41 protein-coding genes (1 of these 41 cut by a window edge) are annotated in these 51,344 nt (G+C 63.5%); 12 read left to right on the top strand and 29 right to left on the bottom strand.

What is annotated here, in order from left to right; genetic code table 11:
- Positions 1-166: 166 nt before the first annotated feature.
- From N6L25_RS10575 to N6L25_RS10560, 4 genes are all read right to left on the bottom strand, one after another.
- On the bottom strand, positions 167-448 hold the full coding sequence (locus tag N6L25_RS10575) for a type II toxin-antitoxin system RelE/ParE family toxin (protein WP_271979998.1): 282 nt from the start codon (positions 446-448) through the stop codon (positions 167-169).
- Positions 445-717, bottom strand: coding sequence for a CopG family ribbon-helix-helix protein (locus N6L25_RS10570; RefSeq protein WP_271979996.1), 273 nt, complete (start codon positions 715-717; stop codon positions 445-447). Before N6L25_RS10570 ends, N6L25_RS10575 begins: the two co-directional genes overlap by 4 nt.
- A gap of 443 nt (positions 718-1,160) precedes the next feature.
- Positions 1,161-3,326, bottom strand: coding sequence for a DNA helicase II (gene uvrD / locus N6L25_RS10565; protein ID WP_271979994.1), 2,166 nt, complete (start codon positions 3,324-3,326; stop codon positions 1,161-1,163).
- A gap of 189 nt (positions 3,327-3,515) precedes the next feature.
- Complete coding sequence (locus tag N6L25_RS10560) at positions 3,516-4,967, bottom strand: aldehyde dehydrogenase family protein (protein WP_271979991.1); 1,452 nt, start codon at positions 4,965-4,967, stop codon at positions 3,516-3,518.
- A gap of 200 nt (positions 4,968-5,167) precedes the next feature.
- Here N6L25_RS10560 and N6L25_RS10555 point away from each other — a divergent pair, with 200 nt between their 5' ends.
- Positions 5,168-6,184, top strand: coding sequence for a histone deacetylase family protein (locus N6L25_RS10555; RefSeq protein ID WP_271979989.1), 1,017 nt, complete (start codon positions 5,168-5,170; stop codon positions 6,182-6,184).
- On the opposite strand, the gene thiI is transcribed toward N6L25_RS10555, so the two are convergent.
- A complete protein-coding gene (thiI, locus tag N6L25_RS10550; protein WP_271979986.1) occupies positions 6,185-7,633 on the bottom strand; it encodes a tRNA uracil 4-sulfurtransferase ThiI in 1,449 nt (482 codons plus the stop codon).
- A gap of 184 nt (positions 7,634-7,817) precedes the next feature.
- Between thiI and ppnN the strand changes: the two genes are divergently transcribed.
- Complete coding sequence (gene ppnN, locus N6L25_RS10545) at positions 7,818-9,203, top strand: nucleotide 5'-monophosphate nucleosidase PpnN (protein ID WP_271979985.1); 1,386 nt, start codon at positions 7,818-7,820, stop codon at positions 9,201-9,203.
- 32 nt (positions 9,204-9,235) lie between these two features.
- Here ppnN and N6L25_RS10540 read toward each other — a convergent pair whose 3' ends face one another.
- Positions 9,236-9,565: a c-type cytochrome gene (locus tag N6L25_RS10540; RefSeq protein WP_271979982.1), complete on the bottom strand. Its 330-nt coding sequence runs from the start codon at positions 9,563-9,565 to the stop codon at positions 9,236-9,238.
- 298 nt (positions 9,566-9,863) lie between these two features.
- Between N6L25_RS10540 and N6L25_RS10535 the strand changes: the two genes are divergently transcribed.
- Complete coding sequence (locus N6L25_RS10535) at positions 9,864-10,964, top strand: enoyl-CoA hydratase/isomerase family protein (RefSeq protein WP_271979980.1); 1,101 nt, start codon at positions 9,864-9,866, stop codon at positions 10,962-10,964.
- An 8-nt stretch (positions 10,965-10,972) separates the two neighbouring features.
- Here the strand turns inward: N6L25_RS10535 and N6L25_RS10530 are convergent, their stop codons facing one another.
- The 3 genes from N6L25_RS10530 to N6L25_RS10520 all read right to left on the bottom strand — a co-directional run bounded on the left by N6L25_RS10530 (position 10,973) and on the right by N6L25_RS10520 (position 14,296).
- Positions 10,973-11,671 (bottom strand): ankyrin repeat domain-containing protein, encoded by a 699-nt coding sequence (locus N6L25_RS10530; protein WP_271979978.1) that lies wholly within the window; start codon positions 11,669-11,671, stop codon positions 10,973-10,975.
- 100 nt (positions 11,672-11,771) lie between these two features.
- Positions 11,772-13,910, bottom strand: a complete 2,139-nt coding sequence (locus tag N6L25_RS10525) for a tRNA(Met) cytidine acetyltransferase TmcA (protein WP_271979976.1) — start codon at positions 13,908-13,910, stop codon at positions 11,772-11,774.
- Between the two features lie 2 nt (positions 13,911-13,912).
- A complete protein-coding gene (locus tag N6L25_RS10520) occupies positions 13,913-14,296 on the bottom strand; it encodes a DUF2237 family protein (RefSeq protein ID WP_271979974.1) in 384 nt (127 codons plus the stop codon).
- 143 nt (positions 14,297-14,439) lie between these two features.
- On the opposite strand from N6L25_RS10520, the gene N6L25_RS10515 reads away from it, so the two are divergent.
- Both N6L25_RS10515 and N6L25_RS10510 read left to right on the top strand, forming a co-directional pair.
- Positions 14,440-16,692, top strand: coding sequence for an ATP-dependent helicase (locus N6L25_RS10515; protein WP_271980011.1), 2,253 nt, complete (start codon positions 14,440-14,442; stop codon positions 16,690-16,692).
- Positions 16,693-16,906: 214 nt separating this feature from the next.
- Positions 16,907-18,100, top strand: coding sequence for an OmpA family protein (locus tag N6L25_RS10510; protein ID WP_271979972.1), 1,194 nt, complete (start codon positions 16,907-16,909; stop codon positions 18,098-18,100).
- Between the two features lie 71 nt (positions 18,101-18,171).
- On the opposite strand, the gene N6L25_RS10505 is transcribed toward N6L25_RS10510, so the two are convergent.
- Together N6L25_RS10505 and N6L25_RS10500 are read right to left on the bottom strand one after the other, a co-directional pair.
- Positions 18,172-19,608, bottom strand: coding sequence for a hypothetical protein (locus N6L25_RS10505; RefSeq protein ID WP_271979970.1), 1,437 nt, complete (start codon positions 19,606-19,608; stop codon positions 18,172-18,174).
- Positions 19,598-19,822 carry a hypothetical protein gene (locus N6L25_RS10500; RefSeq protein WP_271979968.1) on the bottom strand — a complete coding sequence of 75 codons (225 nt, stop codon included), beginning with the start codon at positions 19,820-19,822 and terminating at the stop codon, positions 19,598-19,600. The genes N6L25_RS10505 and N6L25_RS10500 overlap by 11 nt, the downstream gene beginning before the upstream one ends.
- Before the next feature lie 114 nt (positions 19,823-19,936).
- Between N6L25_RS10500 and N6L25_RS10495 the strand changes: the two genes are divergently transcribed.
- Both N6L25_RS10495 and N6L25_RS10490 read left to right on the top strand, forming a co-directional pair.
- Positions 19,937-20,680 carry an Abi-alpha family protein gene (locus N6L25_RS10495; RefSeq protein WP_271979966.1) on the top strand — a complete coding sequence of 248 codons (744 nt, stop codon included), beginning with the start codon at positions 19,937-19,939 and terminating at the stop codon, positions 20,678-20,680.
- Positions 20,681-20,721: 41 nt separating this feature from the next.
- Positions 20,722-21,948 carry a DUF445 family protein gene (locus N6L25_RS10490; protein ID WP_271979964.1) on the top strand — a complete coding sequence of 409 codons (1,227 nt, stop codon included), beginning with the start codon at positions 20,722-20,724 and terminating at the stop codon, positions 21,946-21,948.
- A 13-nt stretch (positions 21,949-21,961) separates the two neighbouring features.
- Here N6L25_RS10490 and N6L25_RS10485 read toward each other — a convergent pair whose 3' ends face one another.
- Entirely contained in the window at positions 21,962-23,176 is a 1,215-nt protein-coding gene (locus N6L25_RS10485) for a methyltransferase (RefSeq protein ID WP_271979962.1), read from the bottom strand.
- The gene (locus N6L25_RS10480; protein WP_334312395.1) at positions 23,177-24,475 is read right to left on the bottom strand and encodes a D-amino acid dehydrogenase; all 1,299 of its coding nucleotides are present in this window, start codon (positions 24,473-24,475) and stop codon (positions 23,177-23,179) included.
- A gap of 195 nt (positions 24,476-24,670) precedes the next feature.
- Between N6L25_RS10480 and N6L25_RS10475 the strand changes: the two genes are divergently transcribed.
- Together N6L25_RS10475 and N6L25_RS10470 are read left to right on the top strand one after the other, a co-directional pair.
- A complete protein-coding gene (locus tag N6L25_RS10475; RefSeq protein ID WP_271979957.1) occupies positions 24,671-25,480 on the top strand; it encodes a TatD family hydrolase in 810 nt (269 codons plus the stop codon).
- A gap of 123 nt (positions 25,481-25,603) precedes the next feature.
- Complete coding sequence (locus tag N6L25_RS10470; RefSeq protein WP_271979955.1) at positions 25,604-26,812, top strand: HD-GYP domain-containing protein; 1,209 nt, start codon at positions 25,604-25,606, stop codon at positions 26,810-26,812.
- A gap of 18 nt (positions 26,813-26,830) precedes the next feature.
- Here N6L25_RS10470 and N6L25_RS10465 read toward each other — a convergent pair whose 3' ends face one another.
- The 8 genes from N6L25_RS10465 to N6L25_RS10430 form a co-directional block, all read right to left on the bottom strand.
- Positions 26,831-27,739 carry a lysine exporter LysO family protein gene (locus N6L25_RS10465; RefSeq protein WP_271979953.1) on the bottom strand — a complete coding sequence of 303 codons (909 nt, stop codon included), beginning with the start codon at positions 27,737-27,739 and terminating at the stop codon, positions 26,831-26,833.
- A 93-nt stretch (positions 27,740-27,832) separates the two neighbouring features.
- Positions 27,833-28,153, bottom strand: coding sequence for a DUF2288 domain-containing protein (locus tag N6L25_RS10460; protein ID WP_271979951.1), 321 nt, complete (start codon positions 28,151-28,153; stop codon positions 27,833-27,835).
- A gap of 135 nt (positions 28,154-28,288) precedes the next feature.
- Entirely contained in the window at positions 28,289-28,678 is a 390-nt protein-coding gene (locus N6L25_RS10455) for a response regulator (protein WP_271979949.1), read from the bottom strand.
- Positions 28,679-28,686: 8 nt separating this feature from the next.
- Positions 28,687-31,680 (bottom strand): GAF domain-containing protein, encoded by a 2,994-nt coding sequence (locus N6L25_RS10450; RefSeq protein ID WP_271979947.1) that lies wholly within the window; start codon positions 31,678-31,680, stop codon positions 28,687-28,689.
- Positions 31,681-31,744: 64 nt separating this feature from the next.
- Complete coding sequence (locus tag N6L25_RS10445; protein ID WP_271979945.1) at positions 31,745-32,899, bottom strand: HDOD domain-containing protein; 1,155 nt, start codon at positions 32,897-32,899, stop codon at positions 31,745-31,747.
- Positions 32,896-34,569: a diguanylate cyclase gene (locus tag N6L25_RS10440; protein ID WP_271979943.1), complete on the bottom strand. Its 1,674-nt coding sequence runs from the start codon at positions 34,567-34,569 to the stop codon at positions 32,896-32,898. The genes N6L25_RS10445 and N6L25_RS10440 overlap by 4 nt, the downstream gene beginning before the upstream one ends.
- A gap of 122 nt (positions 34,570-34,691) precedes the next feature.
- Positions 34,692-37,469, bottom strand: coding sequence for an aconitate hydratase AcnA (acnA, locus tag N6L25_RS10435; protein WP_271979941.1), 2,778 nt, complete (start codon positions 37,467-37,469; stop codon positions 34,692-34,694).
- Between the two features lie 150 nt (positions 37,470-37,619).
- Positions 37,620-39,410, bottom strand: a complete 1,791-nt coding sequence (locus N6L25_RS10430) for an ABC transporter ATP-binding protein (protein WP_271980009.1) — start codon at positions 39,408-39,410, stop codon at positions 37,620-37,622.
- Between the two features lie 360 nt (positions 39,411-39,770).
- Here N6L25_RS10430 and N6L25_RS10425 point away from each other — a divergent pair, with 360 nt between their 5' ends.
- Together N6L25_RS10425 and N6L25_RS10420 are read left to right on the top strand one after the other, a co-directional pair.
- On the top strand, positions 39,771-40,460 hold the full coding sequence (locus tag N6L25_RS10425) for a nitroreductase (RefSeq protein WP_271979939.1): 690 nt from the start codon (positions 39,771-39,773) through the stop codon (positions 40,458-40,460).
- A 15-nt stretch (positions 40,461-40,475) separates the two neighbouring features.
- Positions 40,476-41,903 carry a hypothetical protein gene (locus N6L25_RS10420; protein ID WP_271979938.1) on the top strand — a complete coding sequence of 476 codons (1,428 nt, stop codon included), beginning with the start codon at positions 40,476-40,478 and terminating at the stop codon, positions 41,901-41,903.
- Between the two features lie 340 nt (positions 41,904-42,243).
- Here the strand turns inward: N6L25_RS10420 and N6L25_RS10415 are convergent, their stop codons facing one another.
- From N6L25_RS10415 to N6L25_RS10380, 8 genes are all read right to left on the bottom strand, one after another.
- Complete coding sequence (locus N6L25_RS10415) at positions 42,244-43,023, bottom strand: enoyl-CoA hydratase/isomerase family protein (RefSeq protein WP_271979936.1); 780 nt, start codon at positions 43,021-43,023, stop codon at positions 42,244-42,246.
- 58 nt (positions 43,024-43,081) lie between these two features.
- A complete protein-coding gene (locus N6L25_RS10410; protein WP_271979934.1) occupies positions 43,082-44,149 on the bottom strand; it encodes an acyl-CoA dehydrogenase in 1,068 nt (355 codons plus the stop codon).
- Between the two features lie 59 nt (positions 44,150-44,208).
- On the bottom strand, positions 44,209-45,372 hold the full coding sequence (locus N6L25_RS10405; protein WP_271979932.1) for an acyl-CoA dehydrogenase family protein: 1,164 nt from the start codon (positions 45,370-45,372) through the stop codon (positions 44,209-44,211).
- Positions 45,373-45,837: 465 nt separating this feature from the next.
- Positions 45,838-47,184: a TRAP transporter large permease gene (locus N6L25_RS10400; protein WP_271979930.1), complete on the bottom strand. Its 1,347-nt coding sequence runs from the start codon at positions 47,182-47,184 to the stop codon at positions 45,838-45,840.
- A 5-nt stretch (positions 47,185-47,189) separates the two neighbouring features.
- Positions 47,190-47,777: a TRAP transporter small permease gene (locus tag N6L25_RS10395; protein WP_271979928.1), complete on the bottom strand. Its 588-nt coding sequence runs from the start codon at positions 47,775-47,777 to the stop codon at positions 47,190-47,192.
- On the bottom strand, positions 47,765-48,838 hold the full coding sequence (locus N6L25_RS10390; RefSeq protein WP_271979926.1) for a C4-dicarboxylate TRAP transporter substrate-binding protein: 1,074 nt from the start codon (positions 48,836-48,838) through the stop codon (positions 47,765-47,767). The genes N6L25_RS10395 and N6L25_RS10390 overlap by 13 nt, the downstream gene beginning before the upstream one ends.
- Before the next feature lie 134 nt (positions 48,839-48,972).
- On the bottom strand, positions 48,973-50,040 hold the full coding sequence (locus N6L25_RS10385; RefSeq protein ID WP_271979924.1) for a C4-dicarboxylate TRAP transporter substrate-binding protein: 1,068 nt from the start codon (positions 50,038-50,040) through the stop codon (positions 48,973-48,975).
- A gap of 256 nt (positions 50,041-50,296) precedes the next feature.
- Positions 50,297-50,764 (bottom strand): PaaI family thioesterase, encoded by a 468-nt coding sequence (locus tag N6L25_RS10380; protein ID WP_271979922.1) that lies wholly within the window; start codon positions 50,762-50,764, stop codon positions 50,297-50,299.
- Between the two features lie 248 nt (positions 50,765-51,012).
- On the opposite strand from N6L25_RS10380, the gene N6L25_RS10375 reads away from it, so the two are divergent.
- A protein-coding gene (locus N6L25_RS10375; protein ID WP_271979920.1) for an enoyl-CoA hydratase-related protein crosses the window boundary here: on the top strand, positions 51,013-51,344 show its 5' end (the start). Its footprint extends 448 nt past the window's final position; the window shows 332 of its 780 coding nt (coding positions 1-332); its start codon is at positions 51,013-51,015; its stop codon lies off the right edge, out of view.

Below are 51,344 nucleotides of genomic sequence, written 5' to 3'. Positions count from 1 at the left end.
CACTCTTAATGCAAGCCGCACAGGGCGGTTTGATCCCGGTGTCTGGTCACCGAGACCGAGGGGCCTTCCCTCATCTTGAATACAGCAAGAAAGACCGGAGTCTTTCGTCATGACACACCCGCGCAGCGGTGAAAAATTTGTCCGGCAACAGCGGCTGGTTAAATTGCTACCGTTCACCTTCCAGCTCATGCCATACCCGTAAAATGATGATGGCACTCACATGTACTGAATAGCGGACAACATACTTGCCAAAAACCATGTCGCGGATGGAATCAGGTACCGGCGCCAATTCAACCGGTGTTCCCATTCTAGGGAAGTCTGGTAGTAATTCGATTTTGCTAACCAGTTCTGCAGCCACCCTGCCTGCCGCAGGGGGATTGTGAACTGCGATAAACTCCCTGAGGCGCTTCAAATCTTCAATGGCTTCGTCCGTGTAAACCAGTTTCACTTACCTGACCTCGGCGCATCCTGCTCGTTTTCGGTTCCCCAGCTATTGAGCCAACCATGGACCTCGCTAGCATCGACTACCTTTCCTTGGGCAGCCGACTCCATTGCCTCTAGCGTTTGCTGCCAACGCTCCTGCTCACGCTGCTGCTTTTCAATGTATTCTGATAGTGCCTGATTGATCACCCAACCTTTACTCCGATGGAGTCTGCCGGCGATTGCTTCCAGGTGCTGTTCAACTTCTGCCTGAAGACGAACGGTAGTGACGCTCATGACTGTACCTCCAATGCGGTTGACTACATTGTATTACAGAATAGTCGATGAGGGTCAGCAAAAAAATTTAACAGGAACTAGATAGACCCCTTCGATAACTCAATAATTCGACCGCATCATGATTACGCAGCCTCATAGCAACGCGCCCTGCCAAGATTTTTTAAAACAATAGGTTAGACAGACACTCTACGCTTCGCCATGGAATCATTTGACCGCCATCATTTGCTCTCACAATAACCGGTATCCATGGCTGTTCACTCCGCCTACGAGAGCCGGTGCGCAGCGTTGTTCCCGTAAATCGCTACAGCAGTCACGCTGGAAAAGCCTACCGGCGCTGGATTATCGAGACCTACCCCGCTACGCCCCTGACAACGGTCGAAGCGGGGTCGGAGACGGGCATTGCCAGCCGGCGACCGCGCCAGCCGGGCAGGCTTGGTCTTGGCTCAGCAAGGCTCCAACGGCGCATAGGCCAGCACCAGCCATTTGGCGCCGTCGTCGAAATTGACCTGCACCCGAGTGTGGTGGCCGCTGCCCTCGCAGTTCATCACGATGCCTTCGCCAAACTTGGGGTGGCGTACCCGCTGGCCCAGGGAGACTCCGGCCTGCTCGCTGGCTGCGGCGGCGAACAGGCCTTCGTTGGGGCGGGCCACCATGGCCGGGCGGCTGACGGTGTTGCGTAGCCGCACTTCCTGCAGGCAGTCGGCGGGTATTTCCCGGGCGAAGCGGGACAGGGCGTGGAACTTTTCCTGACCGTAGATGCGGCGGGATTCGGCGTAGGTGAGCACCAGCCGCTTCATGGCGCGGGTGATGCCGACATAGGCCAGCCGCCGCTCCTCTTCCATCCGTCCGGGTTCTTCCAGGGACATGCTGTGGGGAAACAAACCTTCCTCGACCCCGGCCAAAAACACCAGCGGGAATTCCAGCCCTTTGGCGGAATGCAGCGTCATCAGCTGTACGCTGTCCTCATGGGCCTCGGCCTGGGCTTCGCCGGCATCCAGCGCGGCCTGGGCGATGAACTCCGCCAGCGGATCAACCCCCTCCTCCACCTCAAACTCCGCCAGGGCGTTGACCAGCTCCTCCAGGTTCTCAATGCGGGCCTGGGCCTTCTCGCCTTTTTCATTGGCGTGATAGTCCTTGAGCCCACTGTCCTCGATGGTCTGCTTCATCAGGCCGTGCAGGCTGGCGTGTTCGGCCTGCTCCGCCAGCGAGGCGACGATGTCGAGGAAACGCTGCAGACCGGTGCGGGCACGACCCTTGACCTGCCCCGCCGCCAGCAGCCGTTCGCTGGCCTCCCACAGGGAGATGCCCTGCTCGCCGGCACACGCCCGCAGCTCCGCCAGACTCTTGGCGCCGATGCCCCGGGGCGGCACATTCACCACCCGCTCGAAGGCGGCGTCGTCACGGCGGTAATGAACCAGGCGCAGGTAGGCCAGGGCGTTGCGAATCTCCTGGCGGTCGTAGAAGCGCAGGCCGCCGTAGACCCGATAGGGGATGCCCTGGCGCATCAGGGCCTCTTCCAGTACCCGCGACTGGGCGTTGGATCGGTAGAGGATGGCGCTCTCGCTGCGCAGGTTGCCCTCCTGCACCCAACTGCCGATGGTATCGGCGATGTAGTTGGCCTCGTCCTGCTCGTTGAAGGCGGCGTACAGGCTGATGGCTTCGCCCTCCGGGCCGTCGGTCCACAGCTCTTTGCCGAGGCGGTCCTGGTTGTTGGCAATCACCGCGTTGGCGGCCTTGAGGATCAGCTGGGTGGAGCGGTAGTTCTGCTCCAGCCGTACCAGCCGGGCATTGGGGAAATCGCGCTGGAACTGCTGGATGTTCTCGATCTTGGCGCCACGCCAGCCGTAGATGGACTGATCGTCGTCACCGACGATGGTCAGCGGCACCCGGTGTCCGGCCAGCACCTGCAGCCAGGCGTACTGGATGGTGTTGGTGTCCTGGAACTCGTCCACCAGGATGTGCTGGAACCGGCGCTGGTAATGGCCCAACAGTTCGGGCCGATGCAGCCACAGCTCGTGGGAGCGCAGCAGCAGCTCGCCGAAGTCCACCAGACCGCTTTGCTGGCACAGTCCCTCGTATTGGCGGTACACCTTGACCATGGTGTCGGTGAAGTGGTCGCCGGGGTTGACCTGGAGGTGATCGGCCCGCAGGCCCTCGTCCTTCTGGCTGTTGATGAACCACTGCACCTGCTTCGGCGGCCAGCGGCTCTCGTCGATCTGCAGCTCCCGCATCACCCGCTTCACCAGCCGCAACTGGTCGTCGCTGTCCAGGACCTGGAAATTCTCCGGCAGGCCGGCGTCCTGCCAGTGGGATCGCAACAGGCGATGGGCGATGCCGTGGAAGGTGCCAAACCACAGGCCCCGGGCCGGGATGTTCATCATCTGCTCGATGCGGAAACGCATCTCCTTGGCGGCCTTGTTGGTGAAGGTCACCGCCAGGATGCCGGTCGGCGGCACGCCGTCCACCTGCATCAACCACGCGATCCGGTGCACCAGCACCCGGGTCTTGCCGCTGCCGGCCCCCGCCAGCACCAGCAGGTGATCGTTCTGGGCGGTCACCGCCTCGCGCTGGGCATCGTTGAGGGTATCGATAATGTGGGAGACATCCATAGAGAGCGTCCAAGACTGGCTATTTAAACAGGCCTGGGATTATAGCAGGACGACCCACCGGTTTGTGGACAGAGCGAAACGCTCTGGCACCCGGCCGGGCTCCAGAAACGGCAACGCCCGGCGGTGTAGCAAGGAGGGAGAGCAAGGAGGGGAAGAGCGCCGGGCGGCGCGGGTGTGGGCACAGGGCAATCAGCCGCCCCGGGGCACGGTCTGCGGCTCGACAAATTCGAACAGCCCCTCGACCCCGCCTTCGCGGCCGATGCCGGACGCCTTCATGCCACCGAACGGCGCCTCCGGCGTTGGCCCGGTGCCGGTGTTCCAGCCAACGTGACCGAACCGCAGGCCCGCCGCCACTCGTTGCGCGCGCTCGGCATCGGCGGTGAACACGTAGCAGGCCAGGCCAAACTCGGTGTCGTTGCCGGCGGCCACCACCTCCTCTTCGGTACGAAAACTGGCCATCGGCACCAGCGGCCCGAAGGTTTCTTCCCGGTAGCAGGCCATCTCCGGGGTGACCCCGGAGACCACCGTGGGTGGGTAGTACAGATCGCCGCCGAGGCTGCCGGGGTCCGGCCCGGCCACCAGCGTGCCGCCCTGGTCGAGCGCATCCTGCACGTGCCGGCGAACCTTGTCGAAACCGGCCCGGTTGATCAACGGGCCGATATCCACCCCCTCGGACAGGCCGTCGCCCACGGTCATCCGACCGACCCGCTCGGCCAGTTTTGCGCCGAAGCTGGCCAGCACGTCCTCATGCACAAAGATACGGTTGGCGCAGACACAGGTCTGGCCGCCGCCACGGAACTTGTTGGCGATCAGGTTATCGGCGGCGGCATCCAGATCGGCATCGGCAAACACGATGAACGGAGCGTTGCCGCCCAGTTCCAGGGCCAGTTTCTTGACCTGATCGGCGGTGTCATGAATCAGCTGGCGGCCCACTTCGGTGGAGCCGGTGAAGGACAGCATTGGCACCTCGGCGCTGTCGCACAACACCTGGCCGATGACGCTGGCCTTACCCATCACCAGGTTCACCATGCCGTCGGGAAGCGACGTCCGTTCCGCCATCAGGGTAAACAGCGCAATCATGGTCAGCGGGGTCTCGCTGGCCGGCTTGATCACCGACGGGCAGCCGGCCGCCAGCGCCGCTGACAGCTTCTTGGCGATCATGCCGATGGGAAAGTTCCAGGGGGTAATCAGACCGACCACGCCGACCGGGCGGTAGTGCACTGTCCAGCTGCAGTTGCGGGGCTTCTCCGCCAGGCTGTGGGGTTCCAGGGCCCCGATGTGCAGGCTGTAATAGTCGAAGAAACCAGCGGCGTAATCCACCTCGGCCTTGGCCTCGGCCAGAGGTTTGCCGTGCTCCAGACACAGAATCCGCCCCAGCTCATCGCGATCGGCCTGGAGCGCATCGCGGATTTCCTCCAGCCAGCGGCGACGGGTTTCCACCGGGTATGGCTGCATCAGCTTGAGGGCCCGACAGCCGGCGGCGACCGCCTGCTCGACCTCGGCGGCGGCCATCGACGCCACCGCGGCGATACGCTCACCAGTGGCCGGATTGTAGACGTCGAAGGTGGCGCCGTCGGCAGCGTCCAACCATTGGCCACCCACGTATCCGGACAACTGTTTCAGCAAGGGGGATTCAATCATGTCGGCTCCTTTTCATCTGTGTCGGCTGACTCATCTGTGTCGGCTGACTCATCTGTGTCGGCTGAGGCGTCGCAATAGGTCCATCCGAGAACCCCATAGTGGCCCCGGATATCAGCCCTGTAAAGCCGTAGCCAGTAACCAGCCGGGGCACCTTGACCGACAGCCTATACTCGACAATAGATGCATCAGGAGGCCACACCATGAACGCGTTCTTCCATCCGTCGCAGGATTTGCATACCCCCAGAAGCTACTTCACCCGCGGCCAGATGCGCCAGCCCCAGGAAGTGCCTGACCGGACCGTACAGCTGCTGGAGGGGCTCAAGGCCATGGAGGTACCGGTGCTGATCCCGGCGGACCAGGGCGCCGGCAGCATCGCCCGGGTCCACGACCTGGGTTACCTGCGTTTCCTGGAATCCGCCCACCGCCGCTGGACCACGATGGGCGAAGACTGGGGCGATGAGGTGATGTCCAACATCTTTGTGCGCTCGCCCAACCCCATGCGCGGCATACTGGCCGAGGCCGCCCACTACCTGGCCGATGGCAGCTGCCCGATTGGCGCCAGCACCTGGGAGGCGGCCTACTGGTCGGCCCAGAGTGCCCTCGGCGCCGCCGACGCGCTGATGGCCGGTGAGCGCACCAGCTACGCGGTCTGCCGGCCACCGGGCCACCATGCCCGCCGGGACGCCGCCGGCGGCTTCTGCTACCTGAACAACGCCGCCATCGCGGCCGAGCGACTCACCGCGCGCTTTCCCCGGGTGGCGATTCTGGACACCGACATGCATCACGGCCAGGGCATTCAGGAAATTTTCTACCAGCGCAGCGATGTGCTCTACGTCTCCATCCACGGCGACCCCACCAACTTTTATCCGGTGGTCAGCGGCTTCGAGGACGAGCGTGGCGAAGGCGCGGGCTACGGCTACAACATCAACCTGCCCATGCCCCACGGCTCAACGGAAGCGGATTTCTTTGCCCGGCTGGAGGAGGCGCTGACGGCCATCCGGCTGTACCAGCCCGACGCCCTGGTGCTCACCCTGGGCTTCGACATCTATCACAATGACCCTCAGGCCAAGGTGTCGGTCAGTTCGCAAGGCTTTGCGCGGCTGGGCAACCAGATCCGTCTGGCCGCCCTGCCTACTTTGGTGGTGCAGGAGGGCGGCTACGATCTGGAGGCGCTGAATGAGAACGTGCGACAGTTCTTCACCGGGCTGAATATCTGACTAGGGCGCATAGACCTTGATGTTGGCGTAGCCCTCGGCCTTGAGGTGGCCGGCATGCACTCGGCTCATGGAGCCGCGGTCGCAGAACAGCAGGTAATGGCGGTCCTTGGGCAGCTCGCCGATGCGCTGGTTGAGCTCATAGAACGGAATCTGCAGCACTTCGTTGTTGGTCAGCACCAGCGGCGCCCGCTCGCCCTCGGACGGATGACGGACATCGATGATGACATCGTCCACGCCTGGGGTCGGCACCAGCTCCACGTCTTCCGGGGTGGTCAGGGTCTCCATCAGGTCCGCCACCGACGTCTCGGTTCGCTGCTCGATGGCTTGCTGCAGCACCGCCGAGTCCATCTGGGCCTCGCAATGCTCCACCCGATCCAGCTTGGCGCGGGTGGCCGGTTTCTGGGAAATCACCCCGCAGTACTCCGGCATGGTGCGGGCAAACGGTTCGGTGCCGATGTCGTGGGCGATCCGGATGATCTGTTCCTTGTCCATGGCGATCAGCGGTCGCAGTACTACCTGTTCGCTGGCCCGGTCCACCACGTTGAGGTTGGTCAGGGTCTGGCTGGAGACCTGGGCCACCGCATCCCCCATCACCAGGCCTTCGGTGTTCTGGCCCGCGGCGATGGCCGACGCCGCCCGCAGCATCTCGCGCTTCAGCACCACCCCCCAGTGGCGGTGATTGACCGAGCGCATGATCTCCGCCACCACGCCATCGAACGGCACCGAGATGAACTTGGCGTGGTGGGAGGCACCATAGCGCTGCCACAGGTAGTGCACCACCTGGCGCACGCCCACCTCGTGGGCGGTACCGCCGAGGTTGAAGAACAGGAAGTGGGTGCGCAGGCCCCGGCGCATCATCAGGTAGGCCGCCACCGACGAGTCATAACCGCCGGAGATCAGCGTCATCACCGATTCCACGCTGCCCAGCGGGTAGCCACCCAGGCCCCGGTGACGCCGGCGGGCGATCAGAAATTCGTGCTGGCGCACCTCGATGCGAACCTCGACGTCGGCGTTCTTCAGGCTGACGCCGCGGGAGTCGGAGGCCTTCAACAGCGCGCCACCGACGTAACGCTCCAGCTCGATGGAGGTAAACTCATGGCTGCCCTGGCGCTTGACCCGCACCACCAGGGTCTTGCCGGTCAGGCTGTCGGCGAACGCCGCCACCGTCTTTTCGGCCACGTCCTCCTGGCTGATCAACGGATACACCGACACCTCCTGGATGGTGGAGATACCCGGAATACGCACCAGCTCATCCACCACCGGACCGGCCAGGCCGCGGTCTTCCGGCACCTCGATGTCGATGCGGTCCCAGCCGCCCTCGACGGTGATCTCCGGATCGAGCCGGATCAGCAATTTTCGGATATTCTGGCGCAACTGGCGCATCTGCTGACGACGGACTGGCTTACTCTTGATCGCAACTTCCGATGCGGGACGAATGAGGAATTTCATGGCTGGCTTCGACTATTGACTGGCTGGAAATAAGGAATGAAAGCGCCCAGTGTACCGTGTTCCGGCATGGCCTCAAAATTCGGCCAGCCAAGATCCCGATCCCAATCAGCGAAGTCGCCGGCCAAATGGACTAAGGTTATAGACAGGGTCTGGCATTATTTACCCCCAAGGAGACAGGCTGTTCATGATTGAAAACAAGATCAATGCATTGGTATCCCCGGAAGGCAGTCTCGAAATTCTTTCCAACCATGAGGTCAACCGACTCAAGGACAAAAGCGAAGGCGGCCTGTACCGCCTGTTCCGCCAGTGCGCTCTGGCGGTGCTGAACACCGGTATTGAGACCGATGACTGTAAGAGCCTGATGGAGCAACACGCGGATTTCGATGTCCGCCTGGTGCCCCAGCCGCGCGGACTCAAGCTGGAACTGATCAATGCCCCCGCCTCCGCCTTCGTCGACGGTCAGATGCTGCGGGCCAACCGGGAACACCTGTTCTCTGTGTTGCGGGACATCATCTACTCCAATTCCATCCCCATCTCCGCCGCCGGCTTCCGCCGCGACCAGCCGGAAGACATCACCAACCTGATCTTCCACATCCTGCGCAACGCCCGGGTGCTGCAGGCGGGGCGGCTACCGGATCTGGTGGTGTGCTGGGGCGGTCATTCCATCAACCGGGAGGAATACAGTTACAGCAAGGAGGTCGGTCACCAGCTGGGCCTGCGTGGCCTGAGCATCTGCACCGGCTGCGGCCCCGGCGCCATGAAAGGGCCGATGAAAGGGGCCACCATCGGTCACGCCAAGCAGCGGGTGAAGCACGGCCGTTACATCGGCATCACCGAGCCGGCGATCATCGGTGCCGAGGCGCCCAACCCCATCGTCAACGAACTGGTGATCATGCCGGACATCGAAAAACGGCTGGAGGCGTTTGTACGGGCAGGCCACGGCGTCATTGTGTTCCCCGGCGGCGTGGGCACGGCGGAGGAAATCCTCTACCTGCTCGGCATCCTGTTGCACCCAGACAACGAGGATCTGCCATTCCCGGTGGTGTTCACCGGACGCAAGGAGAATGCGGAGTACTTCGAGATGATCGACCGTTTCATTCGCCACGCCCTGGGCGACGAAGCCGCCAGCAAGTACGAAATCGTCATCGACGATCCGGTCCGGGTGGCGCAGATCATGAAAAAAGGCATGGAGGACGTGGCCACGTTCCGGCGCGCCATGCAGGACGCCTACCACTTCAACTGGATGCTGAAGATCGATCCGGTGTTCCAGCTGCCGTTCGAGCCCAACCATGACAACATGCGTTCCCTGGCCCTGCACCAGGAACAGCCGGTGCACCTGATTGCCGCCAATCTGCGCAAGGCCTTCAGCGGCATCGTGACCGGTAACGTCAAGGAAAGCGGCATTCGCCAGGTCCAGCAGAAGGGGCCGTTCGAGATTGCCGGCGACCCGGCGCTGCTGACCCCGCTGGAGGCGATGCTGGAAGCGTTCGTCAAACAGAACCGAATGAAACTACCCGGCGCCACGGCTTACAAGCCCAGCTACCGCATCATCCGGGGCGCAGCCGCCTGATGCGACGGCTGCGGTGACTGCCGCTGGCGGACTCAGCCGCCGGCCGGCAGGCTGGCGTAATAAGCCGCCAGATTGGCAATGTCCTCATCGCTCAGCGCCGCCGCCTGGCCCTGCATGATGGGGGCCTGGCCACCGTTGCGTTGCTTGGCCTTGTAGGCGTTCAGCGCGCTGACCAGATAGGCTTCGTTCTGGCCGGCGAGATTCGGGTAACCGGGAATCAGGGCGATCCCGTTTTGGCCATGGCAGGCACCGCAAACCGCGGCCCTGGCCTTGCCGGCCTCGATATCACCGGCCACCGCCAACGTTGGTAGCGCTGCCGCCAGCGTAACCACCCCGGTCACTGCGATCTGTTTCAAGTTCATGGATTCTACCCTCTCATCGTTATGGTTACCGGGCCCGGAGCTGGGCTCCCTTGGCCAACAAAAGTTATAACATAGCGTCGGCGACCCACAAATGCGATAGGTCAAGTTACTACTTTGGCCGCGAATACCCTCTACCGAAGCACACTTGCAACGAATGTCGAGTTCCTTTCCCGGCACACTCAGGCCAAAGTCTGTGGCAAGATGCCCGGCGTCCGGCGCACCTTCGGCAGCCGTGCCCGGGTGCACACCTGCGCCAACCAGACCCCCACAGTGCGAACATGCAAGCGGAGAAGTGATCATGCCCATTCAGGTTAACGAGCTGCCGTGCCAGAGCGGCGTCATTGGCGTCCTCACCCTGGATTCCCCGGCCTCGCTCAATGCCCTCAGCGAGGACATGATCGATGACATGCAGGCTGCCCTCGATCGCTGGGAGCAGGACCCGCGAGTCTGTCTGGTGTTACTGGACGCCGCCGGTGAGCGCGGTTTCTGTGCCGGCGGCAACATTGTCGCCCTGTACCAGGCCATCAGCACTGGCGACGTCGACACCCCTCAGCGGTTCTTCAGCAAGGAATACCGCCTGATTCACCACCTGCACCGCTTCGCCAAGCCAGTGGTGGGCTGGGCCCAGCGGGTGGTCATGGGCGGCGGCATGGGATTGCTGTCCGCCTGTCGCTACCGATTGGTGACGCCGGACCTGATGATGGCGATGCCGGAAATCAGCATAGGCCTGTTTCCCGATGTGGGCGCCAGCTGGTTCCTCAACCGCCTGCCGGCCGGACTCGGGCTGTTCCTGGGCCTGACCGGAGCCCGCCTGAACGCGACCGATGCCTTGCGGGTGGGGCTGGCGGATTTCGCCGTAGTCGCGGATCGCAAGGCCGCCCTGCTGGACCAACTCCAGAGTCAGAGCTGGACCGGCAACGTCGCCGGCGACGACAACCGCCTGCACCGGTTGCTCAACCGGCTCGAAGGTCCGGCCGCCGCCGAACTGCCCGCCAGCCGTCTGGCCGACCACGAACAACGGATTGCCTACCTGTGCCGCCAGGGCGAGCTGCCGGACATTGTCGACCGACTGCTGAGCGAGGCGGTCGACGACGACTGGTGGCAAGCCAGCATGGCCAATCTCCGCGCGGGCTGCCCGATGACCGCCTGGCTGGTGAGCGAGCAGCTACAGCGAGCCCAGCAGATGTCGCTGAAGGACATCCTGACCATGGAACTGGCCATGGCTCTGAACTGCTGCCAACGGACGGACCTGCCCGAAGGCATCCGGGCGCGGTTGGTGGAGCGTGACCAGAACCCGCAGTGGCGCGATCACAGCGTGCGCGCCGTCGCCCCGGACGCGGTGGCAGCCCATTTCATGCCACCCTGGGCCGAGGGCGACTGCCCGCTGCAGCTGGACTGAACCCGGCTTCAGCCGTCGGCGCCAGCCTGAATCAACAGCATCTGCAGATCGTGGTTGCGGATGGCCCGGGCCAGACCCAGCGCCGTCTGCCCCTCGGGGGAGCGGTAATTGACGTCGGCGCCGGCCGCCAGCAACGCCTCGGTGGTCAACAGATCGCCGCTGGCGACAACCTGCATCAACAGCGAGCGCCCGCCCTGGGCCACGTTGACGTTGGCGCCGGCGGACAACAACACCCGCATCACCGCCAGGTGCCCGGCCCGCGCCGCCAGCATCACCGGGGTCTGGCCGTCAGCGTCCCGGGCGTTGACCTCCGCCCCCGCTGACAGCAATAAACGCACCATCGGCCGATCACCCTGGGCGGCGGCCAACATCAGCGGGGTCACACCGTCGGTGCCGGTGTAATCCGGCGCCGCACCTCGGCTCAGCAGGTACCAGGCAATCCGGCCCTGGCCCTCGGCCACGGCCTTGGCCAGGGGGGTGCCCTGTTCGGTCAGGGTGTTCACCGCGGCTCCGGCGTCCACCAGCTGCTCCACCCGTTGCAGATCCGCGGCCGCCACCGCCTGCAGCAACGGTGTAGCGGTGGCGCTGGCGTGTTGCTGGGCCAGGTTGGCCGGCGTCGGGTCATGGGCGCAGCCGGTAATCAGGACAGTGCCAAGCGCGAACAGCAGACTGGCAAGGAGGGGTCGGGCAATTCCATTGGCCACCATAGTGAGGGTCTCTGAGTCTCGGTCATGAATCTGCATTCTCGGCAGATGGCGGCCATAGGTAAATCGAGCGGTTCACAAGTTGGCGCTTTACGGAGTGCGTTTAATCGCCGTCCAGCAGCGGCAACAACCTCCGCACCAACGTCCGCAGGCGCTGTTCAGCGTCGCGGCGGCCGCGACAATCGCCGCTGCGCTGGAGCCGGGTCCAGTCCCAGCCCTGCAGCACCGCACGCACCCAAAGCCTCGTCTCTGAGGCCAGTTGCCGGGCCATTCCGGCTTGCCCGCTGAAGGCTCGCAGCACCGGCAGGCTCAGCTCGAAGCCGCGATAGCCCTCGGCGAAGGCCCGAAGTTCACAAAGATCCTGAGGCCCCAATGGTGGTCGCGGCGGCAGCTCGGCGGTCAGCGTCAGCACCAGTTCCGGCGCCAGCTCCGCCCACACCGAGGGCACCAGTGTGGTCCAGTGCTCCGCCAGCCGTTCCCGCACCCGGCTCACCAGCGCCTGACCGGGTGCGCTCAGCCCCTGCAGCAATTGCACCGCGTGTTCGCCGCTGCTGCTCTCCCGGTGCAGCCCCAGGCGCACCAGTGGCAGCCGGCATTGCCGCCAGAACGCCAGCAGCTCCGGGCTGGCACCGAAGCTGGTGCCCAGGCCATCCAGCCGTTGCTCGCGGGCGTAGCCCAGCGCCGCCTGCACCAGGCCATGGCCGATGCCCTGGCGGCGCGCACCGGCCGCCACCGCCACCCGCACGATGCGCAGCAGGTGCAGGCTGGCCGCCTCCACAAAGCCGCTGTGACTGGCCAGGGACTGGGGCAACAGATGGCCCCGCAGCCGGCGCTTGCCCTGCATGACCTGCTCGGCCAGATCGGGCGCCAGCCCGCCTTCTCGGGAGGCCCACAGCACCCCCACCACCACCCCGTTACAGCTGGCTCGCCAGGTCACCGCGCCGGCGTCGTCCAGCCACTGGCGCAGATCCCCCGGGGTGGTGCGGTAGTGGGCATCCACCAGCAGGCCAAAGGCCTCGGTGAGTTCCTGGTCCGAGGCCGTCGCCGGTTGCCAGCGCGCGATCTGGATGGCCCCCGGGTCGGTGTCCGGGGCGGGCTCCGGGGCCGAGGCATCGAGCAGGAACAACCGGGCGGTGAGCGCCTCCAGCGGATCGTCGGCAGCCCAGCGAATGGGTTGGCTGACGGTTTCGGCGCGCCACTGGGGGGTATGGCGGTCGAGCACATCGCGGAAGCGGATCGAGAAGCCGCGGCCGGTGCCTTCGTAGCCGTGAATGGTGCTGGCAAAGACGCAGCGGGGCCAGCCCAGCAGGATTTCCTTAAGCTGTTGCGCCGGGATGGCGGCGGCCTCGTCCACCAACACCAGTTCGGCCTCGGGCCGCTGCTGGAGCAGCTCGTCGAGGGGCAGAAAGCGCAGGCTCTGGCCCTGGGCCAGCCGAACCGAGTGCGGGTCGTGATCGGGGACCAATTCCGCCCCGGCCTCGGCCCGGGCATGATGGAACAGGGTGGCCACGGCGGCGGCACTGGGTGCGGTCACGATCAGCTGCCGACGGCCCTGGCGCAGCAGCTGGATGGCCGCCAGCCCGAGCGCCGCGGACTTGCCCCGGCCCCGGTCAGCGGTCATCACCAGCGGTCGCCGGCGGCGGCCAAGGCCGGTGGTGACGATGGCGTCGATCAACCGCTGTTGTTCGGTGCTGACACCGGGCAGGAACGGCTGCGCCGGGACCGGCAGCTGCGGTAACACCCGGTGCCGGGATTGCGCCAGATCCAGCCGGATCACCGAGTGATCCGTCCGCAGGCAATCCGCCAGGCGACGGGCAAACGGATGCTGCCGATTGTCGGCCAGGCCGGTACGGCGATAATCCGGATCGTCAAAGCCGGCCCACTGGGACAACGGCGGCACCAGCCAGAACCACAGGCCACCGGCGCTCAGGGTGCCACTGAGGGCCGCCAGGCTGTCCGGGGGGTTGCCGCTCCAGCCATCCCACACCAACAGCTCGATTTCCCGTCCCAGCCATTGCCGCGCCGCTGTCGCGGCCAGCGGTATCAGGTGGGAGGCCGGATTGTCGGCGGCCGGTCCCACCCACAGGGCGGTGTCGACGTTGAGCGCCGGCAGCGTGGCGGCCAACCAGGCCAGCCCCTGCTCGCGCTCACCTTCCAGCAGCACCAGGCGACGTTGACCGCTCAGCCCGAGCCGCTGCTGCAACTGCTGCCAGGCGTGGGTGTCCGCCGTCAGCTTGATCATGCTCAGTTGAGATCGATGGCGTGACGCTTGAGATCGGCCAGCTCGCAGAGCTCCAGGGTGGCCTGGTGGGTGGCCCTAAGCTTCACCCGCGGTGCACAGTCGGCGGCCAGCGCCTCCTGCCAGCGGGCCGCGCACAGGCACCAGCTGTCGCCGGGGCGCAGGCCCGGAAAGCCGAAGGCCGGCATCGGGGTGCTGAGGTCGTTGCCGCGAGCCTTGGAAAAGGCCAGGAAGTCCTCGGTCACCACGGTACAGACGGTGTGCTGGCCAAGATCGTCGGGGCCGGTGTTGCAACAGCCATCGCGGTAGAAGCCGGTCTTCGGATCGGTGCCACAGCTTTCAAGAATCTCGCCCAATACGTTGACCGGATCTGACATTTCAACCGCCATGGTGATTTCTCCTTACAATAGTTTTGGATGACCGGAATCAACGGATGCCGGAATTCAGGAATTCCGGGCATCCCGGTGAAAAACAAGGGCCCTATTATGGTGGACGGCTTACCCCGGTGCCAGTTGCCGATTACAATGGCGCCATGCATAAGCCGCTGCCCGACTACCTCACCGACGAACAACGCGACATCATCACCGCGCCTTACGAGCACGCGGTGGTGACCGCCGTGGCTGGCAGCGGCAAGACCTTCACCCTGGCCTGGCGCATCCGCTACCTGTTGGAACAGGGCCATGACCCGGCACGACTGCTGGTGCTGATGTTCAACCGCAGTGCCCGCCGGGATTTCGAACGCAAGCTGCAAGACGTCACCCGCGACAGCGGCCTGGCGCTGCCGGAGATCCGCACCTACCACGCCATGGGCCTGCGGCTGTACCGGCGCTTTGTCCAGGATGGCCAGCTGCCAGCGTTCAGCGACGCCATCCTCAGCGAGCAGGAAATCAACTTCCAGGCCTGGCGGCTGACCCGGGAACTGGCGCCGGCGGAACTGGCGGACGAGATTCGCCGTAACAAGAAGGACTATGTTGAAACCGCGGTCAACTTCATCGACCTGGTCAAGACCACGCTGTCGCCGGTGGCGGTGGTGTTCGAGGAATTGGGCTACGCTGACAAGCACCGTTACCTGATCGACCTGTTTCACGGTTTCGAGGCCTGGCGCAAGGGCCAGAGCCGAATCAGCTACGCCGACATGCTCTATGAGCCGGTGCTGGCAATCCACCAGAGTCCCACGTTGCAGAAACTGGTCAGCAACAAGATGGACCTGATTCTGGTGGACGAATACCAGGACACCAATGAGATCCAGCACCTGCTGCTGCGCTATGTCGCCGGCGACCGGGCCCGGGTCACGGTGGTGGGCGATCCGGACCAGACCATCTACGAGTTCCGCGGCGCCCGGCCGGAGTTCATCCTCAATCGCTTCGGCGAGGAGTTCGACAGCCCGCTGGAGCTGAGCCTCAGCTACACCTTTCGCTACGGTCACCGGGTGGCGCTGCTGGCCAACCACCTGATCCACCACAACAGCGGCCGCAAGGCGGTGCTGTGCCACGCCCACGCCAGCACTCCCGCCACCACCATCGAGCTGCACCGCCAGGATAACGACGCCGAGGTGGTGCTGGCCGTGCTGGCACGGACCGAGGCTGACGCCCTCGCCGACACCGCCATCCTGTTTCGGGTGTGGAGCCAGAGCGTGCCCATCGAGCTGCAGCTGCTGGCCCGCCAGATTCCCTACCGCATCGACGCCGGCAAGGGCGCCCTGTTCAGCCGCGAGGTGCAGGCCATCACCGCCCTGTTGCAACTGGTGGCGGGCCAGCTGACCGCCCTGCCGGCCGCCGACCGGCTCGACATTGCCCGGCTGTTGCTGCGTTTCCCCCACGTTGGGCTCAAGGAAGGCGAACTGGACCAGCTGGCGCAGATGCTGGCCCGGATCCCGGACGGCTGGGGCGAGCGCCTGCTGGCGTTGGAGTTTTCCGCCTGGTCGCCGCTGGTGGGCCGCAAGTTGCGGGCGCTGGGGGAGGCGCTGGTCAAGCTGGCGGGTTTCCAGGGACCGGTGGCCACGCTGATCCACCGTTACGCCCAGCACACCGACTTGCTCGAGGGCATCCGCGGCCTGGCGCTGACCCACGAAGCCGCCGACGAACGGATTGAAACCATTCACGGTTTCCAGCGCTACCTGGCCGGCCTGGACATCGGCGCCCTCGAGGCCCTCAACCACCTCAAGGCACTGAAAACCCAAGCCGCTCAACCTCAGCGCAGCGGGGTGCTGATGTCCACCATCCACCGCACCAAGGGCCTGGAATGGACCCAGGTGATCATTCCCGGACTGCAAGAGAAGTACCTGCCCTACAGCCCCCGCCAGGGCGACGATCTCAAGGCCCACCTCGAAAGCGAACGCCGCCTGCTGTACGTGGCCATGACCCGGGCCCGTCAGGCCCTGCACCTGATCACCCGCGCCGCCGGCCAGGCCGCGCACCTGGATGGCGACCAGGGCCCGAGCCGTTTTGTCGGCGAACTGTGCTTTGGCTTATGCGACCAGTTTGGCCAGTGGCTGGATCAGCCTCCCAGCGACGCCACCGCCGGCCTTACCGTGACTCACCCTCTGACCCCGGTCAGCCTGCGCTATGCCGCCAGCACCGGAGTCGAGCTGGCGTCCGACCAGCCCTCCAGCGGCAGGATTGACGACGGCCCGCTGTGGGGCCACCCCCGGCTCCACCATGTCATTTTTGGCGCCGGTACGGTAATGACCGAGGACGGCAGCGCCTTCGAGGTTCGTTTCGACTCCGGCGAACAGCTCAATTTCAGCAAGAAGAGCGCCCACCTCTATTTTTCTGTCACCTCCTGACCCGGCTTCGGCCCCAAATGCCCGAAACCCGTTGGAACCCAGGCGAATATTAATTCGTCCTGTTATGAACTGGGCTTTTGGTCAGCAATGACGTAAGTTGCGGTTCCAGGAGAGAGGCCCTGCTCACGGGTCATCACCGGAACATAAAAAGTGCGTACGCCAGCCAGGCCAAGCGCCCCCCTTACGAATGAAACCATTGAACAGGAGGTTCGGCATGTCGATCATGCGTCCACTAGTAGTAACGGCCCTGGCGGCCGCCGTCGCCACCCCAGTGGCGGCAGAGCAAAAAGATTACATCTACATCAGCCCCTTCGCGGGCTACCAGCTGTTCGACTCCAAGCGCGACCTGAGCGAAACCGGCACCTTTGGCGTGGGTCTGGAATACCGCTTTACCCCGCGCTGGGCCGTCGAGGCGGTCTACTCCCGTGCCGACGCCGACCGCAAGCATGTGTCCGGCAGCAGCGATTTCGAAGAACTGCGTCTGGACGGCCTCTACTACCTGGCCGACGCTGACCAGGCCTGGAATCCGTACCTGGCCCTGGGCGCTGGCGATGCCGACTTCGGCTCTGGCCCGGTCTTCACCGCCGGCACCAACCACGACGAGACCCGGGTCAACATCGGTGGCGGTATCCGCTACAACATCACCGAGTCCGTCTCCCTGCGCGGCGACCTGCGGGAATTTCACGGCATTGATGAATCCACCTTCGACACCCAGGTGTCGCTGGGCCTGAGCATGGCCTTCAGCCGGGGGGGCGGCGGCAATGAACAGGTGGTGATGGATTCCGACAACGACGGCATCGCCGATGGCAACGACCAGTGTCCGGGCACGCCGGCCGGCGCCCAGGTCGACAGCCTCGGTTGTGAACTGGACAACGACAACGACGGCGTGGCCAACAGCCGCGACGAGTGCCCCAGCACCCCGGCGGGTGCCAGCGTCGACGGCCGCGGCTGCGAGACCGATTCCGACACCGACGGCGTGGTCGACAGCAAGGACGAGTGTCCAAACACCAGCGCCGGCGCCGACGTGGATGCCAGTGGCTGTGAAGGCGTCGCCGAAACCGTCGAGACCATCGAGCTGCGGGTGCAGTTCCCCAGCAACAGCGCCCAGATCGACGGCACCTACGACCGGGAAATCCAGCAAGTGGCGGATTTCATGGCTGAGCATCCAGAGACCAGCGTAGAGATTGCCGGTCACACCGACAGCGCCGGTAACGCCGACTACAACCAGTCGCTGTCCCAGCAGCGTGCCGAAGCGGTGGCTGGTCGCCTGACCGCAAGCCTGGGGGTAGCTGCCGACCGTGTCTCCGCCGTGGGCTACGGCGAGGCTGAGCCGGTGGCGGACAACGACACCGCCGGCGGTCGCGCCCAGAACCGTCGGGTGGAAGCACGCATCCAGGTGCGCCGCTAAGCCCTCGGTCCTGAGTTAAAAAAACCGCGGCCCTGGCCGCGGTTTTTTTTGTGCCCCCAATCAGGCCGCCGTCAGGAACGCCGGGAGCGGAACAGCGCGAGACCGGCGTTCTCGGCGTAGTTGCGCAGGGTGTCGTAAGTGCGGGCCGACTGCCACTGCACCACCTCGGCGATGCTCGCCAACTGCTCCGGAGCCTCCAGCCGCCCCAGCACCGACACCAGATTGCGCCAGTCGCGCCCGGCAAGGGCGTCGGTCCGGTTCAGCATGCGTTCCAGCAGGGCGCCATGATCCCCCGCCAGCAAGCCGGCAAACAACGCCTGGCCGCGACGGGACAGGGCCTTGGCGAACCGCACCAGGGTCGCCACCTGGCCACTGACGATGGCCGCCATGATCAACGGCCGCAACACAAAGCCTTCGGTGAACAACCCCAGGGTGGCGAGTTCCTCCAGCTCCGAATCCTGCAACCGGCTCGCCAGGGTCAGCACCAGATCGGCCCGGTTTTCCTGAATGGCGGTACGAACGAAGGCCTCCAGGATGCTGCCTCCCATTTTCAGGCCGGTATTGGCAACAATGGCCTGGAAGTCCGCATTCATCGCCTCAACCAACGGCAGGGTGTGCGCCATCAGTTCCTCGTCGTAGGCAGCCCGTATCAGGTGTTCCAGTGTCGACCGGTTGCGCAAGGCCGCCAGGTGGACAACGATACGGCGATGACTGGCTTTCAGCGTCCCCAGGGCTCGCAGAACCGGCCCCCACAAGCCATTCTGGTCGGCGAATTCGATCAGTTCATTGAGCACCGCCGGATCCCGCGACAACACCTGGTTGGCAATGCGCGATTTCAGATCCTGGCCGACCTGATCCATCACCCAGAGCAGCAACGGCCAGGCGCTCCTGTCTGTCGCTCCGGCGAGGATGATCCGGTTTAACCGGTCATTATCGATCAGCCGGATGATGTCACCGAGCTTTTCCGGCTGCTCCATGTAGAACGCCAGCCGCAACAGCGCCACATCGTCCTGAATCAGCGTCAGGCTCTCCCGGATCGCCGGCGGCGTCAGCACATCGGCCAGCTGGCCCGCCTGAACGTAGCATTGGCGCTGAACCAGATGGGCCGCCGACGCCGCCAGCTGGTCTGGCGCTATGTGGGCCACCAGTGTACGCAACACTCTTGGGTCGGCCTGCAGCGTGGTGTCCGCGAGGAACTCGACAGGCAGGGGGCGGGCCAGGCGGCCCACCAGGAGAGGATTCAGGTGCGGCAACAGGCGCGCGGTCAATAGTGGCCCCAGATCGAGCGCCAAGCGGGATGCCTTGCCCCGGGGCAGGAAACGGGCGGCCTTGGCGAGTCGACGGAACATCGGCCCCTGCACCTGAGCCAGTTCATCCAGCGCTTCGTAGCGCAGCGCCCGGATGTCGTCGGCACTGACCTCGCCAGCACGGCACCAGTGCGGGTCCAGCGGGCCGATCACCGCCGCCAGCTTGTCCAGCTCGGCCTGACATTGCAGTTTAGCGATCATCCGAGGCCCCTTCCGTGGCACTGACAGCCTTGCGGGCACCCAGCCCCAACGCCAACCGTCCCAGCAACGACATACGCTGTCGGGCCCGATCCAGTTCCGCCTCGATCTCCCCCGCCTGCTGATCCCGTCGCGCCTGCGCCTGGGTGCGAACCACCTCGGCAAAATCAACATCGGGCGACGTCGCGACGCCCCGGTCACCGTGTCTGAAGGTCATGGCCCACCTTTTTTGTTTGGTGTGTTGTCTGTGTGCTGCCCATAGTTTATTTTAGTTTCGTGATTGAAGTCACATGGACCCAGGCAAGAACAACAAAATTCTCACGAGCTCGCTATGCCAAACCACCGTAACGGGGAGCAATACCCCGCCGTGGCAGACACCGCACGCAACGGTCAGAACCGCTCCATTGTCGGACGTCTGGCCAGTACCGGCCTGCGAACCGCCACCCAGCTGTACAGCGATGTCGAGAACCGGGTTCTCCAGGTCATCAAGGACAAGCTTGAAGGCGTTGAGGCTCATCCCACCCAGTCCGGCGGCTCCGTCACCGGCTCAGGGCCGTTTCCCTTGCAGGTGCTGCGCCCCGACGTCACTCAGCTACTGGCCGATCTGCACCACCGCTCCATCCACCAAACCTGCAATTCGGCCCAAGATGACTTGTTGCGAGTACTGATCTTGCAACTGACCCCCGATGAACTCCGGGTGCTGGCGCTGATGTCCGATGGTGAACCGCATCCGGCCTGCCACCTGGAGGCGGTTGGCCGGCTCGGTAAAACGGTGTACCGTGCCCGTAGCTACCTGAGCCGGACAGCCCAGGAATCGGGGCTCATGCTGCCGCAATGGGCGCCAACCTACCTGCAGCACTTACTGTCCCTGGGCCTGCTGAAGGCCGGCCCCGAACTGAAGCGCGAACAAACCCGATACGAAACCATCGAGAACGGCCTTGAAGTGCGTTCGGTGGTGGCGGAACTGGACGCGGCCGCCAGCCTGAAGCCCCGCTTCCAACGATTCTCTCTGGGCTTGTCCGATCTGGGCGATTGGTTCTGGCAAACGTCACTCGCGGCAAGGGAGTCGCGCTAGCCCATCCCCCCCGTTTAACCGTGTAGTTGGACCCCCAAGCAATGATGGAAGCTGTTCTCAAGGAGTTTCTGGATAATCTCTGGCTGTACCTGTCGATGCCGATGATCAGTGGCATGGTGGGCTACGTGACCAACGTGATTGCCATCAAGATGATGTTCCAGCCGCTGGAGTTCGTCGGTAAGCCCCCACTGCTGGGCTGGCAGGGCATCATCCCGCGCCGGGCGGCGAAGATGGCGGCGATTTCGGTGGAGACCATCACCTCGCACCTGATTACCCAGGAGGAGATTTTCGCCCGCCTCGACGCCGACAAGGTGGCCGACGTGCTCGAACCCGCGCTCAACGACATCGTCGACGACATCGTCGACCAGGTGATGCTGGAGTATGAACCAGGGTTCTGGGAAGCCATGCCGCAGATGGTGAAACGCAAGATCTACCAACGGGTGAAGCGGGATGCGCCCAGACTGATCAACGACATCATGGGCCAGCTCAAGCTTAATATCTCCCAGATGTACGATCTGGAAGACATGGTGGTCACCAAGCTCTGCCAGGACAAGGGCCTGCTCAACAAGATCTTTCTGGAAGTCGGCGCGGCGGAGTTCCGCTTCATCGGCCGTTCCGGGTTTTACTTCGGGCTGATGTTCGGGCTGGTACAAATGCTGGTCTGGCTCTGCTTCCAGCAGGGCTGGTTGCTACCGGCGTTCGGGCTGCTGGTGGGTTATGCCACCAACGCCATCGCCCTGAAGATGATCTTCAGCCCCAAGGAGCCGGTGCGGATTGGCCCCATTGCCTTCCAGGGCCTGTTTATGAAGCGCCAGCAGGAAGTCGCCCGGGATTATGGCCGCCTGGTGTCGTCCTACGTGCTGACCCCGGCCAACATCGTCGAAGGCATTCTCAAGGGCCCCTACTCGGACAAAGTCTTCGACATGATTGGTCGCCACGTACAACGGGCGGTGGACGAGCAGACCACCATCGCCAAGCCACTGGTCACCTTTGCCGTGGGCACCCAGACCTACCGCGACATGAAGGCCAGTGCGGTGCAACGGGTGATCGCCAAGTTACCGACGACACTGAAACATATTGAGGCCTACGCCGACGAAGCCCTGGACTTGGAGAACACCCTTTCCACCCGCTTGCAGTCACTCAAGCCGGACGAATTTGAAGCCATGCTGCGCCCCGCCTTCGAGCAGGATGAGTGGATTCTGATCACGGTGGGAGCCGCTCTCGGGCTGGCGGTCGGGGTGTTCCAGCTGCTGGTGATGTTCGCGTAGCCGATCGGGGGCACTACCGCAAGCCCTGACGATGGGCGTCCAGCAGCAGGTTGCGAGGGGTCAGGGCGCGCTCACAGAAGGTACCCAATCGCACCGCAAAACCCTGCTCCTGCAGGTACAGGGCGTAGTCCAGCACCAACCAGAGCTCCAGCGGCCGACGAAACAGGTGACGGACCAACTCCAGCCGGCGCACCCGGGCGTGGCGGCTGCGGCCGTGTTGTTCCCAGTACGCAAAGTCCGGCTGCGGCGGTAATTCGAGGCCCTTGCACTGCGCCGCCCAGCGGCAGAACCCGGCAAAATCGCCCTGGTTGAGCCGGGTTGGATGAGACGGTATCGGCAGGTACTCATCGCGCCCGCGAAGCGTTCGCTGCAAACCATCGAACCCCAGGCGCCAGGCGCTCAGCCGGTGACGCTGACGGCGCTCCCGCCCCGGCGCGGTGACCGTTTCCTGCACCACCAGCCGCAGGTCATCGCGACTCAGCCGGCATCGGCCGTGTGCAGCGTTCACCCGCCGTGACATCGGCATGTGCTCAGCCGCCGCGGTGCGGTGATAGCAACAGGGGACGACACTGAGCCGGCTCACCCCGCAACCCACACCGGTGGTCAGCAGTTGTCGATGCAGGTCGCCACAGGCATGCAACGCCACACCTTGATCCGCCCCCGGCCAGACCAACGCCGGGGCGAGCACGTCCTGCCGGCGCAAGGTCACCGCCGCGCCGCTGTCACGGGCCAGCCGGTTGCCTTCGTTCACCAGGGCTGCGTCCCACTCCAGGCCGTACACCGAACCGGCGCCTGCGGCGGCCAGGGTCCGCGCCAGATGGCCCTTGCCGCAACACCAGTCCACCACCGCTGGGCTGAATGGCCGCAACGCCGCCGCCATGGCGCCGGCCTGAAGCCGTTTGCGGCCAGGCATGTCGCGGGCCAGAGCCTCGGCAAGCGTGCTGTCGGGCCCAGACAGCGCCGGCACTGCGATCAGCCCCCGTCGCCGCCCCAGCTGCGGCAACCAAGCCGCCGCCTGCTGGGCAAATCGATCGGGGTCGTGCTCGTAATGCGCGACTTCGCCGTCGTCGAGCGCATCCAGCCAGCGCTCGAACTCCGGCCATTGGCCAGCCCACGGCGGCGTCGGCGTGGTGAATGGCACCGGTCGCCACAACGGCTGCAGTGCCACCAGCCATCGATCCAGCGCCTGCCAGCGGGCATCAACATCAAACTCGGTGCCATCAAGCATCTAGTGTCCCGCCTGAAACCGGTCCGGCCGGAAGGCGTCCAGCGCCATCGCGGTGGGTTCGCCATCCACCAGCTGCGCCAGCAGTTCGGCGCTGCCGGCGGACAGGGTCCAGCCAAAGGTGCCGTGACCGGTGTTGAGATAGAGGTTGTCCCTCGGCCCCCGTCCGAGTATGGCTGGCCCATCCGGTGTCATCGGACGGAAACCGGTCCAGGCGTCGGCGTGATCGAGATCGGCGCAGCCGGGGAAGCGAGCGGCCACGGACTTGCGAATGGTGGCCAGTCTGGCGGCAGGAATGGAGCGGCGATAATCCGCCAGTTCGACAAAGCCGGTTGCCCGCAAGCGGTCGCCCAGGCGGGTCGACACCACCTTGTAATTGTCGTCGTGGACGGTAGAGACCGGCGCCCGCTGCGCGTCGGTGATCGGCGCGGTGAGCGAATAGCCCTTGACCGGGTAGATCGGCAGGCGCAGCCCCAGCTCTGCCAGCAGCCCCGGCGACCAGCACCCGGCGCAGACCACCGCGGCGTCGATATCCAGGGTGACGTTGCGACCCTCCGCCGGCCTCAGCATCAGGCCGTGCAAGCGCTGGCGGTCCGCCAGCAGTCGCTCCACCTGATGCTGATACAGGAAGCGTACGCCACGATCCAGACAAATCTGGGCCAGGGCCTGGGAAAACAGGTGGCAGTCGCCGGTGCCGTCCGTTTCGTAGCGAATGGCACCGTGTAGTGGCCCATCGCCGACCATCCCCGGCTCCAGCGCGCGAACCTCACGGGGGCCGAGCAGACGATAGGGAATGGCCAGCTCGTCCAGCACCGTCGCGGTGGCGCGGTACTCCGCCATCATCGCCGGCGAGCTCGCCAATTGCAGCAGGCCGCGATGACCGCCATCGAAGGTCAGCGACAGTTCCTGCTCCAGCGTCTCGAAACAGCGCCGGCTGAATAGACCCATCCGCAGCATGGCCCGCTTGTTGCCACCATAAACGCCGGGGGCATAGGCGAAGCGCAGACTGGCCAGCAGGAAACGCCAGCTTTCCAACGACGGCGGCAGCGACAGCTTCAGCGGGCCGTCGGTCTTCAGCAACCAGGGCAAAGCCTGGCGTACCATCGCCGCCGAGGCCCAGGGATAGACCACGCCGTAGGAGCGCTGGCCGGCATTGCCGAAACTGGTTTCCAGACCGGCGTTGGCGTGACGTTCGATCACCGTGACGTCGTGGCCGCGCTTGCGCAGCGCGTAAGCCGTGGTGACGCCCACCACCCCGGCGCCAATGACCGCTATGTGCATGCTGTCTTGCTCCCTTGCCAACCAACCTTGCCTCACCGGCGAGCCGTCCAGCCTAACCGGAGCCAGCCAGCATCCGGACTAGGTAGTTGTACGCACCCGCGCCATCTCCCTGCCCTGGCGATCCGGACGGATTACCGGGTGGTTTGGGGATCGCCCAGGGTGCAGTGGTAAACTATCTCGGTTTACCGCCCACAGATTAGCAGGCACAGGCCATCCATGAGTCGCAACAAACGCCAAATCCCCGTTTTCAACCATCCGCTGATTGAGACCCATTGCCATCTCGATTACCTGAAAGACCGGCCGCTGGAAGACACCCTGGCCCAGGCCCGGCAAGTCAATGTGGAGAAGCTGATCACCATCGCGGTGTCGCCGGACAACCTGGCCCGGGTTCGGGAGCTGAGCAGGCTGGCGCCCTGGGTCTACGGCACCCAGGGTATCCACCCACACGATGCCGAACAATACAGCAACGCCGTGGAGGCGGACATCCGCGCCCATGCCGGTGATGACAAAATTGTCGCCATTGGCGAGATTGGTCTCGACTACTTCTATGACAACGCCGACCGTGCCGTTCAGCGCGACGTGTTTCGGCGCCAGTTACAGATTGCCTGCGACACCGACCAACCGGTCGTGATTCACAGCCGTGAGGCGGACGACGACACCATCGCCATCCTGCAGGAGTTCGAGCGCGCCTTGAGCCGCCGCGGGGTCATCCACAGCTTTACCTCGGGCCCGGGCCTGGCGCGCTATGCCCTCGACCAGGGCTGGTGCCTGGGATTCAATGGCATCGCCACCTTCAACAAGGCCGAGAATGTACGGGACATCATCCGGATGAGCCCGCTCGAGCAGATCCTGCTGGAGACCGATGCCCCCTTCCTGACACCGGTGCCGTACCGGGGCCGTGAGAACGCACCGTGCTACATCCCGTTTGTCGCCGAGAAGGTGGCGGAGGTCAAGGAGCTGGCCATCGAGCAGGTGCTGACCACTACCTACCAGAACAGCCTGCGGACCTTTCATCGCCTGAAATAATGTCGGCTAACTTGCTAGACGCGGACGGGGACTTATAGTGTGGTAGAGAGCCCCCTGCCCAACGCCGTCCCAGTTGGCCGGCCGTGGCTCCTCTTTCCCATCGATGGAGCGCGAGACGGACCGATGATAAAACGCGTGCCAGTCACCAACCTGCGGGTTGGTATGTATATCACGGACATGAACAACGACTGGATCCCACACAACACCCGCAATCGGCGGGGGTTCCTACGTGACGACGTTACCATCGACAAGATTCGCCAGATGGGGGTGCAATACGTCTACATCGACGCCAACCGGGGTCTGGACTGCCCCGAAGGCGAGTCTGTATGGGAGGTGAATCGGCGCAACGAAGCCCTGCTGGAGGCCGCGGGCGAACTGACGCCCAGCCAGCCGCGGCAGCGGCCGTTGGCGGACGAACTGCAAGTCGCCGCGCAGATTCATGGCGAGGCGCAGTCGCTGGTCAACAACGTCATGCAGGACGTCAAGCTGGGTCGCGCCATTGATATAGCGCCGTTTAACGAACTGGCCGAGGAGCTGCAGGCGTCGGTGCTGCGCAACCCCAACGCCCTGTGCTGCCTGGGCCGGATCCGTGAAAAGGATCGCTACCTGATGGAGCACTCGGTCAACCTGAGCGTGCTGATGTCGCTCTACGGCAGGGGCATGGGGCACTCCGCCGACGTGCTGAAACAGACCATCGTCGGTGCCCTGCTGCACGATATCGGCAAGATTCTGACCCCGGAACAGATTCTCCACAAGCCCGGACGCCTGACCCTGGACGAGCTGGAAATCATGAAAAAGCACGCCAGGGATTCCCGGGACATCCTGCTGACGACCCAGGGCATTGGTGAGTTGACCGTGCTGACCGCCGCCCAGCACCATGAACGGATGGATGGCAGCGGTTATCCGGAAGGGCTGACGGGGGATGAGATTTCCATCTATGGCCGCATGGTGGCCATCGCCGACGTTTACGACGCCTTGACCGCGGACCGGGTTTACCACAAAGGGCTGACGCCCACCCAGGGCCTGAAGAAGTTGCTGGAGTGGAGTGGCACCCACCTGGACCCGGACCTGGTCCGCCAGTTTATTCGGTGCATCGGCATTTACCCGGTGGGGTCGCTGGTGTTGCTGGAGAGCGGCCGCCTGGGCGTGGTCATTGAAACCAACGACGACGACCAGCGACTGCCGACGGTGCGGCTGGTGTACCACACCAAGTTCCATTTGCCGATAGCCATGGAGGTGCTGGATCTGGCCCGGGCCAGCAACCAGGACCGCATTGAACGGGCGGTGGATCCGGCCGACTACGGCATCGACACCAGGAAGCTGATGATTTAATCGGCAGGCCCGGGTGGGTTAATCCATCGACAGGAACAGCCCCATCAGGATCGGCGACACAAACGACAGCAAAAAGCCGGAAGCAATGGCCACCGGCACACAGGCCAGCCCGCCGCTGCTGCGGATGATGGGCAGGGTAAAGTCCATGGCGGTGGCACCGCCGTAGCCGATGGCCAGCGCCGGTCGCCGGGTAATGAGCAGGGGAATCAGCGCCAGCGCGATGATCTCCCGCAGCACGTCGTTGAGAAACGCCACGCCACCCCAGGCCGGCCCCAGGGCGTCCCCGATCACGATGCCCGACAATGAATACCAGCCAAAGCCGGAAGCCAACGCCAGGGCGTCGTGCCAGGGCAGCGCCAGCCACGGTGCCACGACCGCGCCCGCCACCAGGGAACTGGCCGCCAGCGCCAGCGCGATCCCCAGCCCCTGCCGGTTCATCAGTAATCGCCGCAACGACAGCCCGGCATTGCGCAGCTGCAGGCCGATCAGGAACAACAGCAGCATCAGCGCCCAGGTTGCCACCGAATCCACCCAGGACACCGCCGGCAACAGCCACTGCCCCGCCAGAACGCCGGCCATCACCGCCGCCAGGGGCTTCAGTGCCGCCAGGAACAGGCGACGATAATGGGTAACGCCCCGACCGTTGTCGTCAACCAGCGTCATGGGCTGCCAGTAATGCCAGGCCCTGAGTGCCAGCAGGTTGCAGAGCAACAGTGCCAACACCAGCAGCGCCACTTGCCAGGCCATCCGACCAAGCTGGGCCCAGAGCCCATCCAGTTGACCCAGGCCCAGACCGAGCAGCGCCAGGATGAAGTACACCAGTGCTTCCACGGTCAGGTGAATGACCGTCATCAGGGTGCGCTGCTGCAGTTTCAGGGCGAACCCGAGGAACAGCGGCGCCAGTATCAGCAGCGCGTCTGTAAACATGAATCGTCCAACGCAGAGGGAAAGAACCTGGGGTGGCAGGACCTGGGGTGGCAGGACCTGGGGTGACCGGGCCTGGGCTGACCGGGACTGGAGTCAGTGCAGCTCCTGGCTGTCGCGGTCCTGCACCAGCACCCAGGGCGCGATAACCACCGCCCAAAGCTCGGCATTGCAGTCATACCAGGACTGGGCCAGGTCCGTCGGCACATCACCCACCGTGCCCGCCTGCAGCCAGGCCTCAAACTGTTGCTTGTTGTCCGCCACCAGCTCTGCGGCCACATCCAGCAGGTCCAGCTCAGCCGCCACCCGCACCACGTGGCCACGGGCGTAGTAGGTCTGCAGGTCGTGCCAGCCTATCCGGGAGGTCTCAAGATTCAGTTTGTCCTTCAGCTCATCCCGGGAAAGATGGGGTGACATGGCGTGCCTCTACAATCAGTTGGTTCAGGTATCAGTCGGTTCAGGTATCGGTCGGCTCAGGAAACCGGTAATCGATGACGGCCCGCACCTGTCGGCGGAGCCCCCACAACGACCATTATCTCCATTTGGCCTACGTTATTCACCCCTGTGTCGTTGCCAGATCGCCCGGACCGTGTCGGACAGGGTCATCGGATCGAACGGCTTGGCAATGACATCGATGGCGCCCAGCGCCTTGTAGGCCTCCACCTCCGAGGGCTGCACCTTGGCGGTCATGAACGCCACCGGAATGCCGGCCAATAGCGGGTTTTGCCGTAGCGCCTGCAGGGTTTCCGGGCCATCGAGCCGGGGCATCATGACATCCAGCAGGATCAGGTCGGGCTGGAATGCCTCTGCCGAATCCAGCGCCTGCTCGCCCGACTCGCACAACTGCACCTCGAACCCTCCCACCGCCGATAGCGCCAGTTCCGCCACCGCCCGGATATCCGGTTCGTCCTCAACGTACATGATTCGCTTCAGTTCCGTCATAGCTACGCTTACTCTCCACTGGCATGTTTGATGATTTGTCGCGGCAGATCCACGTAGAAGGTGGCCCCGCCCCCGGGGGTGTTGCAATAGCCAATCGCGCCGCCCATTCGCTCCATGAGTTGCTTACTGATGGCCAGGCCCAGCCCGGTACCACCCACCTGGCGGGAATCCGAGCCGTCGGCCTGGGCAAAGGCACTGAACAGCCGATCATGAAAATGCTCCGGCACCCCCTCGCCCTGATCCACCACGCTCACCCGCACCTGATCGTCGTGCTGGTTGACCCTCACCTGCACAATGCCATCGGCAGGCGAGAACTTGATGGCGTTGGACAGCAGGTTGGTTATGACCTGGGTAAACCGCTTCGGATCCACCGACACCTCCGTCTCAGAGCCAGCAGGCTCCAGTACACACTGCACCCCGAAGCGCTCGGCGTAGGTGCGATTGTCGGCCAGGATCTGGGCCAGCAGAGGCCCCAGCGCCTGGCGCTCCAGGGTGAGCGGCATCATGCCGGCAACCAACTTCTCCATGTCGAGAATGTCGTTGATCAGTTCGGTAAGCCGCTCGCTGTTGCGCAGCGCCAGATCGACCATGTCGCCGGCCTTGTCCGGCAAGACCCCGCCCACGCCCTTGCTGACCATTGCCAGCGCCGCCGAGATGGCGGTCAACGGTGTCCGCAGCTCATGGCTGACGGTGGAAACGAACTGCCGCTGCATGGTCGCCAGGCGCTTGCGTTCGGTGATGTCCTCAATAATCGACCAGATCAGCCGGCGACCGGAATGTTCCTCAATCAGCATACCGTGCAGGATCACCGGAAAACGGGAGCCGTCACTACGGACGTACTCTTTCTCGAAGGGGCCGTAGTTGCCCTGGCTCAGCAAGGTGTCCCGCTGCTGGACTTCTTCCGCCTCATAGCCCGGTGGAGTGATCTCCCAGTAACTGAGCCCCAGCAGTTCGTCGCGGGCATAACCGGTCGACTCCAGCAGGGCGTCGTTGACCTCGACAAAGCGCCCGGTATCGAATTCAATCAGCGCGATGCCTACCGGCGACAACTCGAACAGGCCCCGCAGTCGCGCCTCACGCTCGGTGAGCTTGAGTTCCGCCGCCTTTTGCTGGCTGATGTCGCTGTGGGTACCGGTCATCAGCAACGGCTGGCCATCGCCGGTCCAGCCCATGACCCGCCCCCGGGCCTGAATCCAGACCCAGTCACCGTGCTTGTGACTCATGCGGAAGGTAACGTCGTAATAGGGCAGTTCACCGGAGAAGTGCAGCCGTTGCATCTCCTCGACCCCGGGGCGGTCGTCAGGGTGGACCAGCCGGCGCCAGGTCTCGATGGAGAGCGGTTCCAGCTCGGCCAGGCGATAACCGACGATGTCCGCCCAGCGCTCGTTCAGTATGAGCTCACCGGTTTGCACGTTCCACTCCCAGGTTCCGATGTCGGTGGCTTCGATCACCGACTCCAGCCGCCGTTCGCTCTCCCGTTGTTGGCGTTGGAGCCGTGACGCCTCCATCAGTTGGCCCACGGTACGGAGCATGGGACGCAGTTCCCGGGCCAGGGATTCCAGGTAACCGTCAGGACGATTGGCCAAGCCGATCATGCCCACCAGGCGATTACCATGATGGATTGGCAAGCCCAGGAAACAATGAATGGTGGGATGGCCCTGCGGCACCCCGGAGCTGCGGGGGTCCTGAACAAGGTCGTTGGAAAGCACCGACTGCCCGGTGGTAATGACGTGACCAAACAGATTGTCCAGATTGCGGAACTCCAACCCCTCGGCGATGTTGTCCTCGTAGAACGCCCTGGAGGCATCGTCCCAGGCCAGGTTGGTGATGGTGTTGGTCTTGAGGTACGGCTGGCCCTCAGGGTCCTTGAGGATTTCCCCGATAAAACCATACTCGCTTTGGGTGAACTGCAGGATCTCGTCCAACAATTCGGCAAAGGCCTGGCGATGATCCGGCCGATTGATGAAGGTTTCCTGAGCCCGGCTGACCGCCATTTCCACCGCTCGCAACCGGGCCAGTGCGTTATCCACCTCCCAGCGGTCCAGCAGCGCGCCGACCCAACCGGCCAGCAGGCGGACGAACTGATAGTCGAAGTCGATGAAGCCGGAGGGGATACGCGAATCCGGTGACGAGAAGTTCAGTGTGCCGTAGAGCTGCCCCCCCACCTTGAGCGGTATGCCGATGTAGCTCTCCAGGCCGAACGCCCGATAACAGGGGTGCTCGGCGTATTCCGACTGCCCCATGCAGTCGATGGCCAGGATGCGGGTGGCCTTCAGTGTCAGACTGCAATAGGTACTGGCCAGGCTGAAGGTCTGGCCGTCCTGCAGGGTGCCCTCAGGCGACACCTGGACTTGCACGGTGTAAGTGTCGTCGTCAATGGCACTGATGATACCGAACGGCAACCGCAGATACTCGCAGCCCAGAGTCAGCCCTTCCCGCAGGCAGGACTGCAGATCGCTGCGAGAGTCGGTCCGAATCGCCGCCAACGCTTCCAGGGTGCGGTAGTAACGCTGCCGCAGGTTCTTGCCGATTTCCTCCTCGACACAGTCCGCCAGATCTCGCAGGGCCTGGCGGTCATCGTCGGGAAAAACCCGCGGCTGACTATCGATCACACACAGGGTGCCGAGGCGAAAGCCGTCCGGGGAACGCAGGGGGGCGCCGGCGTAGAAACGGATCTCCGGCTGGTCGGTCACCAGCGGGTTGTCGGCGAAACGGGGATCGCTGAGCGTGTCCTCCACCACAAACACGTCCGGCTGGAGAATGGCATGACCACAGAAGGAGATATCCCGGGGCGTTTCGCTCGCGTCCAGGCCCTGACGGGACTTGAACCACTGCCGGTTACGGTCCACCAGAGACACCAGGGCAATTTCAACGCCAAAACCACTGCGTGCGACCCGGGTCAGACGGTCAAAGCGCTCATCTGGCCCCGTATCCAATAACCCGGTGGCGTATAGCGACCGCATCCGTTCAACTTCATTGTCGGGTATCGCCGGTGCTCTCACTACTGCCCTCCTGGCGCGCTCATTGTGGGGTTCCATCAAACGGGTTCACTGCGGAGTCAGCCCCCTACTCGCTGGCGTCCTTGGCGTTGGCATAGTCTTCCGGGTCCAGGCCGGCAAAGCGTAACAACCGCTGACACTCGGCGCTCTCGCCCTGGCCCTGGCCGATCATCGAGGCGGCACGCATGACGATGCGGTCCTGGCGGGCGTTGCCCCGCGGCAGAAAATGGATGGCGCCAATCAGCTCACGCAGGTCCAGCGGCAATCGCCACACCACCTTGAGCCGGTTGCCGCAGGGCTGAGCCCAGTCACCCAGAGCCTGCTCAATACGCTCGTCGCTCAGGCTGCCACCGTTGTTCAAATATTGCTGCAAGACGCTTAACACCACTAACTCTCCGGCCCGGCTCAGCAGTCCGGCGGTGAACGCCTTGGGCTCCGATACCGCGAGCTTGCGAAACATTTGCTGGGCGTGACGACCAACCTCCTCGCATTGCCGCTGGTAGGCTTCCGCCCGTTCCCGCAAGCGCGGGTCACTGAGGGTATGGGTGGCATCCATGGCCAGGCCCAGGGCCAGGTTCAGCGACATTTTGGTGCCAATCAGCCGGATCGCCTCCGCCAGTGTACCCACCGGCTCACCGGTGGCACGGTAGGAACTGGCGTTGGCCACATCCAGCAACCGGGTGGTGAGCCCGGTTTCATCCCGCCAGCGTTCCGCCAACTGGGTGGCATCCAGCGTTTCCGGGCGCTCCATCAAGGTCAGGATTTCGCTGGGCTCCAGGGTGGTGGGCAACTGAAAATGACCGTTACAGACCGCCGTCAGCATCTGCTCCAGATCTTCGCACGGCTCATCCGGCTCTGCCTCCGGCGGAAAGATGGACTTGAGCCGATCACGCACCATTTCCACCTTGAACGGTTTACCGATGAAGCCGCTGATGCGGTGGTGGGCGGCCGCCAGCACCGATTCCCGGTCGGACCGTCCGGAAATCATCAGCACCGGCACCTCGTGGTCCTGCTGGCGGATGTAACGCACCACGTCCAGCCCCGAACCGTCGGGCAAGTTCCAATCGCAAATAACCAACTGGAAGCGATCCGGTTCCCAGGCCTGCTTGGCTTCCGTCACCGAGCTGACGATGCAGGCGTCAAAACGGGCGTAGAGGCCGGCAAGGATGGTCTCCAGCAGTTCCGCCATCAGCAGATCGTCCTCCAGAATCAGCGCCTTCATGACGGCGCGGTCTCCCGACGGGGTTCGGGATGGGGCTTTTGATACAGGGTGACCCCGTTACGGCCCTGAGCCTTGCGCTGGTACAACGCCTGATCGGCAGCGTCCAGGGCGGCCTCGGCACTGTTGAAATCCTGCAGCAAGGAAACTCCAACGCTCAGGGTGACGCGAAAATCGACGGCCTGGTGACTGAACATCAGACCGGCGAACTGGTCACACACATCTTGCATGATGGTCTGGGCCTTGTTCAGCGGACAATCCGGCAGGATCACCACGAACTCTTCACCACCGTAACGGCCAATGGCATCGGTTTTACGCAATCGGTGCCTCAGCAGGTTCGCCAACGCTCGAATCACGGTATCGCCGGTGGCATGGCCGAAAGTGTCATTTACCGATTTGAAGTGATCCAGATCCAACATAGCCACGCTGGCATCCGTCCCATGGCGTAGGCAGCGGGCGAACTCCTTCTGCAGTTCCTGCTTGATGGTGGGGTGTTTCAGCAGCCCAGTGAGGCCGTCCCGGGTCGCCAGCCGGGCAAGCTGGCGGGCGCGGTTACAGCGGGCTCGCACCACATTCGCCAATCGCTGGTCAGAAATCGGTTTCTCAATGAAATCGTCTGCCCCTTGGGCCAGGGCGGCGATCTGCTCGTCCCGGTCCTGTTCCGAGGACAGATAAACGATGGGCAATCCCAACCATTCCGGCTGAAAACGGATCAACCGCGCCAGGCTGACACCGGAATAACGCCCCATGTGGATGTCCATCAGGAGCAGATCCGGTCGAAATTCGGCCAATTGGGAGACCACTTCCGCCGGCTGCGTAACCACCACCACCTCCATGCCGGCTGCGGACAGCACCAAACGATAGTGCTCTGCCAATTGCTCGTCGTCGTCAACTATCACAACCCTGCCCCCGGCACTGTCGTCCCGCTCCTGGTTGAGTTGCTCGATCCGGTCCGCCAACGCAGGCACATCCACCGGGACGGTACATAACCCGCCAGCGCCAGCCTCGGCGATGCGATAGCGGGTCTCGAACGACGCTTTGCGGGACAGATAAATCAATGGCCTGACCGGATTGGGCTCATCCTCGGGTTCCACTGCCGCGAACCGATCCAGGAAACAGGCATTGACGATCACCGCGGCAGTGTCGAGCCGATTGCTGGCTCCCGCAGATTGGTGGGCATCCGGACTGGGGTAGATGGTCACATCGTAGCCATAGCGAGAAAGTCCGCTCACCAGCTCGCGAGCGATGCTATCGTCGGGCTCAATCAGATCAACTCCCTGCCGGGTCATTTCCAACGCGTCCGCCACCTGATTATCCAATACCGGAATCGCACTACTCCCGGCATCGGCAGAGAGCAGTTCTTTCAGGCCCTCGAGCTGTCGCAGAAACTCATCGGCAGGAAGTGCCCCGCCCCCTTCCGAGACCGACTTGAGCTTAAGTTCCAGCTCCCGGGCTTGACGCCCCAGAGCCTGGAACCCAAAGGTACCCGCCGAGCCGGCAAGACGGTGCAGCCACTCGTAACCCTCCTGTGCGAGTTCCCCGCGCACGGTCCGCTCCGCGCTTGATCGAAACTGTCCGGTAAACTGCTCAAGCTCCAGGGTGACTCGGGTGACAAACTTCGACTTGAGCACTTCAAGCTTTTGCACCACATCCTGGTATCCGCCCTTTGCCATCCAAATTCCCCTGTCCGCTTCGGCCCGCCCCACGACCGGGCGATCAGCCAGTTATTATCACACTATAGTCGTCAAAATCGCCGCTGACGATGGGATCTGCCCCCGGATGCCGCCAGCGGCCTTCACTCGGCAGCGGCCCCATGCCCGGCAATCATCTCCCGCACCACGTAGTGGAGGATACCGCCATGGCGGAAGTAAGTCGCCTCATTGGCGGTGTCTATGCGCGACAGCAACTCGCAGGTTTCGCTGTGGCCGTCGGGGTAACGGACGGTCATGGTCACACTGGCGCCAGGCCGGATGTCGCCGGCCAGTCCGGCGATGTCGATGGTTTCATCCCCGCTCAGTGTGAGGCTCTGACGACCGCTGCCCTCGGCGAACTGCAACGGCATCACCCCCATGCCGATGAGGTTGGAGCGGTGGATGCGCTCGAACGACTCCGCCACCACGGCCTTAATGCCCAGCAACCGGGTGCCCTTGGCGGCCCAGTCCCGGCTGGAGCCGGTGCCGTACTCCTTGCCGGCGATCACCACCAGTGGAGTATTATCGGCGACATAGGCCATGGCGGCATCGTAGATCGCCATTTGCTTGCCGCTTGGCAGGTGACGGGTGTAACCCCCTTCCACATCGTCCAGCATCTCGTTGCGAATGCGAACGTTGGCGAACGTGCCCCGCATCATGACCTCATGGTTGCCGCGGCGGGAACCATAGGAATTGAAATCCTTGGGCGCGACACCCTGCCGTTGCAGGTATTCCCCCGCCGGGCTGTCCGCCCTGATCGACCCCGCCGGAGAAATGTGGTCGGTGGTCACTGAATCCCCCAACAGGGCGAGAATGCGGGCACCTTTGATATCCTCGATGGCTTCCGGCGCCGCACCCATGCCGTCAAAAAACGGCGGGTGCCGAACGTAGGTGGAGTCCTCCGACCACTGATAGACCTTGCTGGCAGGCACCTGGATCGACTGCCAGGTGGCGTCACCGGCAAACACCTCACTGTACTCCCGGTGGAACATTTCGCTGTTGACCTTCGCCACCGCCTCGGCGATTTCCTGCTGGCTGGGCCAGATGTCCTTCAGGTACACCGGCTGGCCATTGCTGTCGCTGGCCAGCGGCTCCCGGGTCAGGTCGATCCGGACATTGCCGGCCAGGGCAAAGGCCACCACCAGCGGCGGCGACGCCAGCCAGTTGGTTTTCACCAGCGGGTGCACCCGGCCCTCGAAGTTGCGGTTACCGGACAACACCGATGCCACCGCCAGATCGCCCTGCTCAATGGCCTGCTCGATGGGCTCCAGCAACGGCCCCGAGTTACCGATACAGGTGGTGCAGCCGTACCCCACCAGGTTGAAGCCGAGCCGGTCCAGTGCCTGTTGGTAGCCGCTCACCTTCAGGTAATCGGTCACCACCTTGGACCCCGGCGCCAACGACGTCTTGACCCAGGGCTTGGTGTTCAGCCCCCGTTGCACCGCTTTCTCCGCCAGCAGCCCAGCGGCCATCATCACGCTGGGGTTGGAGGTGTTGGTGCAGGAGGTAATGGCGGCGATCACCACCGCGCCCGGATCGAGTCGGTACACTTCGCCGTCCAGGTTGATGTCCTGACTGGAATGGTGCCAGTAACTGTCCTCAACCCCCACCGCGGTCTGGCCCCCTTCCGACATCAGGTTGACGTTGTTGGCGTCAGCCTGGTCGCCATTCGCGGTCGCCATCACCAGTTCAAACGCCGACCGTATGGCGGTCAGGGCAACCCGGTCCTGAGGCCGCTTGGGGCCGGCCAGGCTGGCCTCCACGTTGCCCATATCCAGTTCCAGGGTGGCGGTATAGAGCGGGTTGCGTCCGGGCTCGCGCCACAGCCCCTGGGCCTTGGCGTAGGCTTCCACCAACGCCACCTGCTGCTCGTCGCGGCCAGTCAGCCGCAGATAGCTCAGGGTCTGGTCGTCCACCGGGAAGAAGCCGCAGGTGGCACCATATTCCGGGGCCATGTTGGCGATGGTGGCACGGTCCGCCACCGGCATGGCCTTGAGACCATCGCCATAGAACTCGACAAACTTGCCCACCACGCCCTGCTGGCGCAACATCTCGGTTACGGTCAGTACCAGATCGGTGGCGGTGATGCCTTCGCGCAGCTTGCCGGTGATCTTGAACCCCACCACTTCCGGGATCAGCATGGACACCGGCTGGCCCAGCATGGCGGCTTCCGCCTCGATGCCGCCCACCCCCCAGCCGAGAATGCCGAGGCCATTGATCATGGTGGTGTGGGAGTCGGTCCCCACCAGGGTGTCGGGGAAGGCGAAGGTTTTGCCGTCCTGCTCCCGAGTCCACACGGTCTTGCCCAGGTATTCCAGGTTGACTTGATGGCAAATGCCGGTACCCGGTGGCACCACCCGGAAGTTGTCGAAAGCCTGCTGGCCCCAGCGCAGGAACTCGTAACGCTCGCGATTGCGCTCCATCTCGATGGCGACGTTGTCCCTGAAGGCGCTGGCGTTGCCAAACTTGTCCACCATCACCGAATGGTCGATCACCAGATCCACCGGCGACAGCGGGTTGATCAACGCCGGGTCCTTGCCCGCCGCCGCGACCGCCTGACGCATGGCCGCCAGATCCACCACGCCGGGCACGCCGGTGAAATCCTGCATCAGCACCCGCGCTGGCCGGTACTGGATTTCGGTATCGGAGTGACGCTGCTCCAGCCACTGCGCCATGGCGTCGAGATGGCGACGCTCCACACTGTCGCCATCCTGGTGGCGCAGCAGGTTTTCCAGCAGCACTTTCAGGGAAAACGGCAGCTTGTCGAGCTGGCCGAGGGTTTCCGCCGCCTTGGGCAGGCTGAAGTAGTGATAACGCTGGCCACGGACATCAAGCAAGGCCAGAGTATCGATTGGGGCCGATGTAGAGCGATGGTTTGCCATGACGCACGTCCTTTTGGTCCAACTGGATGATTAAGGGGTGCCTGACCGCCGAGGCGGTCATTCAATCGCATACTCCACTATTACACCGAATGGGCTCGAAGAAAATGCTTCTATCAAGGGCGGCTCGGGATTGACGGAATCGCCGCGCCCTCAGTGTTGGCGGTCACCGTACAGCTGCGCGTAGAGACCCCGGCGGGCAATCAGTTCGTCGTGTCGGCCTTCCTCAATGATGCGACCGTCCTCGAACACGTAGGCCCGGTCTGCCTGTTTGACCGCACTGAGCCGGTGGGCAATGATCAGCGTGGTGCGCTGGCGCAGGAAGTCCTGCAGTTCCCGGTGCAGCTGGTATTCGGTTTCCGCATCCAGCGCCGAGGTGGCCTCATCGAGGATGACGATGGACGGGTCGGACAACACCATGCGGGCAATGGCCAGGCGCTGACGCTGGCCGCCGGACAGCCGCACGCCCTGGCGCCCGACCCGGGTTTCCAGCTGCTCCGGCATGGCCGCCACGGTGGCGTCCAGTTGAGCCACCTTGAGCGCCTGCCACAATTCCGTGTCCGGCTTGTGGCGGCCGAGGGTCAGGTTCTGGCGAATGGTGTCGTTGAACAGGGCCGGGTGCTGCAACACGGTGGCGACATGCTCCCGCAGGCAGGGCAGGCCAATTCGCTGCACCGGCACTCCACCAATCAACACCTGGCCGCGATGGGGGGTGTACATACCCAGCAACACCTGCACCAGGGTGGACTTGCCGCCACCGCTGGCGCCCACCACCGCCACCTTCTCCCCCGGTTCCAGATGCAAATTGATGCCCCGCAACACCTGTTCGCCCTCGCCGTAGCCGAAATGGATATCCCGCAGGGTCAGGCTCACGGTGTGGCGGTCCTTGAACGGGTTGTCCAGCGGCGGGTAGCGGGGCTCCTCATCCAGCGCCAGCAACCGGTTGACCCGGAACAGCGCGGCGTTGGCGGCGTAGTAAGCGTACTGCATGCTGAGGATTTCCTGCACCGGGGTAAGCATGAACCACAGGTAGCCAAAGATGGCGAACATCATGCCGATGCTCAGGTCACTGAGCAGCACGGTGACCATGGCGGCGGCGCGGAAAACATCGACGCCGAACTGGAACAGGGCAAAGCTGGCGCGGCTGGCGGCGTCGCTGCGCCACTCGAACTGAACGGCGTGATCGCGGACCTGACGGGCTCGCGCCACCAGCTGGCGCAGGTAGTGGCCTTCCCGATTGGCGGCGCGAAGCTGATGGATGGCATCGAGGGTTTCCGTAAGATCACCCTGGAACTCCTCATAGGCGGCGTTCTCCTTGCGCTTGAGCTCCTTCACCCGCTTGCCGATGATCATGGTGCTGAAAATCACCAGCGGATTGAACAGCAAAATCAGCAGCGCCAGCTGCCAATGCACCCACAGCAGAATCAGCGCCGTGCCCAGCACGGTCAGGCTGGCCACCAGGAAGCGGCTGATGGTGGTACCAATAAACTGGTCGATGGCGTCCAGATCGGTGACAAAATGGCTGCTCACCGCACCGGAACCCAGGGTCTCGTACTCCGCCATCGACACCCGCTGCATCCGGGCCAGCAACCGGGAGCGGATACGGAACACCACGTCCTTGGAAATCTTGGAGAATTCCCGCGACTGCAGCACATTGAAGCCCAGCGCCAGCACCCTCAACAGCAGCGCCAACACCACCATGGCGCCGATGTAGAGCACCGGCTGCTGCCAGCTTGCGGGCAACAGCCGGTCCATCACCGGCAGCACCGGCCCGGCCTGTCCCAGCAACACCTCATCCACCAACACCGGCAACAGCAACGGTAGCGGTACGCTCACCAGCGTCGCCAGCACCGCCAGCACGTTGGCCCTGACCAGACGCGGCCGATGCTTCAGCGCAAGCCTGGCGATGCCCCGCCAGCGGTAGCCCGACGCCGGCTGCGCCACCTGCCGGTTTGGCTCTAGCCGCAGTTTGGTATTCAACAGTTCCACACCCTTAGTTGTGCTTCATCGCGAATTGTGCTTCATTGCGAATTGTGCTTCATCGTGGATTAGCGTGACATCGACCACTGGCCGTGCCTGGCCCCGAACTCCGGGTCCTTGGTCAATCCCCTCTGCCCCCCGGCTGGGTCGAAATCGTTTCTTTCTGTGTTTCAGTCTAACTTCTGTGTTTCAGTCTAACTTAGCGCACTGCTAAATTCGCCCGACGCTCGTCATAGAATCTCGGCATAGCCGCTAGACAAATGTTGCGTTTCCCAGCCGGAGAGCGAGTTGGTAGAGTCAGTAGCAAGCTAAGGAGCCCTCTGTATGAACGCAATTACCCAGCCTGGGGTATCGGTGATCGATGCCATCTACCAGCGCCACTCGGTGCGCGGCTTTCGGCCCGATCCGGTGCCGGCCGACACTCTGCAACGGGTGTTCGAGCAGGCGCAACAAGCGCCCTCGAACTGCAACACCCAGCCCTGGAAAGTGCTGGTGGCCTCTGGCGCGTTGCGGGATTCCCTGCGCCAGGGATTTCTGGACAGGGCCCGCGCCGGCCTTCCGCAGACGCCGGACTTCAGTTATGTCGGCACCTTCGAGGGCGACTACCGCACCCGCCAGGTGGCCTGCGCCGTGGCCCTGTATGGCGAGATGGGAATTGAGCGCGGAGACCGGGAGGGTCGCCTGCGGGCGGCGCGGCGCAATTTCGAGTTTTTCGATGCCCCCCATGTGGCCTTCCTGTGTATGGATCGCAGCTTCGGCGCCACCATCGCCGTGGACGTGGGTATCTACGTTCAGACCCTGATGCTGGCGATGCAGGCCAATGGCATCGGCTCCTGCGCCATGGGCAGCCTGCGGGCCTACCCGGATCTGGTGCGCGATGCCTTCGGCGTGGACGACAGGCTGGGTGTGCTGTTCGGCCTCTGTTTTGGCTATGAGGACCCCGGCGTTGCCGCCAACCGCACCCGTACCGACCGCGAATCCGTGAGCGACGCCGTTGTCTTTCGCGACCGTTAGGCGGACCCTGTCGGCGTGACCAGCCAGGCACTGGCGTTTGCCGAATCCCAGGGTACGTTCTCGCCACGGCGGCTGGCGAGCCTGTGCCTGGTGCTGGCCTGTGCCTGCGCCATCGGCCGCCAGTTCGGTGCCGCCGACTGGCTCAGCATGGTATCCGGGAGCGCACTGGTGGCGTTTGTGGCGCTGCAGTGGTCGGCCATCGCCCGCACCTACCAGTTCTTCGCCCTGCTGGCCCTGATGCTTGCCGCGGTGTTGTGGTCCAGTGGCGCCATTACCCCGGCACAACTGATGGCGGCGGTGGATCGCGCGGCGTTCTTCACCTTCTTCCTGACAGCGTTGGCGGTACTCAAGGAAGCCGCCCAAAGCTCGCCGCTGGTTCGCCAATGCGGCACAGCCATGGTGCAGCAGCCGCCGGGACGGCGTTACCTGCTGATGACCCTGGGTGCCCACCTGTTCAGCATCATGCTCAACGTCGGCGCCCTCAACGTGCTCGGCACCATGGTGCAACGGGCCATCCGTCCCGGCCAGGATGCCGAGTCCAGACGCATCGCTGCCATTCGTAGCCGGCGTATGCTCACCGCCACTCTGCGCGGCTTTGCCGGCCTGCCGATGTGGTCCCCCACGTCGGTCACCATGCTGCTGGTATTGTCCGGCATTCCGGAGCTGAGTTGGGAAGCCTACGCGCCTTATGGTTTGGTGTGGTGCGCGCTGTTCATCCTCTGGGGCGCGGTGCTGGACCGCTGGTCCTACCCGCCACCCCAAACACCAGCCACCGGCAATGGCGGCGACCTGTTTCCGCTGCTGCCGCTGGCGCTGTTGGTGGCCCTGATTCCCGCCATCGCGCTGGCGCTGGCCTCGGTTACCCGCCTGGATCTGTTTCCCGCCCTGTTGATCTGCGCGCCGGTGATCGGTCTGGGCTGGATTGCCTGCCAGTATCGGCGGGCCGGACCCCGCCGGACCTCGGCCCTGGTGCAGCGCCGCATCGTGCGCTCGTTTCCCCGCACCTTCACCGATCAGCGCAACGAGGTGGTGCTGTTTGCCTCGTCCGGGTTTATCGGCGTGGTCCTGATTCCGCTGATCGATCCCCACTGGGCCAGTGCCTGGCTGCAGTCCGCCGGTATCGGTGATGCCGCTCTAATGAGCCTGGTCTCCCTGACCATGCTGCTGGGCTCCTTTATGGGCATCAACGCCATCATCACCGCGACGCTGATGCTCGGGGTGCTGCAGCAACTGCCCCATGTCCAGGTATCCGCGGTGGTGCAAGCCTCGGTGATTGCCATCACCTGGGCGGCGTTTGCCGGCGCCTCGCCGTTTACCGCCTCGTTGCGCTTCATCTCCCGGTTCGCCGCCGTCAAACCCCTGACCTTCGGCATCGTGTGGAACGGCCTGTTCAATGGCACGGTGTTGCTGGCGCTGCACATCAGCCTGTTCATCCTGCTTTGAGGCACCCTTCAAATCAGAGCGCCGCGCCCATGCGGCAAGCGGCTGATTGGCGGGCAGAGGGTTCACGGCGATCGTTTGGAGCGTTCGTTAAGGACTATCGCTTAGGACTATCGCTTAGGGCTATCGCTTAGGGCTATCGCTTAGAGCGATCGTTCAGGACTATGGTTGCGGACGATGTAGGAGCTTGCCAATCCGATCGGGGCAGAGGGTGAGGTCAGCAATCGGCGGAGGCTGTTGGGCGCACCATCGGTAACGCCCGGGTCATTGTCATGACGGCTGGAAGGGATGACCGATGGCACGAAGGGCAAATGGAAGGAATGGCGGCGGCAATGGGCCGCCGTCAGGATCGGCCAAACCGCCCCGGCCGCCGTTCGCTGACCGCGCGCGTGCCCTCTTGATGGTCCTCGGTGCGGGCCAGCCAGGCCTGTTCGTGAAACTCATGCTCGGTCTGGCGCTGCAGGGCCTCTACCCATCCCGCTCGCAAGGTGGCGCGGGTCGATTCCACCGCCAGCGGCGCGCCCTGGGCAATCTCCTGGGCCAGCGCAAGAGCCTCCTGGCGCACCGACGCCAGGTCGGTGAGCACGTCCGCCAAGCCCCAGTCATAGGCCTGCTGGCCGTTGATGCGGCGGCCGGTCAGCAGCATCAGGTTGGCCTTCTGCTGGCCGATGAGCCGGGGCAGCACCAGACTGATGCCAAAGCCGGGATGGATGCCCAGCTGGACAAAGTTGGCGGCAAACCGGGCCTCATGCGCCACCACCCGGAAATCCGGCACCAGCGCCAGGCCCAGGCCGCCGCCGATGGCCGCACCCTGGATGGCCCCGACCACCGGTTTGCGACATTGAAACAGCCGCACCGCGTTGCGGTAGAGGGCGATGGCGTTGTCGTCGGCGCCTTCATCGAACAGGCGGTTGTTGCCGGAAAAGTCGGCGCCGGCGCAGAACGCCTTGCCCTCGGCCGCCAGCACGATGGCGCGGCAACGGTCGTCCTGCTCCAGCGCGGCAAAGCATTCCGCCAGCTCGGCGATCAATACGGTGTCGAAAAAGTTGTACGGTGGCCGCCGGATTTCCACCTCGGCCACGTGACCGTGCCACGCGACGGCAATGTCTTGGTAATCAGTCACCCTTCTGTCCCCTCTCGATCTTTCGGTCTTTCGGTCTTTTAGTTTTAGGTCGCCGCCATCAGAAGCCCTGCGCGATGCTACTCCAGGCGCTCCGTTCGCCGTCACTGGCATCCCGCAACTGGGTCACCACATGGTGGCCCAAACGGCAGTTCCAGTAAAACTCCGAACCGGACTCGTCCCGCCAGCACCACACCCGACGGGAGTATTGCTGCAACGGGTATTCGTGACTGAAGCCCATGGCACCATGGGCCTGATGAGCCAGCTGGGTCACCTTACCGGCGGCCTCGGAGGTCACCGATTTGGCGGTGGCGACCGCCACCAGACGGGCCGACGGCTCAGCGCTCGGATCCGCCATGACCCGGGCCGCCTGTTCCACCGCCGCATTGGCCAGGGCGCTCTCGCCGGCCATCTCCGCCACCATGTGCTGGATGGCCTGAAATTTGGCCAAGGCCCGGCCGAACTGCTGCCGTTCCTGGACGTAAGTCACCGTCAATGCCACCATCCGTTCCAGTGCACCGGCGATCTGGTGCGCCCGCACCAACGCCGTCAGCGCCTGAATGTCATCGAGCTCAAGCTCGCTGGCGCCGGCTAGGGCAACAGGCTCGACACCGTTCAGAGTGACCTCATTGCGGGCTTCCCCGGCCAGGCTGCGTTGGTTGCCCAGGCTGCAGTCAACGGTTGCCACCACCGCCAGTTGCAAGCCATGATCCGTCTCCACCGGCAGCACCAGTTGCGGTAACCGGTCGGCAAACGCCACCGCTGCCAGCGTGCCATAAAGCCGGCCTGCCCTCAGCTGTACCGCCTCGGGCGAGACCAGGGCAAAGCCGGTGAGGGTCTCTGGCGCCTGGCCGGTGGCCCGGACCCACAGCCAGTTGGCAAGCATCACCTCCGCCAACGGCAACGGCAGGGCAAATCGCGCCGATTGCCGAATCAGCGCCAAGCCCAGTTCCAGCGACCCGCCGACGCCGCCGGCGTCTTCGCCAATCCACGCCAGCGGCAGCCCTGCTTCTTCAATGGCCCGCCACAATTCCACCGGATAGCACCCATCTTCGGCCTGGTTCACCCGCTCCGGTCCGCCATGATCGGCGAGTATCCGTTCCGCCGTGTCTAGAATGAGTTGATCCACCTGTTCCACTTTTTGTTACCTCAAACCGTTGTTGAGCTGGCCGAGACCAGCGTACTGGCCTAACGCAGGCCCAGGCCCCGGGCGATGATGCCCTTGAGCACCTCGTTGGTACCGCCACGCAGGGTGAACGAGGGTTGCCGCAACAGACTGTCCGACAGCAATGCCCGCAGTTCGTTATCACTGTCCGGCCCCTGGGTAATGGGCCAGAACTCACGCAGCCGCTCGATGATCTCCTGCTCGAAACGGGTGCCCAGGTCCTTGACCAGGGCAGCCTCCACGTCCGGCGACTGACCTTGCTGCAGCAGCGAGGCCACCCCCAGGGACATACTGCGCAGGGCGCGAATCCGAGCCAGCAGACGGCCAAGGGTCGCCAGCTGGTGATCCGTCAACTCCTCTCCGGCAATGGCGCCACAGGCCTGTTCCAAGGCCACGAAAGTACTCAGGAAGCGCTCCGGACCGGAGCGCTCCAGCGCCAGTTCACCGGTCACCTGCTGCCAGCCTTCACCCTCCGCGCCCAGCACCGCGTCCTCCGACACCCACACGTCGTCGAAGTGGGTTTCGTTGAAATGCTCCACGCCACTCATATCGCGAATGCCGCGAATGCTCACCCCCGCGCTGTCCAGCGGCACCAGGAACTGGGTCAAACCGGCGTGGCGGCCACCGGCGTCGCTGCTGGCGGTGCGCGCCAGCACCGTCATGTACTGACAGATCTGGGCGCCGGACGACCACAACTTGGTGCCGGTGATACGCCAGCCACCGTCCGCCTTCTCGGCTCGGGTTTTCACCGAGGCCAGGTCGGAGCCGGAGCCGGGTTCGCTCAGTCCCAGGGCGATGAAACATTCGCCGGCGGCGATGCGAGGCAGAATGTCCCGACGCATCGATTCGGTACCGCATTTCAGGATCAACGGTCCGCTCTGGCGGTCGGCGATCCAGTGGGCATGGACCGGCGCGCCGGCCACCAGCAATTCCTCGGTGATGACGTAGCGGTGTAACGCCGACAGTTCCTGGCCGCCATACCGTTTGGGCCAGGTCACTCCGATCCAGCCACGCTGACCCAGCTTGCGGCTGAAGTCGGGATCGATCCCGGCACACCAGCAATCGGTGCCGGGCCGGAAATGACCCTGACGCCGCTCCCCCCTCAGAAAGGCGCGCACGTCCTGGCGTAGGGTTTCCACGGTGGGGTCGACGTCGGGAGCGGGAAAATTGAAGCGGATATTCTGCATGGTGTTTTACCGCGGAAAATAAATAAGTGAATTTTATTTTTCATAAAAAAAGGGGCTCCTGGAGAAGAAACCCCTAATACACAACAATGAACAAAGCACTGACAAAAACAACACTGACACTATTTACTATTTCAAATAACGGGACAAATACCTTTGCAACATACAATGGATACATAAAATTGATCGCTCCATTTAAATCGCACAACAACCAAATCAAACAACAACTAAATCAAACAACAACTAAATCAAACAACAACTAAATCAAACAACAAAAACCAAATGCGAACAGCAACAACCCAGATCAAATAGACCCTCAATAAATCCACCTAAATACGTTCGGCAAATACATTGCAGGGGATTTGCACAAAGCTCATCGCCGGCGCACACCAATCGGTTTCCAGAACCCGCCGTACGTACTGGGTTACATCGACCGAATACGCACGGCTTAAGGAGCCTCTGATTAACTCAGGACATGGTCATCGGCAGGAACAGCGAGATGATCGGGAAGCTCAACAACAGCAGCAGAACGAACAGATCCACCACCATAAACTTCATCACCCCGAAGAAAATGGTATGCACCTGGATCTCTTTGCCCACCACACTGTTGATGACAAACACATTGAGCCCTACCGGTGGCGTGATCAGGCCGATCTCCAGCAGCTTGATGACAATGACGCCGAACCAGATCAGATCCAGCCCCATGTTCTCGATCAGCGGGATCACGAACGGCAGGGTCAGCAGCATGGTGCCGAGGGGATCGAGGAACATGCCCAGCACGATGTACAACAGCACCACGCACAGCAGGATCATCCAGTCCGAGAAGCCCGAAGCCGCCACCGCCTCCACCAGCACTCCGGTCACCCCGGTCAGCGACACGAACGACACGAAGATCTTGGCGCCCACGGCGATGAAGAACAGCGCCGCCGACTGGTAGGCGGTCTCCCGCATGGAGCTGACAAAGTTCTCCCAGCTCAGGCGGCGGGACAACGCGCCAAACGCCAGGGCAAAGGCCAGACTGACCGCCGCCGCCTCGGTGGCGGTGAAGATGCCACCGTAGATGCCGCCGATGATGATGATCATCAACGCCAGCGCCGGCCACGCCCTGAGCGCCGCCTTGCCCCGCTCCCGGGTGCTGAACGACAACTCCTTGGGCACCGGCGCGTCCGCTGGTTTCAGCAGCGACCAGATCACCACCACCAGGATGAAGCCGGCAATACTCAGCAGTCCGGGTAGAATGCCCGCCAGGAACAGCTTGTTGACCGATTGCTCGGTGAACATGCCGTAGATGATGAACAGCACGCTGGGGGGAATCAGCGCCCCCAGGGTTCCCCCCATGGCCACGGTGGAGGTGGCCAACTGCTTGCTGTAGCCGAAGCGCAGCATTTCCGGCACACAAATGCGCCCCATGGAGGAAGCGCAGGCCATGCTGGAGCCGGTGATGGCGGCGAAACCGCCGCAACCGAACAACGAGGCGATGGCCAGACCGCCGGGCAGCTTTGCCAACCAGACCCGCATGGCCTCGTAGATATCGGTGGTGATGCGGGCGTGGTAGGCGATGTGTCCCGCGGCGATGAACAGCGGGATCATGCTCAACGGGTAGGAGTGGATAAAGTCGTAGGCATTGGACTCGATCAAGCCGATGGCCGGTCGCAGCCCGCGCTCCAGATTGAACTCGCTGCCTGGCCGCCAGGCATAGGCGATCAGCGAGCATACCGAGGCCACGCTGACCAGCACATAGCCGATCGGCACTCGCATCGCCAGCAGTGCCAGGGCGGCACTGAAGCCGTAAACACCAACTACAGAGGCTTCCATCTTGACTACTCCTCCATCAACCCGGGTTGATGTGGCGGTACATTAATCACGCCCAGGCTGGCCAACACTTCATACACGGCCAGATCGATCAGGCGAATAAAGAAGGCGGCGTAGCCCACGAAGAACAGCACCAGCCCCGGCCATTTCGGCAACTCCAGCAGGCCGAAGAAGTAGGCCCCGCTCTTGATGGCGTCCACCATGGAGAGACCGGCGGCGTAAGCGATAGGCGCCACCGCCACCAGCCCCACCAGGGCGGCGAGCACGTTGAGCCAGTGCTGTGCCCGGGGGCCGAACCGGTTGGTCAGCACCTCGACGGCGATGAAGCCCCGATCCGCCGCGACAAAGGCCAGCGGCAGAATCAGTGCGCCGATCATCAGTTCGCCGACGATGACCACTTCGTCGGACACCCCGGAGGTGGCCACCCAGCGCAACACCACGCTCGCGGTGATGATGCAGCCCAACCCGAGGATGCACAGCACCGCCAGGTTGAGCAGCCACGTCTCGACACGGGCGAGGAAGCCGCGGGCACAACCCAGCACCCGCCAGCTGCCCGCCTCACCCCTGATACCGTGATAGGCCTCTATCGTTGCCATGGGTAGCCTCGCGCTTCACGCTCCTGCTCGTACTTCGCCAGCAGCTCGGTGTATTCGTTCCAGATGCCCTGACCGTCGAAACCGGCCGCATCCATCTCGCGGATCCACTGCTGAATGTATTGCCCGGAGGCGTCAATCAGCCGTTGACGCTCCTCCGGAGCCATCCGGATGATCTCCACCTTATTGCCCAATTCGCCGGTGGGCAGGGCCGCCCGGACCCCTTCGGACTCCTCGATCAACCTGCGGGCGTACTGGTCGATCATCTCTTCGGCCGAATCCAGCAGCACCCGTTGCTGCTCATTGCTCAGGTCTTCCCACATATAGCGGTTCATCACCATGGCGAAGCCCATGATCTGGCCCCAGTCCACCTGGGTCACCGACGCCGTGACTTCCGGGGTCTTGAACGCCCGCATGGCGTAGAAATAGCCGCTGTTGCAGTCCGCCAGGCCGGTGTCCAGCGCCTGGTAGATATCGCCGTAGGTCATATTGACCAGGTTGGCCCCCAGGTCATCGAGCACCTTGGCGTAGGTCACCGAGGCCCGGATGCGCTTACCGGCGATATCCGCTACCGAACGGATCTCATTGCCCGCGGTACATTCGAACTGGACGCCGGTGGTGGTGAAGTTGCCGAGATAGACCAAATCCTGGGCCGCCATCGACGCCCGTATCTGTTCGTTCCCGGTCATCAGGTCGTACATGGCATGCAGCCCCACCCAGGGATCGGAATGAGCCAGCGGCAGATCGCCGATGCTCAGGCCCTTGAGTTCCTGCGGTTGATAGGCCGCCAGCACGGCGCCCATATCGGCGGTGCCGGAGGCCACCCCGTCCATGATGGCGCTGTACTTGAGCAGCGCGCCCCCCCAGTGAATATCCAGTTTCAGTTCACCGCCGGATTTCTGTTCCACCAACTCGGCAAAATGTTGCACCGCGTCCGCCCGGGTGCCCCGGTTGGGGGTGCCTTCGGCATATCGCAGGGTGAGACCAGCCACGGCGTGGCCGGCGCTGGCCAAGCCCAGGCTGGCGGCAAGCAGTGCGGTTCGTAGTGATTTTTTGGGCATCATTGTTGTTGTCTCCCTAAAGAGCTTGTGATCTGCCCCGACCCGACCGGCAGGGCAAGCGACGGCGTTGGACGAGATGGGGCGCGGTTGACTCCCGGGCTTCAGCGCGGGAATTCTTCATCGGTGTAGGCGCGGGATCAGCTGTCCCAGGGATAGCCGGACTCGGCTCGCAGGGCCTGGTATTTCTCCAGCAGGCTGGCGTAGTGCTGCCAGATCTGCTGACCATCCAGCCCCTGGGCGTTGGCCTGTTCAATCCAGAGGTCCCGGTACTTGCGGGAAGCCTCGATGATCGCCTCCCGTTCGGAGGGCGCGATGTCGACGACTCGGACGACCGGGCCGAAATCGCCGGCCGGCAGGGCATCAGCCACCTGGTGGATTTCTTCCAGTTGCAGCTGCGCAAAGTGGTCGACCATGCGGGAACCGGCTTCCTGGAGCACCTGTTGCTGGGCGTCGGTCAGGTCGTCCCAAAGGAACTTGTTGAATACGATGGCAAAGCCCATCAACTGCCCCCAGTCCACCCGGGTCACCGATTCCACCACTTCGTAGGTCTTGTAGGCCCGCATGGTGTAGAAGTAGCTCGCCAGACAATCCACCAGTCCGGAGTCCAGCGCCTGGTAGACCTTGCCGTAGGTCATGTTGACCATGTTGGCACCGAGGTCGTCGAGCACCTTGGCGTAGGTGGCGGAGGCCCGCATGCGTTTACCGGCAATATCAGCGACGGTACGGATCTCGTTACCCTGGGTGCATTCGAACTGCACCCCGGAGGTGCTGAAGTTGCTCAGGTACACCAGATCCTGCTCGGCGAGGGAGGACTGCAGTTGCGGTTCGGTGGTGAGCAGCTCGTACATGGCCCGCATGCCCACCCAGGGGTCGGAGGTTTCCAGCGGGATATCGCCAATACTCAGGCTGCTGAGCTTGCTGGGGTTGTAGGCGGACAGCACGGTGCCAATGTCGGCGGTGCCGGAGGCAACCCCGTCCATGATGCCGCTGAATTTGAGCAGGGCGCCACCCCAATGGATTTCGACCTTCATGGCACCGTCGGACAGCCGCGCCACTTCGTCGGCAAAGTACTGTACCGCCTGGGCGCGAGTACCCCGGTTGGGGCTGCCTTCGGCAAAACGCAGGACCAGTTCCGCCGATGCTTGCGCAGCACCGGCCAGTCCCAGCAAGCCCACCAGCAGCCATGATTTCAGTTGATGCTTCATCGTCCTCACCTCTTCGACTTGATTGTTTTTGTAGACAGCAAGAAGCGGAGTTTTCGTGTTCGGGGCCCCGGTGAAAACCACCGTCATTCCACCCTAACACCGGCATTTGATAACAACAACGATATATATTTTATATATTCAATGCCTTTATTAGATACCTTAACGGTGCCGACAACGACGATTGTCAGCCCGACAACAGAAACCCAAGGTACTGATATTAATAAACATAATGACGGCACCCGAAGCGGTGAGCCGGCTAGGATTCCAGCTGGAGGGGTGTGCCGCGCTCATCACCCCCCTCGCCGACATAGCGCAGAGTACCGCTGCCAGTTGCCACCAGTACGTCGCCGGTAAAGACCCGGGCTTCGGCGAAAAACATCCGGCGCCCACGGCTGACCATTCGAGCTTCCACCCGCAGGGAACCGTCACGTGCCGGACTGATGAACTGGGTGTTCATCGACACCGTCAGGCAGCGGCGCACATGGCCTGGGAGCGCGCAATAGACACCGCACAGACCGCAGGCGGAGTCCATCAGCGACATGATCACCCCGCCGTGGACAAAGCCGTTGCGGTTGAGGTGGCTCTGATTGAGCTGCAGGGACAGCACCGCCCAGTCCTTGGCCCATTCCTCAACTTCAAATCCCAGCACTTCCCGAAAGCCCATTTCGACCGTGCAGCCGGGATCCGCCAGGCTCGCGACCGGGTTACGATTGTTTTGCGTCATGAGGGTGTTCGCCCCTTTCATCCGTCACCAGTAAGACGTTCACCCTAGCAGCGGTTAAACCGAGCAACCATTATCTATATTGCATAGATCCGATACCCTGCAGGTATAGCTCACAGCGGCATGCCCTCCCGCCGCCCGCCATACCAAATTGTCATGGCTACCAAACAAATCCGCTATTTGTCGCCTCGGCCGGACGATGACACCGTTAATGGCACTGATTGCAATCCATAACGGCTGGAGCCATGCCCATGAGCGATTTACGACTGGAACGAAAGGACGATGTACTGGCGATTACCCTGAACCGACCCGACAAACTCAATGCCCTCAGCGAATCGATGAAACAGGGCCTGATTGACACCCTGACCGCGGAAGCGCGATCGCCCAGCGCCCGGGCGGTGCTGATCCGGGCCAACGGCCGGGGTTTCTGTGTCGGCGCTGACCTGCAACCGGATCGGATCATGGCTCGGCGCGAGACCATTGGTCAGGAGCTGGAAGCCGGTGTCAACGTGATCGTGTCGCTGCTGCGGCAGCTGCCGGTGCCGGTGATTGCGGCGGTGAACGGAGCGGCGGCCGGCGCCGG

It is taken from the genome of Marinobacter sp. SS21 (assembly GCF_028369065.1).
In the GTDB taxonomy this organism is placed as follows: domain Bacteria; phylum Pseudomonadota; class Gammaproteobacteria; order Pseudomonadales; family Oleiphilaceae; genus Marinobacter.
Note: the sequence above shows the minus strand (reverse complement) of the source record. Positions and strands in the feature narration are given on the sequence as shown.

Bases quoted from the DNA above. Each gene is read 5' to 3' on its own strand.
- N6L25_RS10445 (WP_271979945.1), bottom strand. From the start codon at position 32,899: ATGAAGGCGCTGATTCTGGAGGACGATCTGCTGATGGCGGAACTGCTG.
- N6L25_RS10470 (WP_271979955.1), top strand. From the start codon at position 25,604: ATGATAAAACGCGTGCCAGTCACCAACCTGCGGGTTGGTATGTATATC.
- N6L25_RS10505 (WP_271979970.1), bottom strand. From the start codon at position 19,608: ATGATCGCTAAACTGCAATGTCAGGCCGAGCTGGACAAGCTGGCGGCG.
- N6L25_RS10485 (WP_271979962.1), bottom strand. From the start codon at position 23,176: ATGCTTGATGGCACCGAGTTTGATGTTGATGCCCGCTGGCAGGCGCTG.
- N6L25_RS10490 (WP_271979964.1), top strand. From the start codon at position 20,722: ATGATGGAAGCTGTTCTCAAGGAGTTTCTGGATAATCTCTGGCTGTAC.
- N6L25_RS10405 (WP_271979932.1), bottom strand. From the start codon at position 45,372: ATGCAGAATATCCGCTTCAATTTTCCCGCTCCCGACGTCGACCCCACC.
- N6L25_RS10425 (WP_271979939.1), top strand. From the start codon at position 39,771: ATGAACGCAATTACCCAGCCTGGGGTATCGGTGATCGATGCCATCTAC.
- N6L25_RS10475 (WP_271979957.1), top strand. From the start codon at position 24,671: ATGAGTCGCAACAAACGCCAAATCCCCGTTTTCAACCATCCGCTGATT.
- N6L25_RS10520 (WP_271979974.1), bottom strand. From the start codon at position 14,296: ATGGCGGTTGAAATGTCAGATCCGGTCAACGTATTGGGCGAGATTCTT.
- N6L25_RS10570 (WP_271979996.1), bottom strand. From the start codon at position 717: ATGAGCGTCACTACCGTTCGTCTTCAGGCAGAAGTTGAACAGCACCTG.
- N6L25_RS10535 (WP_271979980.1), top strand. From the start codon at position 9,864: ATGCCCATTCAGGTTAACGAGCTGCCGTGCCAGAGCGGCGTCATTGGC.
- ppnN (WP_271979985.1), top strand. From the start codon at position 7,818: ATGATTGAAAACAAGATCAATGCATTGGTATCCCCGGAAGGCAGTCTC.
- N6L25_RS10465 (WP_271979953.1), bottom strand. From the start codon at position 27,739: ATGTTTACAGACGCGCTGCTGATACTGGCGCCGCTGTTCCTCGGGTTC.
- N6L25_RS10385 (WP_271979924.1), bottom strand. From the start codon at position 50,040: ATGAAGCATCAACTGAAATCATGGCTGCTGGTGGGCTTGCTGGGACTG.
- N6L25_RS10455 (WP_271979949.1), bottom strand. From the start codon at position 28,678: ATGACGGAACTGAAGCGAATCATGTACGTTGAGGACGAACCGGATATC.
- N6L25_RS10515 (WP_271980011.1), top strand. From the start codon at position 14,440: ATGCATAAGCCGCTGCCCGACTACCTCACCGACGAACAACGCGACATC.
- N6L25_RS10495 (WP_271979966.1), top strand. From the start codon at position 19,937: ATGCCAAACCACCGTAACGGGGAGCAATACCCCGCCGTGGCAGACACC.
- N6L25_RS10400 (WP_271979930.1), bottom strand. From the start codon at position 47,184: ATGGAAGCCTCTGTAGTTGGTGTTTACGGCTTCAGTGCCGCCCTGGCA.
- N6L25_RS10500 (WP_271979968.1), bottom strand. From the start codon at position 19,822: ATGACCTTCAGACACGGTGACCGGGGCGTCGCGACGTCGCCCGATGTT.
- N6L25_RS10395 (WP_271979928.1), bottom strand. From the start codon at position 47,777: ATGGCAACGATAGAGGCCTATCACGGTATCAGGGGTGAGGCGGGCAGC.
- N6L25_RS10560 (WP_271979991.1), bottom strand. From the start codon at position 4,967: ATGATTGAATCCCCCTTGCTGAAACAGTTGTCCGGATACGTGGGTGGC.
- N6L25_RS10525 (WP_271979976.1), bottom strand. From the start codon at position 13,910: ATGATCAAGCTGACGGCGGACACCCACGCCTGGCAGCAGTTGCAGCAG.
- thiI (WP_271979986.1), bottom strand. From the start codon at position 7,633: ATGAAATTCCTCATTCGTCCCGCATCGGAAGTTGCGATCAAGAGTAAG.
- N6L25_RS10555 (WP_271979989.1), top strand. From the start codon at position 5,168: ATGAACGCGTTCTTCCATCCGTCGCAGGATTTGCATACCCCCAGAAGC.
- N6L25_RS10380 (WP_271979922.1), bottom strand. From the start codon at position 50,764: ATGACGCAAAACAATCGTAACCCGGTCGCGAGCCTGGCGGATCCCGGC.
- N6L25_RS10440 (WP_271979943.1), bottom strand. From the start codon at position 34,569: ATGGCAAAGGGCGGATACCAGGATGTGGTGCAAAAGCTTGAAGTGCTC.
- uvrD (WP_271979994.1), bottom strand. From the start codon at position 3,326: ATGGATGTCTCCCACATTATCGATACCCTCAACGATGCCCAGCGCGAG.
- N6L25_RS10510 (WP_271979972.1), top strand. From the start codon at position 16,907: ATGTCGATCATGCGTCCACTAGTAGTAACGGCCCTGGCGGCCGCCGTC.
- N6L25_RS10530 (WP_271979978.1), bottom strand. From the start codon at position 11,671: ATGGTGGCCAATGGAATTGCCCGACCCCTCCTTGCCAGTCTGCTGTTC.
- N6L25_RS10460 (WP_271979951.1), bottom strand. From the start codon at position 28,153: ATGTCACCCCATCTTTCCCGGGATGAGCTGAAGGACAAACTGAATCTT.
- acnA (WP_271979941.1), bottom strand. From the start codon at position 37,469: ATGGCAAACCATCGCTCTACATCGGCCCCAATCGATACTCTGGCCTTG.
- N6L25_RS10390 (WP_271979926.1), bottom strand. From the start codon at position 48,838: ATGATGCCCAAAAAATCACTACGAACCGCACTGCTTGCCGCCAGCCTG.
- N6L25_RS10540 (WP_271979982.1), bottom strand. From the start codon at position 9,565: ATGAACTTGAAACAGATCGCAGTGACCGGGGTGGTTACGCTGGCGGCA.